Origin of the sequence: Agromyces agglutinans (assembly GCF_009647605.1) — a bacterium.
In the GTDB taxonomy this organism is placed as follows: Bacteria; Actinomycetota; Actinomycetes; order Actinomycetales; family Microbacteriaceae; genus Agromyces; species Agromyces agglutinans.
Window position 1 is genome coordinate 170,292 of the sequence record NZ_WJIF01000002.1, and the last position, 55,270, is coordinate 225,561.

Annotated in this window: 56 protein-coding genes and 1 tRNA gene (2 of these 57 only partly in view); 29 read left to right on the forward strand and 28 right to left on the reverse strand. The window is 71.4% G+C overall.

Annotated features, from left to right (window positions below):
* Both GE115_RS03975 and GE115_RS03980 read left to right on the forward strand, forming a co-directional pair.
* Positions 1–464, forward strand: partial view of an alpha-ketoacid dehydrogenase subunit beta gene (locus tag GE115_RS03975; RefSeq protein ID WP_246190572.1) — the 3' portion only. 496 nt of this gene lie to the left of the window's left edge; only the last 464 of its 960 coding nucleotides appear in the window; its start codon lies beyond the left edge, outside the window; the stop codon is at positions 462–464.
* 58 nt (positions 465–522) lie between these two features.
* Entirely contained in the window at positions 523–1,980 is a 1,458-nt protein-coding gene (locus GE115_RS03980; RefSeq protein WP_153683511.1) for a dihydrolipoamide acetyltransferase family protein, read from the forward strand.
* A 38-nt stretch (positions 1,981–2,018) separates the two neighbouring features.
* On the opposite strand, the gene GE115_RS03985 is transcribed toward GE115_RS03980, so the two are convergent.
* Positions 2,019–2,516, reverse strand: coding sequence for a GNAT family N-acetyltransferase (locus tag GE115_RS03985; RefSeq protein ID WP_153683512.1), 498 nt, complete (start codon positions 2,514–2,516; stop codon positions 2,019–2,021).
* 222 nt (positions 2,517–2,738) lie between these two features.
* On the opposite strand from GE115_RS03985, the gene GE115_RS03990 reads away from it, so the two are divergent.
* From GE115_RS03990 to GE115_RS04045, 12 genes are all read left to right on the forward strand, one after another.
* Positions 2,739–3,827 (forward strand): metal ABC transporter substrate-binding protein, encoded by a 1,089-nt coding sequence (locus GE115_RS03990; RefSeq protein ID WP_153683513.1) that lies wholly within the window; start codon positions 2,739–2,741, stop codon positions 3,825–3,827.
* Positions 3,828–3,831: 4 nt separating this feature from the next.
* Positions 3,832–4,596 (forward strand): metal ABC transporter ATP-binding protein, encoded by a 765-nt coding sequence (locus GE115_RS03995; RefSeq protein ID WP_153683514.1) that lies wholly within the window; start codon positions 3,832–3,834, stop codon positions 4,594–4,596.
* 13 nt (positions 4,597–4,609) lie between these two features.
* Positions 4,610–5,548 (forward strand): metal ABC transporter permease, encoded by a 939-nt coding sequence (locus GE115_RS04000; protein ID WP_153683515.1) that lies wholly within the window; start codon positions 4,610–4,612, stop codon positions 5,546–5,548.
* A complete protein-coding gene (locus tag GE115_RS04005; protein ID WP_153683516.1) occupies positions 5,548–6,390 on the forward strand; it encodes a metal ABC transporter permease in 843 nt (280 codons plus the stop codon). Before GE115_RS04000 ends, GE115_RS04005 begins: the two co-directional genes overlap by 1 nt.
* Complete coding sequence (locus GE115_RS04010) at positions 6,387–6,785, forward strand: Fur family transcriptional regulator (RefSeq protein ID WP_153683517.1); 399 nt, start codon at positions 6,387–6,389, stop codon at positions 6,783–6,785. The genes GE115_RS04005 and GE115_RS04010 overlap by 4 nt, the downstream gene beginning before the upstream one ends.
* Before the next feature lie 140 nt (positions 6,786–6,925).
* Complete coding sequence (gad, locus tag GE115_RS04015; protein WP_246190536.1) at positions 6,926–8,293, forward strand: glutamate decarboxylase; 1,368 nt, start codon at positions 6,926–6,928, stop codon at positions 8,291–8,293.
* Positions 8,294–8,307: 14 nt separating this feature from the next.
* On the forward strand, positions 8,308–8,988 hold the full coding sequence (locus tag GE115_RS04020) for a hypothetical protein (RefSeq protein ID WP_153683519.1): 681 nt from the start codon (positions 8,308–8,310) through the stop codon (positions 8,986–8,988).
* 230 nt (positions 8,989–9,218) lie between these two features.
* Entirely contained in the window at positions 9,219–9,455 is a 237-nt protein-coding gene (gene rpmB, locus GE115_RS04025; RefSeq protein WP_127794959.1) for a 50S ribosomal protein L28, read from the forward strand.
* Positions 9,455–9,622, forward strand: a complete 168-nt coding sequence (gene rpmG / locus GE115_RS04030) for a 50S ribosomal protein L33 (RefSeq protein ID WP_021760158.1) — start codon at positions 9,455–9,457, stop codon at positions 9,620–9,622. The genes rpmB and rpmG overlap by 1 nt, the downstream gene beginning before the upstream one ends.
* Before the next feature lie 3 nt (positions 9,623–9,625).
* Positions 9,626–9,931, forward strand: a complete 306-nt coding sequence (gene rpsN, locus GE115_RS04035; RefSeq protein WP_153683520.1) for a 30S ribosomal protein S14 — start codon at positions 9,626–9,628, stop codon at positions 9,929–9,931.
* A 356-nt stretch (positions 9,932–10,287) separates the two neighbouring features.
* A complete protein-coding gene (locus GE115_RS04040) occupies positions 10,288–10,575 on the forward strand; it encodes an HU family DNA-binding protein (protein WP_153683521.1) in 288 nt (95 codons plus the stop codon).
* A 116-nt stretch (positions 10,576–10,691) separates the two neighbouring features.
* On the forward strand, positions 10,692–12,680 hold the full coding sequence (locus tag GE115_RS04045) for a bifunctional copper resistance protein CopD/cytochrome c oxidase assembly protein (protein ID WP_312854881.1): 1,989 nt from the start codon (positions 10,692–10,694) through the stop codon (positions 12,678–12,680).
* A 12-nt stretch (positions 12,681–12,692) separates the two neighbouring features.
* On the opposite strand, the gene GE115_RS04050 is transcribed toward GE115_RS04045, so the two are convergent.
* A complete protein-coding gene (locus tag GE115_RS04050; protein ID WP_153683522.1) occupies positions 12,693–13,709 on the reverse strand; it encodes a hypothetical protein in 1,017 nt (338 codons plus the stop codon).
* A gap of 151 nt (positions 13,710–13,860) precedes the next feature.
* Here GE115_RS04050 and GE115_RS04055 point away from each other — a divergent pair, with 151 nt between their 5' ends.
* From GE115_RS04055 to GE115_RS04065, 3 genes are all read left to right on the forward strand, one after another.
* The gene (locus GE115_RS04055; protein ID WP_312854882.1) at positions 13,861–15,180 is read left to right on the forward strand and encodes an ATP-dependent DNA helicase; all 1,320 of its coding nucleotides are present in this window, start codon (positions 13,861–13,863) and stop codon (positions 15,178–15,180) included.
* A 115-nt stretch (positions 15,181–15,295) separates the two neighbouring features.
* Positions 15,296–16,573 (forward strand): serine hydrolase domain-containing protein, encoded by a 1,278-nt coding sequence (locus tag GE115_RS04060; protein WP_153683524.1) that lies wholly within the window; start codon positions 15,296–15,298, stop codon positions 16,571–16,573.
* A gap of 44 nt (positions 16,574–16,617) precedes the next feature.
* Positions 16,618–17,466, forward strand: a complete 849-nt coding sequence (locus GE115_RS04065; protein ID WP_153683525.1) for a class II glutamine amidotransferase — start codon at positions 16,618–16,620, stop codon at positions 17,464–17,466.
* Between the two features lie 10 nt (positions 17,467–17,476).
* Here GE115_RS04065 and GE115_RS04070 read toward each other — a convergent pair whose 3' ends face one another.
* From GE115_RS04070 to GE115_RS04080, 3 genes are all read right to left on the reverse strand, one after another.
* Positions 17,477–18,046 (reverse strand): GNAT family N-acetyltransferase, encoded by a 570-nt coding sequence (locus GE115_RS04070; protein WP_153683526.1) that lies wholly within the window; start codon positions 18,044–18,046, stop codon positions 17,477–17,479.
* Between the two features lie 158 nt (positions 18,047–18,204).
* Positions 18,205–19,626, reverse strand: coding sequence for an NtaA/DmoA family FMN-dependent monooxygenase (locus tag GE115_RS04075; protein WP_172979691.1), 1,422 nt, complete (start codon positions 19,624–19,626; stop codon positions 18,205–18,207).
* A gap of 134 nt (positions 19,627–19,760) precedes the next feature.
* Positions 19,761–19,831, reverse strand: a tRNA-Gly gene (locus tag GE115_RS04080).
* An 80-nt stretch (positions 19,832–19,911) separates the two neighbouring features.
* Between GE115_RS04080 and dcd the strand changes: the two genes are divergently transcribed.
* The 3 genes from dcd to GE115_RS04095 all read left to right on the forward strand — a co-directional run bounded on the left by dcd (position 19,912) and on the right by GE115_RS04095 (position 22,053).
* Positions 19,912–20,517, forward strand: a complete 606-nt coding sequence (gene dcd / locus GE115_RS04085) for a dCTP deaminase (RefSeq protein ID WP_312854883.1) — start codon at positions 19,912–19,914, stop codon at positions 20,515–20,517.
* A 3-nt stretch (positions 20,518–20,520) separates the two neighbouring features.
* The gene (locus GE115_RS04090; protein WP_153683528.1) at positions 20,521–21,009 is read left to right on the forward strand and encodes a CinA family protein; all 489 of its coding nucleotides are present in this window, start codon (positions 20,521–20,523) and stop codon (positions 21,007–21,009) included.
* Between the two features lie 72 nt (positions 21,010–21,081).
* Positions 21,082–22,053 carry a DUF389 domain-containing protein gene (locus GE115_RS04095; RefSeq protein ID WP_153683529.1) on the forward strand — a complete coding sequence of 324 codons (972 nt, stop codon included), beginning with the start codon at positions 21,082–21,084 and terminating at the stop codon, positions 22,051–22,053.
* Here GE115_RS04095 and GE115_RS04100 read toward each other — a convergent pair.
* Entirely contained in the window at positions 22,050–22,667 is a 618-nt protein-coding gene (locus GE115_RS04100; RefSeq protein WP_153683530.1) for a flavodoxin family protein, read from the reverse strand. The genes GE115_RS04095 and GE115_RS04100 overlap by 4 nt on opposite strands.
* A gap of 48 nt (positions 22,668–22,715) precedes the next feature.
* Complete coding sequence (locus GE115_RS04105; protein ID WP_153683531.1) at positions 22,716–23,687, reverse strand: TIGR03557 family F420-dependent LLM class oxidoreductase; 972 nt, start codon at positions 23,685–23,687, stop codon at positions 22,716–22,718.
* A 123-nt stretch (positions 23,688–23,810) separates the two neighbouring features.
* Here GE115_RS04105 and GE115_RS04110 point away from each other — a divergent pair, with 123 nt between their 5' ends.
* Complete coding sequence (locus GE115_RS04110; RefSeq protein WP_153683532.1) at positions 23,811–25,319, forward strand: FAD-dependent oxidoreductase; 1,509 nt, start codon at positions 23,811–23,813, stop codon at positions 25,317–25,319.
* A 39-nt stretch (positions 25,320–25,358) separates the two neighbouring features.
* On the opposite strand, the gene GE115_RS04115 is transcribed toward GE115_RS04110, so the two are convergent.
* Positions 25,359–25,871, reverse strand: coding sequence for a hypothetical protein (locus GE115_RS04115; protein WP_153683533.1), 513 nt, complete (start codon positions 25,869–25,871; stop codon positions 25,359–25,361).
* Positions 25,872–26,171: 300 nt separating this feature from the next.
* On the opposite strand from GE115_RS04115, the gene GE115_RS04120 reads away from it, so the two are divergent.
* Positions 26,172–26,663, forward strand: coding sequence for a hypothetical protein (locus tag GE115_RS04120; protein WP_153683534.1), 492 nt, complete (start codon positions 26,172–26,174; stop codon positions 26,661–26,663).
* A gap of 26 nt (positions 26,664–26,689) precedes the next feature.
* Here GE115_RS04120 and GE115_RS04125 read toward each other — a convergent pair whose 3' ends face one another.
* The 4 genes from GE115_RS04125 to GE115_RS04140 all read right to left on the reverse strand — a co-directional run bounded on the left by GE115_RS04125 (position 26,690) and on the right by GE115_RS04140 (position 29,595).
* The gene (locus GE115_RS04125) at positions 26,690–27,196 is read right to left on the reverse strand and encodes a hypothetical protein (protein ID WP_153683535.1); all 507 of its coding nucleotides are present in this window, start codon (positions 27,194–27,196) and stop codon (positions 26,690–26,692) included.
* 32 nt (positions 27,197–27,228) lie between these two features.
* On the reverse strand, positions 27,229–28,041 hold the full coding sequence (locus GE115_RS04130) for a MerR family transcriptional regulator (protein ID WP_153683536.1): 813 nt from the start codon (positions 28,039–28,041) through the stop codon (positions 27,229–27,231).
* The gene (locus GE115_RS04135) at positions 28,038–28,589 is read right to left on the reverse strand and encodes a VOC family protein (RefSeq protein WP_153683537.1); all 552 of its coding nucleotides are present in this window, start codon (positions 28,587–28,589) and stop codon (positions 28,038–28,040) included. Before GE115_RS04135 ends, GE115_RS04130 begins: the two co-directional genes overlap by 4 nt.
* Positions 28,590–28,683: 94 nt before the next feature.
* On the reverse strand, positions 28,684–29,595 hold the full coding sequence (locus GE115_RS04140; RefSeq protein ID WP_153683538.1) for an alpha/beta hydrolase: 912 nt from the start codon (positions 29,593–29,595) through the stop codon (positions 28,684–28,686).
* Between the two features lie 113 nt (positions 29,596–29,708).
* Between GE115_RS04140 and GE115_RS04145 the strand changes: the two genes are divergently transcribed.
* The 3 genes from GE115_RS04145 to GE115_RS04155 all read left to right on the forward strand — a co-directional run bounded on the left by GE115_RS04145 (position 29,709) and on the right by GE115_RS04155 (position 34,562).
* Entirely contained in the window at positions 29,709–30,398 is a 690-nt protein-coding gene (locus GE115_RS04145) for a TetR/AcrR family transcriptional regulator (protein WP_153683539.1), read from the forward strand.
* Between the two features lie 152 nt (positions 30,399–30,550).
* On the forward strand, positions 30,551–33,844 hold the full coding sequence (locus GE115_RS04150) for an ExeM/NucH family extracellular endonuclease (RefSeq protein ID WP_153683540.1): 3,294 nt from the start codon (positions 30,551–30,553) through the stop codon (positions 33,842–33,844).
* Positions 33,845–33,950: 106 nt separating this feature from the next.
* A complete protein-coding gene (locus GE115_RS04155) occupies positions 33,951–34,562 on the forward strand; it encodes a nucleoside deaminase (RefSeq protein WP_216648746.1) in 612 nt (203 codons plus the stop codon).
* Positions 34,563–34,578: 16 nt separating this feature from the next.
* On the opposite strand, the gene GE115_RS04160 is transcribed toward GE115_RS04155, so the two are convergent.
* Positions 34,579–34,938: a DoxX family protein gene (locus tag GE115_RS04160; RefSeq protein WP_153683541.1), complete on the reverse strand. Its 360-nt coding sequence runs from the start codon at positions 34,936–34,938 to the stop codon at positions 34,579–34,581.
* Positions 34,939–34,998: 60 nt separating this feature from the next.
* On the opposite strand from GE115_RS04160, the gene GE115_RS04165 reads away from it, so the two are divergent.
* The gene (locus tag GE115_RS04165) at positions 34,999–35,559 is read left to right on the forward strand and encodes a TetR/AcrR family transcriptional regulator (RefSeq protein WP_153683542.1); all 561 of its coding nucleotides are present in this window, start codon (positions 34,999–35,001) and stop codon (positions 35,557–35,559) included.
* A 110-nt stretch (positions 35,560–35,669) separates the two neighbouring features.
* Here the strand turns inward: GE115_RS04165 and GE115_RS04170 are convergent, their stop codons facing one another.
* Positions 35,670–35,981: a hypothetical protein gene (locus GE115_RS04170; protein ID WP_153683543.1), complete on the reverse strand. Its 312-nt coding sequence runs from the start codon at positions 35,979–35,981 to the stop codon at positions 35,670–35,672.
* A gap of 113 nt (positions 35,982–36,094) precedes the next feature.
* Here GE115_RS04170 and GE115_RS04175 point away from each other — a divergent pair, with 113 nt between their 5' ends.
* The gene (locus tag GE115_RS04175) at positions 36,095–36,685 is read left to right on the forward strand and encodes a thymidine kinase (protein WP_153683544.1); all 591 of its coding nucleotides are present in this window, start codon (positions 36,095–36,097) and stop codon (positions 36,683–36,685) included.
* 39 nt (positions 36,686–36,724) lie between these two features.
* On the opposite strand, the gene GE115_RS04180 is transcribed toward GE115_RS04175, so the two are convergent.
* Positions 36,725–38,038 carry a DUF1214 domain-containing protein gene (locus GE115_RS04180; protein ID WP_153683545.1) on the reverse strand — a complete coding sequence of 438 codons (1,314 nt, stop codon included), beginning with the start codon at positions 38,036–38,038 and terminating at the stop codon, positions 36,725–36,727.
* A gap of 140 nt (positions 38,039–38,178) precedes the next feature.
* Complete coding sequence (locus GE115_RS18485; protein WP_216648747.1) at positions 38,179–38,967, reverse strand: MarR family winged helix-turn-helix transcriptional regulator; 789 nt, start codon at positions 38,965–38,967, stop codon at positions 38,179–38,181.
* A 95-nt stretch (positions 38,968–39,062) separates the two neighbouring features.
* Here GE115_RS18485 and GE115_RS18720 point away from each other — a divergent pair, with 95 nt between their 5' ends.
* Positions 39,063–39,689, forward strand: a complete 627-nt coding sequence (locus tag GE115_RS18720) for a MarR family winged helix-turn-helix transcriptional regulator (protein ID WP_246190537.1) — start codon at positions 39,063–39,065, stop codon at positions 39,687–39,689.
* 77 nt (positions 39,690–39,766) lie between these two features.
* Here the strand turns inward: GE115_RS18720 and GE115_RS04195 are convergent, their stop codons facing one another.
* From GE115_RS04195 to GE115_RS04220, 6 genes are all read right to left on the reverse strand, one after another.
* The gene (locus GE115_RS04195) at positions 39,767–40,861 is read right to left on the reverse strand and encodes an ABC transporter ATP-binding protein (protein WP_153683546.1); all 1,095 of its coding nucleotides are present in this window, start codon (positions 40,859–40,861) and stop codon (positions 39,767–39,769) included.
* Positions 40,858–42,042, reverse strand: a complete 1,185-nt coding sequence (locus tag GE115_RS04200; RefSeq protein WP_153683547.1) for an ABC transporter permease — start codon at positions 42,040–42,042, stop codon at positions 40,858–40,860. The genes GE115_RS04195 and GE115_RS04200 overlap by 4 nt, the downstream gene beginning before the upstream one ends.
* A 2-nt stretch (positions 42,043–42,044) precedes the next feature.
* Positions 42,045–43,025, reverse strand: coding sequence for an ABC transporter permease (locus tag GE115_RS04205; protein ID WP_153683548.1), 981 nt, complete (start codon positions 43,023–43,025; stop codon positions 42,045–42,047).
* The gene (locus GE115_RS04210; protein ID WP_153683549.1) at positions 43,022–44,116 is read right to left on the reverse strand and encodes an ABC transporter ATP-binding protein; all 1,095 of its coding nucleotides are present in this window, start codon (positions 44,114–44,116) and stop codon (positions 43,022–43,024) included. Before GE115_RS04210 ends, GE115_RS04205 begins: the two co-directional genes overlap by 4 nt.
* A 127-nt stretch (positions 44,117–44,243) precedes the next feature.
* On the reverse strand, positions 44,244–45,902 hold the full coding sequence (locus GE115_RS04215; protein WP_153683550.1) for an ABC transporter substrate-binding protein: 1,659 nt from the start codon (positions 45,900–45,902) through the stop codon (positions 44,244–44,246).
* 52 nt (positions 45,903–45,954) lie between these two features.
* Positions 45,955–48,555 carry a beta-glucosidase family protein gene (locus tag GE115_RS04220; protein ID WP_312854884.1) on the reverse strand — a complete coding sequence of 867 codons (2,601 nt, stop codon included), beginning with the start codon at positions 48,553–48,555 and terminating at the stop codon, positions 45,955–45,957.
* Positions 48,556–48,734: 179 nt separating this feature from the next.
* Between GE115_RS04220 and GE115_RS04225 the strand changes: the two genes are divergently transcribed.
* Positions 48,735–49,379: a TetR/AcrR family transcriptional regulator gene (locus GE115_RS04225; RefSeq protein WP_172979693.1), complete on the forward strand. Its 645-nt coding sequence runs from the start codon at positions 48,735–48,737 to the stop codon at positions 49,377–49,379.
* Between the two features lie 83 nt (positions 49,380–49,462).
* On the opposite strand, the gene pdxY is transcribed toward GE115_RS04225, so the two are convergent.
* The 6 genes from pdxY to GE115_RS04255 all read right to left on the reverse strand — a co-directional run.
* Positions 49,463–50,314 (reverse strand): pyridoxal kinase PdxY, encoded by an 852-nt coding sequence (gene pdxY / locus GE115_RS04230; RefSeq protein WP_312854885.1) that lies wholly within the window; start codon positions 50,312–50,314, stop codon positions 49,463–49,465.
* A gap of 118 nt (positions 50,315–50,432) precedes the next feature.
* The gene (locus tag GE115_RS04235; RefSeq protein ID WP_312854886.1) at positions 50,433–51,827 is read right to left on the reverse strand and encodes an FAD-dependent oxidoreductase; all 1,395 of its coding nucleotides are present in this window, start codon (positions 51,825–51,827) and stop codon (positions 50,433–50,435) included.
* Positions 51,824–52,603 (reverse strand): uroporphyrinogen-III C-methyltransferase, encoded by a 780-nt coding sequence (gene cobA / locus GE115_RS04240; RefSeq protein ID WP_153683552.1) that lies wholly within the window; start codon positions 52,601–52,603, stop codon positions 51,824–51,826. Before cobA ends, GE115_RS04235 begins: the two co-directional genes overlap by 4 nt.
* The gene (locus GE115_RS04245; protein WP_153683553.1) at positions 52,600–53,502 is read right to left on the reverse strand and encodes an ABC transporter permease; all 903 of its coding nucleotides are present in this window, start codon (positions 53,500–53,502) and stop codon (positions 52,600–52,602) included. Before GE115_RS04245 ends, cobA begins: the two co-directional genes overlap by 4 nt.
* Entirely contained in the window at positions 53,492–54,226 is a 735-nt protein-coding gene (locus GE115_RS04250; protein ID WP_312854944.1) for an ABC transporter ATP-binding protein, read from the reverse strand. The genes GE115_RS04245 and GE115_RS04250 overlap by 11 nt, the downstream gene beginning before the upstream one ends.
* 35 nt (positions 54,227–54,261) lie before the next feature.
* On the reverse strand, positions 54,262–55,270 hold the 3' portion of the coding sequence (locus GE115_RS04255; protein WP_376765690.1) for an ABC transporter substrate-binding protein. The gene runs 71 nt beyond the window's last position; 1,009 of the gene's 1,080 nt are visible here — the last part of the coding sequence; the start codon falls outside the window, past its right edge; its stop codon occupies positions 54,262–54,264.

Here is a 55,270-nt window from a genome sequence, read left to right on the forward strand (position 1 = left end):
TCGAGCCGAAGAGCCGCTACTGGCCGAAGGGCCCGGTCGACCTCGACCACTCGGGGCTTCCGCTGCACGCGAGCCGCGTGGTGCGGCAGGGCACCGACGTCACGGTGGTGGGCCACGGCGCGATGGTCTCGACCCTGTTGCAGGCGGCGGACATCGCGGGAGAAGAGGGCACGAGCCTCGAGGTCGTCGACCTGCGCAGCCTCTCCCCCATCGACTACGGGCCGCTGCTGGACTCGGTGCAGCGCACGGGCCGCCTGGTCGTCGCGCAGGAGGCGTACGGCAACGTCTCGATCGGGTCGGAGATCGCGGCCACCGTCGCCGAGCGCGCGTTCTACTCGCTCGAGGCGCCGGTGCTCCGGGTGTCGGGTTTCGACACCCCGTTCCCGCCGGCCGCGCTCGAGACCGAGTTCCTGCCGAGCCCCGACCGGGTGCTCGAGGCCGTCGACCGCGCGCTGGCGTACTGATTCGGAGCTCCGACCGTGCATGCGGTTCGGGCGATACACGTGGTGAAAGGGTGAAGGCATGAGCGAGATCCGGTTCCCCCTGCCCGACGTCGGCGAGGGCCTCACGGAGGCCGAGATCGTGCAGTGGCGCGTCTCCCCCGGCGATCGCATCGCCCTCGACCAGGTATTCGTCGAGATCGAGACGGCGAAGTCGCTCGTCGAGCTGCCGAGCGCGTTCGAGGGCGTCGTCGCCGAGCTCCTCGTCGAGGAGGGCGCCACGGTCGACGTCGGCACGCCGATCCTCGTGATCCAGACGGATGCCTCGAACGTCGCGGATGCCTCGCCGGCTCCCGCCGCGGCACCCGCCGGTGCCGAGGTCGCGGCGCCTGCGGTTCCCGCACCGGCGACGTCCGTCGAGCCGGCCGCGTCCGCAACGTCCGCGCCGGCTTCGGCCGAGGCACCCGACGGCGGCGGCGCGGTGCTGGTCGGCCACGGCAGCCAGGCGCCGGCTCGCAGCCGCCGGCGCCGGCACCCGTCGCCCGGCGGTGCGCACGAGTCCCTCGCGGTTCCCGCCCCCGCCCCCGCCCCGGCCGCCGCCTCGGCCGCGACCTCGGCCGTGGCATCCGCCGTCGCCGCGGCGAATGCACCGACGGCACCCCAGCTCTCCGCGCCCGGCGTGCCGGTCATCGCGAAGCCGCCCATCCGCAAGCTCGCGAAGGATCTCGGCGTCGACCTGTCGAGGGTCACGCCCACCGGGCCGATCGGCGACGTGACGCGCGACGACGTGATCCGCGAGGCGACCCAGGCGAGCGTCTTCCGCAACATCCAGACGCCCGACCAGCCGACCGATCGCGAGACCCGCATCCCGGTGAAGGGCGTGCGGAAGGCCATCGCGAACGCCATGGTGCAGAGCGCATTCTCCGCGCCGCATGTATCGGTCTTCGTCGATGTCGACGCCTCGCGCACGATGGAGTACATCAAGCGGCTGAAGGCGTCGCCCGACTACGCGGGCGTCAAGGTGTCGCCGCTGCTCATCATGGCCAAGGCGATCATCTGGGCCGTGCGCCGCAACCCGACGGTGAACGCGCAGTGGACCGACGAGGAGATCGTGGTCAAGCACTTCGTGAACCTCGGCATCGCCGCGGCCACCCCGCGCGGACTCATCGTGCCGAACGTGAAGGAGGCGCAGGCGATGAGCCTCGTCGAGCTCGCGACCGCGCTCGAGCAGCTGACGCTCACCGCCCGCGAGGGCAAGACGCAGCCGGCCGAGATGCAGGGCGGCACCATCACGGTGACGAACATCGGCGTGTTCGGCATGGACACCGGCACGCCCATCCTGAACCCGGGCGAGGTGGGCATCGTCGCGCTCGGCACGATCAAGCAGAAGCCGTGGGTCGTCGACGGCGAGGTGCGTCCGCGCTTCGTGACGACGATCGGCGGGTCGTTCGACCACCGGGTGGTCGACGGCGACGTCGCGAGCCGGTTCCTCGCCGACGTCGCGTCGATCATCGAGGAGCCGGCACTCCTGCTCGAGTAGCGCGTCGGCGTTGCGCGCTCGATCGAGCGCCCGGCGCGTCAGAAGCGGAATTCGTAGGTGATCGCACCCTCGACCCGAGCCACCTCGACGAGGCCGGCGGCCTCGAGCGCGCGGCGCGCGGGAACGTTCGCGACCTCGGCCTCGGCGCGCGCGATGCCGCCCCCCGCCGAGCGGATCACGGCGAGCGCCTCGAGCACCGCGAAGACCGCGAGTCCCTGGCCGCGAACGGCGGGCACCAACCCGAACGCGAACTCGACCGCGCCGTCGTCGCCGACCGGCCCGAAGATGTTCACGCCCCCGATCGCGGCGCCGTCGTCGCCGCGCCGCACGAGGTACGGGCCGAAGGGCGCGGGGTCGCCGCCCTCGCGTACGGCGTCGACGTACTGATCGATGAGCTCGGGCTCGTCGATGAAGGAGTACCCACCCTCCCAGCCGTCGTGCAGCCCGATCTCGCCCGACTTGATGCGCTGGGCGTCGGAGAGGGTGAACGGGTGCAACGTGAGGGGGGACGTCGTCGTATCCACGTGCTTCACCATCTCATCTCCTACCGACCGGCGCCACGGCCGTCCACAACACCGTCGCCCGCCTGGCCCACACCACGGGCCTCATTCAGGAAGGAAATCGCGAACGTCGGCGCGTCGGCACCCGGAACGCTGCGTGTTGCTCGGGAATTCCTGAAACGCGGAGCCGGTTCGTGAGTGTGTCGCCGCTGACGCAACTGGTTTTGACAATCATTATCAATTAGCTAGGCTGGATACATGCCCAGCTCGATCCGACCCGTCCCGCGCGCCGTCCGCCTCGTCATCGCCGCCGGCGCCGTCTCCGCCGTCGCGCTCGCGGCCGCGGGCTGCTCCGGCGGCGGGGCATCCGCCGACGACGACGCGGTGCAGGTGGTCGCGACGACCACGCAGGTCGGCGACTTCACGCGCGAGCTGGTGGGGGAGCAGGCCGAGGTGACGCAGCTGCTGCAGCCGGGCGCGAGCGCGCACTCGTTCGACCCGTCGGCCGCGCAGCTTCGCGCGCTCGCCGATGCCGACGCGCTCGTCGTCAACGGCGCCGGCCTCGAGGAGTGGCTCGACGACGCGGTCGCGGCATCCGGATTCGACGGCGTGCTGGTCGACGCGAGCGAGGGCGTCGAACTCCACGGCACGCACGAGCACGATCACGACGACGCTGCGCACGACGATGCCGACGCCGACGCGGCGCACGATCACGAGACGGATGCCTCGGCCGAGGCATCCGGCGACGACCACGACGGCCACGACCACGCCACCGGCAACCCGCACATCTGGACCGGCCCCGCCCTCGCGGAGCAGATGGTCGGCACCATCGCGCACGGCCTGGCCGACGTGCCCGGCCTCGACCCCGCCGGCGTCGAGGCGAACGAGGAGGCGTACCTCGAGCGCGTGCGCGCCCTCGAGGCGTGGATCGACGAGAACGTCGACGCGGTGCCGGTCGCCGATCGCCTGCTCGTGACCAACCACGACGCGTTCACCTACTTCGTCGACGCGTACGACGTCACCTTCGTCGGCAGCGTCATCCCGAGCTTCGACGACAATGCCGAGCCGAGCGCCGCCGAGATCGACGACCTCGTCGAGAAGATCCGCGAGACGGGCGTGCAGGCCGTGTTCTCCGAGGCATCCATCTCGCCGAAGGCGGCCGAGACGATCGCGCGCGAGGCCGGCGTCACCGTGTACTCCGGCGACGACGCCCTCTACGGCGACTCGCTCGGCGTGGCCGGCAGCGAGGGCGCCACCTACCTCGGCAGCCAGGTGCACAACGTTCGGCTCATCCTCGAATCGTGGGGCGTCGAGCCTTCCCCGGTGCCCGCCGCACTGGAAGACTGACCGCATGACCGACCGGCCCGTGCTGCGACTGCGTTCCGCGGCGTTCACGCACCCCGGCGGAGCCGGGGTGTCCGGGCTCGACCTCGACATCCGCGCGGGCGAGGCCGTCGCGCTCATCGGCCCGAACGGCGCCGGCAAGTCGACGCTGCTGAACGGCTTGCTCGGCCTCGTGCCTCGCACGGCCGGCACGGTGGAATACGCAGGTCACCCGCATGCCGCCGTCGGCATGATCGGCGTCCTGCCGCAGTCGGCCGATCTCGACCCCGACTTCCCGATCAGCCTCGAGCAGGTCGTGATGCAGGGCCGGTACCGCCGGCTGGGCCTGTTCCGCTGGCCCGGCCGCGCCGACCGCGCGGCCGTCGCCGACGCCCTCGCCGCCGTCGGCCTGACCGAGCTCGCGAAGCGTCGCTTCGGCGACCTCTCAGGCGGGCAGCGCCAGCGCGGACTGCTCGCACGGGCGCTCGCCGGCGAACCGAGCCTGCTGCTGCTCGACGAGCCGTTCAACGGCCTCGACCAGCAGAACCGCGACGCGCTCATCCAGACGCTGCGCGACCTCAAGGCTCGCGGCGTCGCGGTGATCGTCTCGACGCACGACCTCGAGCTCGCCCGCCTCGTGTGCGACACGGTCGTGCTCGTGAACGGCGAGCAGCTCGCCCACGGCCCGGTCGACGACGTGCTGACGCTCGGCAACCTGCAGGAGTGCTTCGAGGGCACCGAGATCGAGATCGACGAGCACACGCTCGTCGTCCCCGGTCACGAGGGCCACTGAGGTCGCGCCCGGCATGGACCTCTGGGACTCGCTGTTCACCGCGTTCGAGCTGCCGTTCATGGCGCGCGCGCTCGGGGTGATGCTCGTGCTCGCCGTGGTCGCCGGCGTCGTCGGCGTGCTGGTGAACCTGCGCGGGCTCGAGTTCATCAGCGACGGCCTCACCCACGCCGTGTTCCCCGGCCTGGCCATCGGGTTGGCCGTCGGCGGCACCGCAGGTCTCCTGCCGGGCGCCGCGATCGCCGCGCTCGGCGCGGCCGTCATCCTCACCTGGCTCTCGCGCGCGGGCGTCGCCTCGGATGCCGCGATCGCCATCGTGCTCACCGCGACGTTCAGCGTCGGCGTGATCGTCGTCTCGCGCAGCGACGACTACGCCGGCCAGCTCGAGGCGCTCCTGTTCGGGCGCGTGCTCACCATCCCGCCCGCCGAGGTCGTGCCGCTCGTCGTGGTGAGCCTCGTCGCCCTCGGCGCGGTGCTGCTGACCCTCAAGCAGCAGCTGTTCCGCGCGTTCGACGCGCGCGCCAGCCGCGCCGCGGGCGACCGCGGGTTCGTGCTCGACCTCGTGCTCAACGGCGCCGTCGCGCTCGTGGTCGTCGCGGCCGCGTCCACGGTCGGCACCCTGCTCGTGCTCGCGCTGCTCATCGTGCCCGGTGCTGTCGCACGCCTGGCCACCGACCGACTCTGGCTGCTGTTCCCGGTCGCCGGCGGCTTCGCCGCGCTCGGCGCGTGGCTCGGCCTCGCGGCCGGGTACGGGGCATCCGTCGGCGGGGGAGTGGACCTGCCCGCAGGCGCGACCGTCGTCGCCGCGTTCGTCGTCGGATATGCCCTCGTGCTCGTCGTCGCGTGGGCGGCCGGACGCGTCACGACCGGGCGCTCGAGCGGCCGGGCCGCCGGACGCGCCGATCGCGCCGGCGCCGCCCCCGCGGCCGCCCGCACGGCGGGGAGTGCGCGCTGATGGGCTACTTCGAGCGGGCCATGCTCGCGGCCATCGTCATCGGCGCAGGGGCCGGCTTCGTGGGCGCGCTCGTCGTACTGCGCCGCCGCACGTTCTTCGCGCAGGCGCTCACGCACGCGACCTACCCCGGCGCGGTCGCGGCCGCGGCGCTCGGCGTCAGCGTGCCGCTCGGGGCCGCCGTGGCATCCGTCGTCATCGTCGCGATCATGGCCGGCATCGCGCGCATCCGGCGGCAAGGGGCCCAGGTCGCCGCGGGCATCGTGCTCACCGGCGGATTCGCCGCCGGAGCGCTGCTGCAGGCGGCTTTGCCCGGCCTGCCCGTGCAGCCCGAGTCGCTGCTCGTGGGGTCGATCCTGACCGTGACCGACGCCGACATCCTGCTCGCTGCGGTCGTCGCGGTCGCCGCCGTCGTGCTGGTCGCGGCCTTCGGCCGGCGCATCGCGTTCTCGACCTTCGACCCCGCGGGCTTCCGGGCGGCGGGCTTCCGCGAGTGGCCCATCGAGGTGCTCGTGCTCGGGCTCATCGCGGCATCCGTCGTCAGCTCGCTGCCCGCGGTCGGCGCGATCCTCGCGATCGCGCTCATCGCAGCCCCCGCCGCGGCCGCGCGGCTCGTCGTGCGTTCCTACCGCGGCGTGCTGTTCGCGGCACCGGTCATCGGCGCGGCATCCGGCATCGTCGGCGTGCTCGCGTCGCGAGCATTCGCGATCGCCGCCGGCCCCGCGATCGCACTGGCGGCGACCGGATGCTTCGCGATCGCGCTGGGGGCCTCCCAGCTGCGACGGCTACCGTGGAGGGGCCGGTCCATCCCGGTCGAGACCGCGGAGGAAGCACGAATCGCATGAAACGCAACACGTGGCAGCGCGAGGCCGTCCGCGAGGCGCTCGACGGCACCGAAGGATTCATCAGCGCGCAGGCGCTGCACTCCGCCCTGCACGCGAGCGGATCGCCCATCGGACTCGCGACCGTCTACCGGGCGCTCGGCGACCTCGCATCGACCGGAGAGGCCGACTCGCTGCAGTCGCCCGACGGCGAGGCGCTCTACCGCGCGTGCAGCACGACCGGCCACCACCACCACCTGATCTGCCGCAACTGCGGGCTCACGGTCGAGATCTCGGCCGAGCCCGTCGAGGAGTGGGCGAAGGGCGTCGCGGCCGAGCACGGGTTCACCCAGGCCGCGCACGTCGTCGACGTGTTCGGGCTCTGCGCCGCGTGCACGAAGCTGCAGGCGGGGGCCTGACCTCACCCGATCGGGGGTGATTCCCTCCCCGGCCCGATCACGCTAGTGTCGGCACCGGATGCCTCGGGGGAGACCTTCGCCACGCGTTCCCATCGCGTACGCGGGAGCGGGCCGCTCCGGGCATGGTGAGGGGGGTCACCATGGTTCAAGACAGCGAGCTCGAGCCGACGTTCACCCGGGTGGGGGAGTCCACGACGGCGAGGTACACGCGCATACCCGACGGCGAGATGCTGCCGGCCACGGCGTATCGGGTCATCCACGACGAGTCGATGCTCGACGGCAACGCGCGGCTGAACCTCGCGACCTTCGTCGGCACCTGGATGGACGAGTACGCCGACAAGCTCTACCGCGACGCGTTCGACAAGAACATGATCGACAAGGACGAGTACCCGGCGACGGCCGCGATCGAGGAGTACTGCTGGCGCATCCTCGGCGACCTCTGGAACGCACCCGACCGCGACGACGTCATCGGCACGTCGACGATCGGCTCCTCCGAGGCGTGCATGCTCGGCGGCCTCGCGCTCAAGCGCCGCTGGCAGCACGCGCGCCGCGAGGCGGGCGCCTCGACCGAGAAGCCGAACCTCATCATGAGCTCGGCCGTGCAGGTCTGCTGGGAGAAGTTCTGCAACTACTTCGACGTCGAGATGCGGTTCATCCCGACGTCCGACGAGCACCCGCTGATGGATGGCACGGGGCTCGAGGACGTCGTCGACGAGAACACGATCGGGGTCGTCGTGCTCATGGGCGTGACCTACACGGGCGCCTACGAGCCGGTCGCGAAGGTCGCGGCGAAGCTCGACGAGATCCAGGCCAAGACCGGCCTCGACATCCCGATCCACGTCGACGGGGCATCCGGGGCGATGGTCGCGCCGTTCCTGCAGCCAGACCTCGAGTGGGACTTCCGCGTGCAGCGCGTGCAGTCGATCAACACGTCGGGCCACAAGTACGGGCTCGTCTACCCGGGCGTCGGCTGGGTGGTGTGGCGCTCGGTCGCGGCGCTGCCCGACGACCTCGTCTTCCGCGTCAGTTACCTCGGCGGCTCGATGCCGACGTTCGCGCTCAACTTCTCGCGCCCCGGCGCGCAGGTGCTGCTGCAGTACTACCGGTTCATCCGGCTGGGCCGGGCCGGGTATACCGCGATCCAACAGGCGACGCAGGACGTGGCGCGGTTCCTCGCGCACGAGATCGGCGCGCTCGAACCGTACGAGCTGCTCACCGACGGCAGCGACATCCCCGTCTTCGCCTGGCGACTGAAGGCCGGCCACACCGACAAGTGGACGCTCTACCACCTGTCGGAGCGGCTGCGGATCAAGGGCTGGCTGGTGCCGGCGTACCCGCTCTCGGGCGACCAGTCCGACCAGACCGTCATGCGCATCGTCTGCCGCAACGGACTCAGTCGTGACCTCGCCGAGGACCTGCTGCGCGATGTCCGCGAGGAGACCGACTTCCTCGACGCGCTCGACAGCCCGATGCCACATCCGGGACTCGGTCCGACGTTCCACCACTGAGGTCGACGAGACCGATGAGCCAGGCCGCGCCCGCGCGCGTCCGCCGGCTGCGTCGCGAGGCCTGGGGCTTCGCGATCGGCTCGCTCTGCTTCCTCGTCGGCGCGCTGCCCTGGTACGCCGGGTGGGCGGGCGCGGTGTGGACCAATGCGACCTTCTTCGTCGGATCGCTCTGCTTCACGGCTGCCGCCTTCGTGCAGTTGAGCCTCAGCGGCCGCCGCCCGCCACGCGGCGGCACGAACAGCGCCGACCGCGCCGACTGGTGGGCCGCAGCGGTCCAGTTCGCGGGGACGCTGCTGTTCAACGTGTCGACCGCAGCCGCGCTCGCCGCGGCGATCGCCCGCCCCGACGCGGTCGGCGTCGGATGGCGGCCGGATGCCTGGGGCTCGGTGGCGTTCCTCGTCTCCAGCACGCTCGCCGTCGTCGCGACGAGGGACCGCGGCCGATTGTGGGACCGCGACGCGCGCACGTGGCACGGCACGGTGCTGAACCTCGTCGGCTCGCTCGCGTTCGGCGTCTCCGCGATCGGCGCCTACGTGCTTCCGGCGACGGATGACCCGCTCAGCGAGCCGTGGGCGAACGGCGGCACCGCGATCGGTGCGCTCTGCTTCCTCGTCGCGGCCCTGCTGTCGCGTCGTTCGATCGATCGGGATGCCGCGACGGATTCCCTGCACGGCACCGGGACTGGCACCATCTGATGGATGGATGCGCTGGTCTGGGTCTCGGAGTGGGAGTTCGCCTGCTGCGGCGAACCCGGTCGAGCGTGGGGCGGATACGCTCCGGTCTGATATGATCGACGTTTGGCTGGGCACTTCCACTGCCCAGACCGTAGACGTTCCCCGTATCTAACCGAGCAATCGGTGGGGGTCGCCTGCAGACAAGAGACCTTGGGAGGGGCATCCGCCCCTCGGTACTGGAGGAAAGAACAATGGCAGCAGTGTGCCAGGTGACCGGAGCCGTTCCCGGCTTCGGTCACAACATCTCGCACTCGCACCGCCGGACGAAGCGTCGCTTCGACCCGAACGTGCAGAAGAAGACGTACTACGTGCCGTCGCTTCGTCGTAACGTCACCCTGAACGTGTCCGCCAAGGGCATCAAGGTGATCGACGCCCGCGGCATCGAGTCCGTCGTCAAGGACATCCTGGCTCGGGGGGTCAAGCTCTAATGGCCAAGCAGCAGGACATCCGTCCCATCATCAAGCTCCGTTCGACGGCCGGCACCGGGTACACCTACGTGACCCGCAAGAACCGTCGCAACAACCCCGACCGCCTCGTGCTCAAGAAGTACGACCCCGTGGTGCGCAAGCACGTCGACTTCCGAGAGGAGCGCTAAGACATGGCGAAGAAGAGCAAGATCGCGCGCAACGAGCAGCGCAAGGTGATCGTCGACCGCTATGCGGCGAAGCGCCTCGAGCTGAAGAAGGCGCTCGTCGACCCCAACGGCACCGACGAGACCCGCGAGGCCGCTCGCGTGGGCCTGCAGAAGCTGCCCCGCAACGCGTCGCCGGTCCGCCTGCGCTCGCGTGACGCCATCGACGGCCGCCCCCGTGGCGTGCTCACCAAGTTCGGTGTCTCGCGTGTCCGCTTCCGCGACATGGCGCACCGTGGCGAGCTGCCCGGCATCACCAAGTCGAGCTGGTAAGCACCGACTCCTGCAGAGGGGCGTCCCGGGTTCTCCCGGGGCGCCCCTCTTGCGTCGGGCGGACGTGCGCAGAACGAGACGAGCCGTCGCGGTGCGTCCTGCTCGCCACGGTGCGGCGACTTCCTCGCACCGTCGCGAGCAGGTCGCACGGCGGCGAGTGCGGATGCCGCAGCGGATGCCCCGAACGCGACACGCCGGGGCCAGAGTGCCCGAACGGGCCGGAAATCCGCGTGATTCCGCGGAACTCTGTTACATTCGAGGCGGCCTGATCGGCCGCGGGGGCGGTTGGACGATCGTTCCCGAGTTCTTCAAACAAAGTGCTGTGTGATGCAGCGAACGTCCGAGGAGGACATTCAATGGCTGACAAGTCGCTGAACAAGACCGAGCTCGTCGCGAAGATCGCCGCGTCGACCGGGCAGAGCCAGGCCACGGTCGACTCCGTGCTGGGCGGTCTCTTCGAGGCGCTCGCGGAGGCCGTCGGCTCGGACACCAAGGTTTCGATCCCCGGCTGGCTCGCCGTCGAGCGCACCTCGCGCGCCGCGCGTACGGGCCGCAACCCGCAGACGGGCGCCACCATCGAGATCCCGGCCGGCCACTCGGTCAAGGTCTCGGCCGGTTCGAAGCTGAAGGCTGCCGCGAAGTAGTCGAAGACGCTCTTCGAGACCGAGGGGGCGAGCGGCATCGGCCGCCCGCCCCTTCGGCGTCCCCGGGCCGGGCGTCCGGGCGCCGAGTTCCCAGCACGCTCGCCTAGGCTTGTGCGGTGCCCCGCTCCGCCCGCGTGCTCGGCCCCGCCGCGCTCCTCGCCGTCGCCGTCCTGACGACGGTCGCCGGCCTCGCCTTCTCCGGTGGTGCGGCCCCCCTCCAGCTCCAGGATCCCGGCCCCGCGGTTCGGTGGGGGCTCCCGATCGCCAAGCTGTTCGTCGACCTCGGCGCGGCGGGCATGATCGGCGCGCTCGTGCTCGCGATCTGGGCGCTGAGCCCCAAGAAGCCCGAGTTCGACGCCGCCCTCGACGTGGCCGCGGCATCCGCTGCCGTGCTGACGGTCGCGAGCGCCGCGACCGCGCTGTTCACGTTCCTCGATGTGACGGGCGAACCGCTCGACCTCGGCGACGCGTTCGGGCAGAAGCTCGGACAGTTCCTCACGAGCATCCCGCTCGGGCAGGCGTGGCTCACGACGACCCTCATCGCCGCCGCGGTCACCGTGCTGTGCTTCGCCGTGCGCAATCACACCGCGCTCGTCTTCGTCGCCGTGCTCGCGGTGGTGAGCCTCGTGCCGCTCGCCCAGCAGGGCCACGCGGCCGGCGCCGCCGGCCACAACGCCGCGGTGACCGCGCTCGGCCTGCACCTCGTGTTCGCCGCCGCCTGGCTCGGCGGCCTGCTGACGCTGGTGCTGCTGCAGGGTCGGCTCGGCGCACGGCTGCCGGTCGTGCTCGCGCGCTACTCGTCGGTCGCGCTGATCTCGTTCATCGTCGTGGCCGTCTCGGGGTACGCGAGCGCGGCGCTGCGCATCGGCGACTGGCCGCAGCTGACCACGCCGTACGGCGTGCTGGTGATCGGCAAGGTGGCCGCGCTGATCGCCCTCGGCCTGTTCGGCGCGCTCCAGCGGCGCTGGCTCATCGCGCGCATCACGCGCGGCGTCGCATCCGAGGGGGCGGATGCCGCGAGCCGCGGCCGCGGCACGTTCTGGCTGCTCGTGGTCATCGAACTCGGGTTCATGGGCATCGCGTCGGGGCTCGCAGCCGCCCTCGCGCGCACCGCGACGCCGGTGTCGGAGGATGCCGCGGGCACGCTCGCGCGGACTCCCGCCGAGATCCTCACCGGCGAGCCGCTGCCGCCCGCCCCCGATTGGTGGCGCTACTTCACCGAGTGGAACCCCGACCTCATCTGGCTGCTCGCGGCGGGCTTCGGCATCTTCTTCTACCTCGCCGGGGTCCGCCGGCTACGCCGCCGGGGCGATTCGTGGCCGGTCTACCGGACGATCCTGTGGGTCGCGGGCCTGCTGCTGCTCGCCTGGGTGACCTCGGGCGGCATCAGCGCGTACGAGCAGTACCTGTTCTCGTCGCACATGCTCGGGCACATGCTGCTCACCATGGGCATCCCCGTGCTGCTCGTGCCCGGCGCGCCAGTGACGCTCGCAGCCCGGGCCATCCACCGTCGCGACGACGGCAGCCGCGGCGGCCGCGAGTGGATCCTGCTCGCGGTGCACTCGAGGTTCGCATCGATCATCGCGAATCCGATCGTCGCGGCCGTGCTGTTCGCCGGCTCGCTCTGGGTGTTCTACTACTCGCCGCTGTTCCGCTGGACGATGCTCGACCACATCGGGCACGAGTGGATGATCGCCCACTTCCTCATCACCGGGTACCTCTTCGTGCAGTCGCTCATCGGCATCGATCCGGTGCCGTACCGGTTGCCGTACGCGTTCCGGCTCGTGCTGCTGCTCGGCACCATGGCGTTCCACGCGTTCTTCGGGCTGTCGATCATGCTGAGCTCGGGCATCCTGCTCGCCGACTGGTACGGCGCGATGGGGTGGGGCACCGACGCCCTCCTCGACCAGCAGCTCGGCGGCGGCATCGCGTGGTCGATCGGCGAGATCCCGACCGTCGCGCTCGCGATCACCGTCGCGATGCAGTGGTCGCGTTCCGACGAGAAGGAGTCGAAGCGCCGCGATCGCCACGCCGACCGCACGGGCGACAGCGAGCTCGAGGAGTACAACGCGCGGCTGCAGGCGCTCGCGGAGCGCGACGGGTAAGGGCGGGAACCCCTACTTCAGCTGCACCGAGATCGAGCCGTCGGCGCGGATGCGGGCGTCGAGCGAGATCGTGAAGGTGCGATCCTCTTCCAGCGTGTACTCGTCGCCGTCGAACAGCGACTGCAGCTCGACCGAGAGGTGCGCGACTCCGGCCGTCGGCGGCATCTCGAACGCGTCCTCGCCGGGGATCAGGGTGACGATGGGGTAGGCCGAGATCGACCAGGACGGATCGCTCAGGACGCGGTCGTCGATCTCGACGCCGAACGGGCAGTCGGTGGGGAACAGCGTGGGCTGGGTCGCGCAGTCGTCGAGGAACTGGTTCAGCTGCGACTGCACGCGTTCGACGAACGCGGGTGTCGCCTGCGAGTCGACCGTCACCGCTCCGCGGGTCGACGGCTCGACCGCGAGGTCGACCGGCTGCGCGGTCAGCAGCACGTCGTCGTAGGCGAACGAGTAGACGGCGGGCGCGACGACGAGGTAGGGCGCGGTCTGGTCGAACGCGGCGAGCTCTTCGCCGGTCTTGCGCGCCCGGGTGTCGAGGGTGAGCGTGCCCACCGTGAAGAACGGGTTGTGCGCCGCGGTGACGTCGACGACCGCGATCGGGCTGACGGCGAACTCCCACCGGTTCAGCACGCCGTAGAGCGGGTCGATCGGCCGGACCTGGAACGTCGTCGTGAGGATCGCCGCCTCGAGCCGGTAGGAGGCGGTGACACTGCGCGTGCCGTCGTCGTTCGCGACGTCTTCGACGATCTCGATGTCTTCGGGGGCGGCCGTCGCGACGCCCGAACGCTGCATCGCGGTCGACACGTCGGCCGGCAGGCCGAGCGCCGCGAGTTCCTCGGCGTCGAGGGCGACGCCCGGAGTCGCCGCCGCGCGGGCGAGATCGTCGTCGGCGATGGCCTCGAGGTAGCGCTCGATGAAGTTGGAGGCGCCGTACAGGGTCTGGTTGAGCGAGCCGAGCGCCGCGAGGAAGGTCGTGACGACCAGTGCCGCGAGCCCGGTCCAGCCGAGCACGGCGAGCCAGGACACGCGTCCTGTACGATCCGTCCGGCTCCCCACCCGCCCAAGTCTATGTCGGGCCCTGCCGGTGAACCGGAGCTGTGACCCCAGGTTCCGACCGCCGTCCCCAGGTTCCGCAGCCCGCCCGGAGCGTCACCGGGCAGCAGGGTTACAGTGGACCGTGCCCGACGTGATCCTCAGCCCCGAGCAGGCGGCGGTCTACCACGCGATCGAGCACACGCGCGAGCACGTCTTCGTGACGGGCCGGGCCGGAACCGGCAAGTCGACCCTGCTCACCCACCTCAACTGGCACACGCAGAAGCAGATCGTGATCTGCGCGCCGACCGGCGTCGCGGCCCTGAACGTCGGCGGGCAGACGATCCATTCGCTGTTCCGCCTGCCGATCGGCGTCATCGCCGACCACGACATCGACCAGAACGACACGGTCCGCAAGATCCTCAACGCCATGGACACGCTCGTCATCGACGAGGTGTCGATGGTCAACGCCGACCTGATGGACGCGATGGACCGCTCGCTCCGCAAGGCGAGGCAGCGGGCCGCCGAGCCGTTCGGCGGGGCCCAGGTGGTGCTGTTCGGCGACCCCTACCAGCTCGCACCGGTGCCGGGCGACGGCGACGAGCGACGCTACTTCCAGGACACGTACCGCTCGATGTGGTTCTTCGACGCGAACGTCTGGCGTGAGGCATCCCTTCGCATCTACGAACTCGGCGAGGTGCACCGCCAGCACGACGACGCGTTCAAGCACATGCTGAACGCGGTGCGGCACGGCATGGTCACGGCCGAGATCGCCGGCGTGCTGAACACGACGGGTGCGCGCCGGCCGCTGCCCGAGCACGGCGCGATCACGCTCGCGACGCGCAACGACGCGGTCACGCGAATCAACCGCACGCAGCTGCATCGCCTGCCCGGCCAGTCGCAGGCGAACGAGGCCGAGGTCAACGGCGACTTCGGGGGCCGCGCGTTCCCGGCCGACGAACGCCTCGAGCTGAAGGTGGGTGCGCAGGTGATGTTCCTGCGCAACGACACGATGGTGCGGGGCGACGGTCCACGCTGGGTGAACGGCACGATCGGCACGGTGACCTCGCTGGCGCGCGAGGTGCGTGTCGAGGTCGACGGCGAGGAGCACGAGGTCGAGCCGGTCACCTGGGAGAAGTACCGGTACTCGTGGGACTCGGGTCGCAAGAAGCTCGAGAAGGAGATCGTGGCCGAGTTCACCCAGTTCCCGCTCCGGCTGGCGTGGGCGGTCACGATCCACAAGTCGCAGGGCGCGAGCTATGACACGGCGATCGTCGACCTCGGAGGCCGCGTGTTCAGCCCGGGTCAGACCTACGTCGCGCTCAGCCGCCTGACCAGCCTCGACGGGCTCTACCTCGCGCGCCCGCTGCGACCGAACGACATCATCGTCGACGCCGACGTCGAGCGGTTCATGTCGGGCGCGATCCGCGAGCTGGGCCCGGTTCCCGAGACGACGGCACCGTAACCGGCGCCGTCCCTGCCGGCGCGGCCGCCCGCGGCGCGGTGACGGCCCCTGACGGCTCCTCGGCGCTCGCCGGGTTAGAATCGCACCGGACACGCTAGGGGGCTACGTGGGCCGTATGGGGGATCGGCACCGTCGCGCAGGGATCGCGACGGCCGCCGGCGTGCTCGCCGCCGTCCTCGCGATGAGCGGATGCGTCGGTGGCACGGTCGATCCGGAGGCGCGGTACGGCGGGGTCGACACGGCCATCGCGGGCGATTCGGCGGCTGCGTTCCAGCAGGTGCTCGCCGACGCCGTCGCGCTGAGCGGGTCGAGCGGCGGCCTCGCCACGATCCATGCGCCGTGGGCGGGGGAGTGGGAGGGCGTCGCCGGCGTCGTCGCCTTCGACGAGGGAGCCGCACCCGTGGAGCCCGATGACGACTTCCACCTCGCGGGCGTCACGACGGAGCTCACGTGCCTCGTGCTGCTCCGCCTCGCCGACATCGGCACGGTCGCGCTCGACGACGAGGTCGAGGAGTACCTCGACGACCTCCCCGGCATCGAGGGCATCACCCTCGAGCAGCTCTGCCGGCACACCTCGGGCATCGCCGATTACCAGCCGACGCTGCAGCGCCACTTCGTGCAGAATCCCGAGCGCGCGTGGGCGCGCATGGAGCTCGTCTCCGCGGGCCTCGCGCTGCCGCGCGTCGGGGCGCCGGGCGAAGCGCACTCGCCCTCGAACACGGGCATCCTGCTGCTCGCGCTCGCCCTGGAGCGGGCCGCGCACAAGCCCTGGCCCGACCTCCTGCGCGACCAGGTCACGGGCCCGCTCGGACTCGACGAGACCGTGGTCCCGGCCACCGACGACGTGGTGCACGCCGATGCGCTCGGCGCGTACGCGACCCTGCCGGGCCCCGACGGCGCGCCCGACTGCGCCACGCGCACGGATGACTCGCGCCAGTCGAGCTCGATGGGCGGAGCGGCATCCGGTGCGCTCTCGTCGCTCGACGATGCGGCCACGCTGAGCCTCGCGTTCGCGTCGGGTTCGCTGCTGAGCGAACACTCGTTCCGCGAGCAGTGGACGACCGACCCCCTTCCGAACACCGAGACGTGGGTCTCGCAGGGGGTGGGCGGCCGCCAGTACGGGCCGCTGCGCGGCACGGCCAGTGCCGGTGTCGGGGCCCTCACCGCGGCCTTCACCGATCCCGAGAGCGGGCTGACCGTGGTCGTCGCGCTCAACAACTCGAGCTCGGGTGCCGACTTCGTCCGCGAGACGGCGTTCGCCCTGGCATCCCTCGCATCGAAGCTGCCGCCCGCCGACGGCGAGACGCAGCCCCTCATCGAACTGCCCTGGTCGATCGACCAGGCGAAGGAGAAGATGTCGCAGCTCGCGCGCTGCTCGACACCCGTGCAATAGCCCGCCGCGGCCGCGGCGGACGGCTCTATCGAAGGAGGCCGGACATGTGCCGGTGGCTGGCATATTCGGGCGAGGCGATCCACCCCGCCCTGCTCATCCTCGAACCGCGGCACTCGCTCGTCGCGCAGTCGCTGAACTCGCCGCTCGGCGCCGAGACGGTGAACGGCGACGGGTTCGGCGTGGGCTGGTATCCGAGCACCGATGCCCTGATGCCCGAGCCGGCGCTGTTCCACAGCATCGAGCCGGCGTGGCACGACGAGAACCTCCGCGAGCTCACGCAGGCGATCGACTCACCGCTGTTCTTCTCGCACGTGCGTGCGGCGGCGGGGCCGCCGATCCAGCAGACGAACTGCCATCCGTTTCGCCACGGGCGGTGGATGTTCATGCACAACGGCGTCATCGCGCATGCGCCGCGCCTGCGGCGCGACCTGATGATGGCGCTCGATCCCGAGCTGTTCCCGCTGGTGCACGGCACGACCGACTCGGAGGTCGTGTTCTACCTCGCGATCACGTACGGGCTGCAGGAGGATCCCGTCGCCGGGCTCGGCCGGGCGCTCCGGCACGTCGAGGAGATCGCCGAGGCGCACGGCGTCCGCGACGTCGTGCAGGGCACCTTCGCCGTGTCCGACGGCGAGACCATCTGGGCGTTCCGGTACTCGAGCATGCACAAGTCGCGCACGCTCTACTACTCGGTCGACATGCCGACGCTGCAGGAGATGTATCCGGAGGTCGATCGCCTGCGCCTCTTCGGCGCCCGGGCGAGGGTCGTGGTCTCCGAGCCGCTGACCGATCTTCCCGGTGCATTCGTCGAGGTGCCCGAGTCGACCGTCGTGACGATCGACGCCGGCGGCGGCTACCGGGAGGCGCCCTTCCTGCGCGACGACGCGGCGTAGGGCGCGGGCGTCACGCCGGCGGGCGGATGCCTCGCGGCTCCGCCGCCTCGGCCGTCGCGGCAGCTCGCGCGCTGGTGCGCCGCGCTCGGTCGTGTTGGGTCAACTCGTAATACACGAGCCCATCGCGTTCGCCGATGCGGCGCATGCCCGCCTTCTCGAGGACCCGCTGCGACCCGAGGTTCTCCTGGCTCGTGTCCGCGGTCGCCCGGAGCACCCGGCCGGTTCCGAACGCGTGGGCGAGCACCGCGCGCAGCGCCTCGGTGGCGTAGCCGCGACCCTCGACGTCGGGCACGACCCCGTAGCCCAGCGCCACGACGCCGTCGGCGTCCGGAGGCCCGAAGCAGCCGATGCCGCCGACGACCAGGCCGGTGGCGCGCTCGACGATCTGCAATGGCCCGAACAGCGGCTCGACGGGCGGGTCGCCGAGCGCCGTCCGCGCCACGTCCCGGTCGTCCTCCCGCGGGTAACCGGCTGCCCACGGCTGGCCCACGCGCTCGTGCGACGCGACCCGTTCGGCCTGCTCCCGCGACAGCGGTCGCAGCAGCAGCCGGGGCGTCTCGATCGTCGCAGACTCCGTCATCGACCCACCCGCGTGAGCATCATCCCGACCTCCTCGTGAGAGCCGCGGTCTGCGACGCCTCCGGCGTCGACAGGTCCGGGCCGCCCGACCAAAGGGCCGACCGGCTCAGAGGCTACCGCGGTCGGGCGTCAGACGGCAGCCCGCCGCGGATCCGGCCTTCACGCGCGAACGCCGGGCACCGAGCGCTCCCGGTAGACCGGCGGGAACCTGGGGTCCGCCGGTGACACGTGCGTGTTCTCGGGCCGGCCCAGGCCCAGGTGATCGCGCAGGGTGCCTCCGTCGTACTCGCGCGGGAACACGCCGAGGTGCTGCAGTTCCGGCACGACGCCCCGCGCGAACCGGTCGAACTGCGTCGGATGCGTCGCGGCGTGCACGTTGAAGCCGTCGGCCGCGCCGACGTCGGCCCAGGTCGCGAGCCGCGTGGCGATCTCCGCAGCGCTACCCACGAAGATCGGGAGGTTGGACGATGCGGTCACCGCGAGATGCCGCAGGGTCGCGGGCGGATCGCCGCCGGGCCGCAGGCCGGTGCGCTCGGCCACGAGTTCGACGAGCTCCTGGCCGGCCGCGGTGAATTGCGCGGCGAGCCGCGGGTCGACCGGCGCATCGGGCGCGAACCCCGTCAGGTCCGTGCCGACCACCCGCGACAGCGCTGCGATCGATCGCGCGGCGGGATAGCCGTGCGGCGGTCCGTCGGCCCAGTCCTCGGCGACGCTCACGAGCCGGATCAGGTCGTCGGCGAGGCGTTGCGCGTGGGGCGTGGACTCGCCGACGATGGGCAGGACCTGGGCGATCACCTTCAGGGTGCGGTCGTCGCGGCCGGAGACGAAGGCGAGCGAGCGGAGTTCCTCCCGCAGTCCGGCGGCCTGGGCGACGCCCCGCGCGGCGATGATCGCGACATCCGCGTTCTGCGCCGCGAACAGGCGATCGTACGACGTCGAGCCGGAATGGAAGATCGGCAGGTGACCCTGGACGGGACGGGTCACGTCGAGCGCGGGCCCCACCTGGAGGTGCGTGCCGCGGAAGCCGGCCGGATGCACCTTCGCGCGGTCGACGAACTCGCCGGTCTCGGCGTTCGCGATGACGGCATCGTCCTCGAACGAGTCCCAGAGGCGGCGGAGAACGGTCTCGAACTCCACGGCGCGCTCGAACCGAGCGGCGCCGGAGGCATCCGGTTCGCCGACCGCCACGGCCGGTGCCGCCGTGGGCGACGTCGTGAGGTGGATGCCCGCCCGGCCGCTGCTCAGGAGATCCGCGGAAGCCGTCCGGCGGGCGAGGGCGTACGGGTCCTCGGCCTCGATCGCCGCGCTGCCGACGAGCCCGATCCGCTCCGTCAGTGCGGCGAGGAAGCCGGCGGCGCTGAGCGACTCGACCCGGGCGACCTGGTGGGCATCGCGAGGCTCGGCGCCCGGCCGACGATCGCCGAAGAACAGGTAGTCGAGGCGCGCCGCCTCCGCCGTGCGCGCGGTGCGGCGCAGCACCGCCGCGTCGTCGCGAGTGTCGCGGTGCGCATCCGGCATCCGCCATCCCGACGGATAGGCGCCGATCGTGTGGACTGCCGCCCCGATGATCAGCCGACTCATGCGATCACCTCCCGAGAATGACGCTAGGGGCGGGGACGATGGCGTCGCGAGAGTCGGCGTCATCCGGCGAAGGAGGCCGGAACACGGCGCAACGCGACGTCACGACGGGTCACGGTGGAGACGTGAGGGAGGAGAGCCGATGACGGGAATCGAACCCGCGCTGTCTGCTTGGGAAGCAGAAGTTCTACCATTGAACTACATCGGCGAGCGGCATCCGATGGATGCAGCGGTGACCATCGTAGCAATGGACTCGGTGACCTCGGGACCCGTCGCTAGGCTGATTCCGTGCTGCTCTCCGATCGCGACATCCGGGCCGAACTCGAACGCGGGCGCATCCGGCTGGAGCCGTCCGACCCGGCGATGCTGCAGCCGAGCAGCGTCGACGTGCGGCTCGACCGGTACTTCCGGCTGTTCGACAACCACAAGTACCCGTTCATCGATCCGGCCGAAGACCAGCCCGAGCTCACCCACCTCATCGAGGTGAAGCCCGAGGAGCCGTTCATCCTGCACCCGGGCGAGTTCGTGCTCGCCTCGACGTTCGAGGCCGTGACCCTGCCCGACGACGTTGCGGCGCGGCTCGAGGGCAAGAGTTCGCTCGGCCGGCTCGGCCTGCTCACGCACTCGACGGCCGGTTTCATCGACCCGGGCTTCACCGGGCACGTGACGCTCGAGCTCTCGAACGTCGCGACCCTGCCGATCAAGCTCTGGCCGGGCATGAAGATCGGCCAGATGTGCTTCTTCCGGCTGTCGTCGCCGAGCGAGCGGCCGTACGGCTCGGCCGAGTACTCGAGCCGGTACCAGGGCCAGCGCGGTCCGACCGCGTCGCGCTCGTTCCACCATTTCCATCGCACCGACGTCGGCGTGACCGACGCGGGTTCCGCAGGGCGGTGACGGATGCCCCGAGCCGGTGACGAGGCCGTGATCGAGGCCCTCGCGGGGGAATGCGCCGACGCGGCGCTCGCCGGGGGCATCCATGTCGGCGCCGCCGAGTCGCTGACGAGCGGCGCGATCGCGAGCGCCCTCGGCAAGGCGCACGACGCGAGCGAATGGTTCGCCGGCTCGATCGTCGCGTACGAGTCGGCCACGAAGTTCCGCGTGCTCGACGTCGACCCGGGCCCAGTGGTGACGGCGCGGGCGGCCGAGCAGATGGCGACCGGTGCGCTCGCCGCGCTCGGCTGCGACGTCGTGGTCGCCGTGACGGGCGCGGGGGGTCCTGAGCCGGAGGACGGCCGGCCCGTCGGCACGGTCTTCGTCGCGAGCGGGCGCGGCGGTGGCATCCGCGTCGACGAGCACCGATTCGACGGCGAGCCCGCCGATGTCGTTCAGCAGACCGTCGAGGCGGCGCTGCGCGCACTGCTCGACGTGCTGCGGCCCCGTTCCTGAGCGGCTCCGCTCCGCACCTATCGTGGTGGTGGCGATCGCGAGCCGCGAGCCGCCGCAGGGAGGACGTCCGTCATGCTCAACGTGCGAGTGATCGCGCCGCATCCCATCGCCGAGGCCGTTCGGGCCCGGCTCGCGACCGAGGTGACGGTCAGCAATCTCGCGATCGTGCCCGGTGCGGCGCTCGACGGCTCGGGCGACCTCCTCTTCTTCGAGATGGCCCGCGAGAACGCCAACAACATCATGCGGATTCTCCGGCACGCCGGCATTCCGGCGGCCGGGTCGATCGTGGTGAGCGATCCGCTCGCGGTCGTCTCCGATGCCGCCGACGCGGCCGAGCGCTCGGCGCCGGGGCATCCGGCCGACGGGGTGCTGTGGGCCCAGCTCGCCGACAGTTCGCGCGAGGACTCCCGGCCGTCGTGGAGCTTCTTCGCGTTCCTGCTGCTCGCCACGTTGATCGCCGGCATCGGGCGCCTGCTGGACCAGCCGATCCTGATCATCGGCGCGATGGTGGTCGGACCCGAGTTCGCCCCGATCGCGGCCATCTGCTACGCCATCGTGCGACGTCGGCGGGGCATCGCGGGTATGGCTTCGATGACCCTGTTCGGCGGGTTCGCGCTGTGCGCGCTGATCGCGTGGGCGCTCTGGGCCGTGGTCTACGCGCTCGGCCTGATCACCTTCGAGCAGGCGACCACCGGCCCCCTGACCGAATTCATCATCAAGCCCGATGCCTGGTCGTTCGTCATCGCGCTCCTGGCGGGCATCGCCGGGGTGCTCTCGCTCACGACGGCGAAGTCCTCGGCCCTCGTGGGCGTCTTCATCTCGATCACGACGGTGCCCGCGGTCGGCACCATCGGCCTCACGCTCGCGGTCGGCGCATGGGACGAGGCGTGGGCGGCGCTCGTGCAGTTGCTGCTCAACCTCGCGGGGCTCGTGGTCGCCGGGACCGCGACCCTGTTCGTGCAGCTGCAGTTCGGCCGGTTCGTGGGCCGGCGGCTCGCCGCTCGTCGCACCGCCCCGCCGCGCGGCGGGGCATCCGCTCGCTAGGACCTCGCGGGCGGCGGATACGCCGAGATCTTCAGCACTCGCGCGAGGTGGGCGCTGTGCCGTGCGACGGTCGCGTTCGTCGTCGCGACGGTCTCGGGCGTCTCGCTCAGGTTCTTGTAGTCGGTCTTCTGCATGGCCTCGCCGTTCCAGTAGGTCGACGCCTGCGACGCGATCGAGAATCCGACGTCGACGAGCGCCTGCTGCACGTCGGCGATGATCGCGTGCGCGCCGTCCTCGTTGCCGGTGACGGCGACGGCGGCGACCTTGCCCGCGAGGATCGGCCGGCCCGCGTCATCCGTCGCCGAGAGTTCGGCGTCGAGGCGCTCGATGACGCGCTGCGCGACGCTCGAGAGATGCCCGACCCAGGTCGGCGTCGCGAACAGCAGGATGTCGGCGTCGAGGAGCTTCGCGCGGATCGACGGCCACGCGTCGCCGTCGCCCATGTCGGCCTCGACGCCGGGCTTCACGTCGTGGTCGACGATGCGGATCATCTCCGTCGACGCGCCGTCGGCCTCGAACAGGTCGAGCACCTGGCGCGCGAGCTTCTCAGTGCTCGATTCGGCGGGTGACGGCTTCAGCGTGCAGTTGAACGCGAGCACTCGCAGCGGTTCCATGGCGGATGCCTCCTTCGGCGGTCGTGACGATCGGTCAGGCGCTCGGGGTCAGGCGCTCGGAGTCAGGTCGCGAAGTCGCGGCCCCAGGTCGCTTTCGAACGCGTCGAGGAACGCGTCGGGGTCGGGGCCGACGTTCATGAGCGCGACGTGGTCGAATCCGGCGTCGACGTACGGCCGCACGGCCTCGACGTGCGCGTCGACGTCCGCACCGGCGCTGAGCTTCTCGGCGACGTCCTCGCGGCGGACGTACGCGCTCGCGGCCTCGAAGTTGACCGGATTCGGCAACTCGCTCATGACCTTCCAGCCGGTGAGGCTCCAGCGCGCGGTGGTCCACGCGGCTTCGATCGCCTCCTCGGCCGTGGAGGCCCAGGCAAGGGACGCCTCGCCGTACTTCGGGCCCCCGCCGCCGAGGCGTTCGTACTCGTCCACCAGGTCGGCGTCGGGTTCGACCGCGAAGAGCCCGTCGCCGAGTTCGGCGGCGACTTCGGCGGACGCCGGGCCGCTGGCGGCGACCGCGATCTTCGGGGGCGCCTCCGGCAGGTCGAAGATCCGCGCATCTTCGAGGTCGAGGTACCGGCCGTCGTACGACTGGTAGCCGCCGCGCCAGAGCAGCCGGATGATCTCGAGCGCCTCGCGCAGCATCTCGTGCCGCTCCGACACCGAGGGATATCCGCGGCCGACGACATGCTCGTTCAGCCGCTCGCCCGCCCCGACGCCGAGCGTGAACCGGCCGTCGCTGAGCAGGGCGAGCGTGGCTGCGGCCTGCGCGATGATCGCCGGGTGGTACCGCACGAACGGGCAGGTGACCCCGGTCGCGAGGCCGATCCGCTCGGTGCCCTGCGCGATCGCGCCGAGCACCGACCAGGCGAACGGCGAGTGGCCCTGGGCGTCGAGCCAGGGATGGAAGTGGTCGCTGATCTCGACGAAGTCGAATCCGGCGGCCTCGGCGCGCTGCGCCTGGCGAACGAGTTCCGCGGGGCCGAAGCCCTCGGCGGCGAGCTTGTATCCGAACTGCACCATGCGCGGCACGGTAGGCGCGATGCCGACGGGCCGCACGGGGGTTGACGAGCGTTCCCCTACGCGTCGGCCAGCCCGGGCGCAACCCGCTTGTCGACCGGCTCGTCGGAGACGTAGCTTCCCCGCATGACCTCCCTCTGGCTCGACCCCGCGCCGATCATCGAGACCGACGGCGCCGACTCGCCGCGTGCGTTCGACGAGGTCGTGGTCGGCGCCGGCCTCACCGGCCTGGTCACGGCCGTCCTGCTCGCCCGCGCCGGCCGCCGCGTCGGCGTGCTCGAGGCCCGCACCGTCGGCGCGGTCACGACGGGCAACACGACCGCGAAGCTCAGCGTGCTGCAGGGCGCGCACCTGCAGCACGTGCGCAGGCGCACGTCGGAACGTGTGCTGCGCGCGTACGTCGAGGCGAACCTCGCCGGGCAGGCGTGGCTGCGCGCGTACCTCGCCGAGCGGGGACTGCCGGTGCAGGTGCGCGACGCCGTCAGCTTCGCCGCGTCGCCCGACGGTCGCTCGACCGTCGAGCGCGAAGTCGAGGCCGCGCGCTCGGCCGGCCTCCCGGTGACGACGCAGCTCGCCGAACAGTTGCCGTTCGAGGTGCACGCCGCGGTGCGGTTGCGCGACCAGGCGCAGTTCGATCCGATGGACGCGCTCGCCGCGCTCGCGGCCGAGTTCCGCGCCCTCGGCGGCGTCATCCGCACCGGCGTTCGCATGACCGGCGCGCGCGTCGGCCGGCCGGTGCGCGTGCGCACCACGGCCGGTGAGTTCACCGCCGAGCGACTCGTGATCGCGACCGGCATCCCGATCCTCGACCGTGGGCTGTACTTCGCGAAGCTGCGCGGGCACCGCTCGTACGCGGCCGCCTATCGAACGGATGCCCCGCTGCCGCAGGGCATGTACCTCAGCGTCGACAGCCCGACGCGGAGCATCCGCACCGCTCCCGAACCAGACGTCGCCGCCGGTGCGCCCGAGCTGCTGCTGGTCGGCGGCTACGGGCACGAGGTCGGCCGCGAGCCGTCGCCGCGATCTCGCGTCGACGGCCTCGAGGCATGGACGCAGCAGGTCTGGCCGGGCGCCAGGCAGACCCACCGCTGGAGCGCGCAGGACTACGAGACGCCGCACGGCGTGCCGTTCGTCGGCTGGCTCCCGCGCGGCCGCGGGCGGGTGTTCGTCGCGACCGGCTACGACAAGTGGGGCATGACGAACGCCGTGCAGTGCGCGCTCACGCTCGCGGGCGACCTGCTCGGCGAACTGCCCGAGTGGGCTCGCACGCTCCGCCACCGCGTGAGCCGCCCGGCGGCGATCGGCGCCGGCATCGGCATGAACGCCGCGGTCGCGAAGCACTACGCGGTCGGCTGGGCGCGCGCGATGACGAGACCGGCGCCGGATGCCACGCCCGAGGGTGGGGGTGCAGTGGGGCGCGCGACGCGGCCGGGAGGCCGGGTGCCCCTGCCGACCGCGGTCTCGACGGTCGACGGCGTCACCTGCCGGGTCTCGGGCATGTGCCCGCACCTCGGCGCCGTGCTCGCGTGGAACGACGCGGAGCGCACCTGGGACTGCCCGGCGCACGCCTCGCGGTTCACGGCCGACGGCCGACTGCTCGAGGGACCGGCGAAGCGGGGCCTGCGCACTCGGTGAGTCGGCGCGGGAAGGTCCGTCGTCGTCAGCCGCGATCGGTCACCGCTCCGGCGCGCACGGAGCGTCTTCGGCAGCGGCCCGTTGCGCGACGATCTCCTCGACGGCGTCGGCCACCGCGGCACCCCACTCCACATCGGCGGTCGCGACGCACTCGTAGCCTCCTCCCGGTGTCGTCGACTCGCCCCAGCCGATCGCGAGCCGCAGCTGGGAGATGTCGGCGTTCACCCCGAAACCGGGTGTGAACGCCATGGCGTGCTCCGCGGCGTCGACGAGCGTGTCGGTCGACGCCGTCTCGTCGAGCCAGACCGCAACCGTGCCGGTCCCGCCGAAGGGAAGCGTGTTGGAGACGTTGCCGTCGGCTGCGACCACCCCGTCGACCCCCGACATGTACGCCTCGAACCGCGCGTTCGCCTCGGTACCGGCGTCCAATGCGCACCCGCTCGTCAACGCCGCCGCGGCCGCGACGGCGATGATGGCGAACGGGCGGAGCGGTCGGCGGGCACGGCGTCGCAGCGACGCCGCTCGGTCGGTCGGGTTCGCGCTGGCGGTCACTCGCGGAGTCTATCCACGCGGATGCCGCGGTTCGGACCGACTGGGGATGGTCGCCGCGCTACCGGCCCGTCGCCCCGGTACGCTGGGCGCTCGATGCGCGCACGACGAGATTCCATGACGGCGGAGCCGCAGCCCGTGCGCGCTCCAGGCTCGGCCGCGGGCCGTGCGCGAGTGCGATGGCGCGTCAGCCGTGTCGGGTCCGCGATCGCGACAGCCGTGCTGGTCGGGGCGCTCAGTGCCTGCACGATCACCTTCGGAGACCCCGCCCCCACGATGCCCGCCTTCAACGAGGCGGGGGCCGTGACGATCGCCGGCATCGAGCAGGGCGAGCCGCTGCGCTGGGATCTGAGCGCGCCGATCGACGCGGAATCGATCGGACTCGGCGAGTCGATGGACATGGTGCGAGTGCCGGATGAGCGCACGAACGTCGCACTGACCCTTCCCGACGGTGACTGGACGTCGGTGGCGGAGCAACTCACGATCACCCCACGGCACGGATACGTCGGAACGATCAACGTCTTCCGGACGCTCTCGGGTGGGCCGGCGGTGCACGAGCAGCTCATGGGCGATGCGGAGGTGCTCGGCTTCCCGCGGGAGCGGATCGACCGTTGGCTGGCCGAGCTCCCGTCGACGCTCGACGAGTCGCGGGTGGGCGACCCGCGGGCCCGCACTGGCCTGCACGGATCGAACGGCGCCGTGGTCACCTCGGTCGAGATCAGCCACGACCCGGGACCGGGCGGCGACGAGCGGATCCGGCTCTGGTACGCGATCGGCCCGATCGTCCCCGACTGAGGCGCCGCGCGGCGTCGGTCAGTCGGTCACTCGCATTCGGACGCGTCGAGCGGCGCCGAGAGTGTGATGCCGAACGGCGCCTTCGGCGGCTTCGCGCTCAGGCGCAGCTCGGCCGCGTGCGGATCGCGACTCACCCGCACCTGCCACCCGCCCTTCGGGTCGTCGAGCTCGGAGAGCTCGTCGAACCCGTGCTCCTCGAGGACGGGGTTCACCACGGCCTCGATCTCCGCCCATCCCACGGCGTCGTCGATCAGTGACGGCGTGGCCTCCTGGCTGGAGGCGTACAGCCGGCACTCGCCGGTCGGTGCCGTAGCGTGCGGCGCGCGCCCATCGGAGCTCCACGCCGCCTCGGGATAGGCCGTGGCGAGCGCTTCGACGACGCCGCTCATCGTCGCCTCGAGATGCTCCGAGCCTTCGTCGGCGGGCAGTGGCGTCGGCGTGGCGCAACCGGCCAGGGCGGACGCCGTGATCGCGACGCCGCCGAGCAGGGCGAGGAGGTGGCCGCCGGTGAGGGCGGTGCGCGCGGTGGGCATGCCGACGAGCCTATTGGCGATGCCGGCGCGGGCTACTCCCAGGTCGCGGTATCCGGATCGATCCCGTGGTGGCGCGCCGACTCGTCGATGCTTCGACGGAACCACGTGGCGAGGCCCTCACCGATCCCGTTGTAGTACGACGAGAACCCGGGGTCGGCTTCGAACATGCGGCCCAGGCACACCTGCATCCGTTGCGTCAGCGGGAAGAAGTTCGAGAACAGCTCGCGGTGGCGTTCGACGAGGTCGTCCGCCTCCGCGCTCCCCGGCTCGACGCCGCGGCGCACCGCGTCGGCGAGGTCGCGCTGGAGCGCGGACATGTCCTCCGAGAGCGCGCGCCACTGGGCCTTCGAGCGCGACGCGGAGCGCTCGGCGAACTGCGCCCACTGTCGCGACCCTCCCCAGACGAAGCGGGCCGCGCGCGCTTGCTGCGGGTTCCAGTCCTCCCCGAAGATCTCGCGTTGCTCGTCGTCGTTCATCAGGATGCCGCGCTCGTGCGCGTCCGTCATGCGCTCGAGCCGTTCGTCGAGCTGCTGGAGGTCGTGGATCTGCTCGGCGAGTCGGGCCCGCTGCTGGCGCAGCGTGATTCCGATCTCCGTGGCCGCATCGTCGAGCACCCCACGAATCGCGTCGAGCGTGAGTCCTGCGTCGCGATACGCAACGACACGGCTGAGGCGCTCGAGGTCGTCCCACGTGTAGAGGCGGTAGCCGGCGGAGGTTCGGCGCGACGGCGATGCGAGTCCGATCTCGTCCCAGTGGTGCAGGGTGCGCACCGTCAGCCCGAGGAGATCGGCGGCCACCCCGACCGTCGCATCCTCATCGATCTCGTCGTCCACCATCCAGGTCATTGTGCTCCTCCCCGCGGGTCATCCGGGGCGAAGATCCCGACGGAGGCGAAATCGCGCCCGACGTCGCTGTCGGGAGTGAACGGGGTGGCCGCCGTGAACGTGACGTGCGCCCCCTCGGGAGTGATGACGGCGATGTCGCGCGTCCTCCACGCCGTGTCGTACGGCCCCGTGACCGAATCCGGCGACAGCGCCCGGCACGCGTCGGCCACGGATTCGAGCTGGCCGAGGACGCAGGAGACGAACACCTGGGCCGTGCCTGCCGCCGGAGGGGCCGCAGCGTCGCCCGCGGGAGCCGGATCGTCGTCCGCGGGCACGAGCAGGACGTCCTGGAATGCCCACCGCCGCAGGTGCACGATCTGCCCGGGCACGTTGAACAGGTCGACGAATCCGAGTCCGCGGACCCAGAAATCGGTCGATGCGTGAAGGTCCCTCGTCGGGATCTTCACGAACATCGGCATCGCGTAGATGCCGAGGAACGGTTCCGGCGCGACCGCGTCGGGGCCGTCGGGAACGGGGCTGATCTCGAAGGCATTGAAGTACTCGGTCATATGGCCCACCTTGGGACCTCACGTCGCGTGAGGGTCAACTCGGGTCGTCCGCAGCGCTGTCCCCAGCCCTCGAAACCCGCGATATCCACTCGCGTCAGGTGCGGGTGTCGGATGCCTCCGCGGCGGCCGCCGCGATCGCGTCGACGCCAGCGAGCCCGCCCGTGGCGAACGCCGTGACGGCGTCGAGCGCGGCATCCGCGCCGAGCACTCGGGTGTGACCCGAACCGGTGGTGAGGACCAGCCGCGATCGCTCGCCGTGCGCGGCGTGCAGTCGCTCGCCCTCGGAGGCGGCCACCTCGCGATCGCCGCGGTCGTGCACGACGAGCAGGGGCACGTCGTCGGGAAGGGGATTCGCGGCTGCGTCGAAACGGCGCCAGACTTCAGCCTCGGCCTCGCCCGGGAAGACGCGCCCGGCGAACCGGCTCGCGAGCTCGTTGGCGGCGGCCGTGCCGAGCCCGGTGCCTGCGGCGAATGCGTCGGGGAGATAGCGGGCGCGCGACATCGAGGCGATCGCGACGACGGCTCCGGTGGCGGTGCCGCCGCGCACGGCGGTGACGGCGGCGAGCCCGCCGAACGAGTGGCCGACGATGGCGTGGAAGCGGCCGTGCCGCGACTGCATCGCGTCGATCGCCGCCAGCCAGTCGCGGATGTCGGTGCGCCGCCCGGGGGAGTCGCCGTTCGCCGGCGCATCGAACGCGACGAGCCGGAATCCCTCGGCGCGGAGCTCGCGAACGATCGGCGCGAACTGCGACGCCCGCCCGCGCCAGCCGTGCGCGAGCAGGATCGTGTCGGCGCCGGTGCCCCATTCGTAGGCGGCGAGGTCGCGACCGCCGACGCGCAGGGTCGAGCGCCTCGCCTGGTCGTGCACGCCCCGGTCGTGCTCACGCACGCGCTGGGTCGGCAGCGAACGCGTGAACAGCGGCATCGCGATGCAGGCGGCGGTCGCGGGCGAGGTGCGCTCGACGGCTCGCGCGGCGGCGATCGTGGCGGTGACGGTGGCGTGCATGGGTCCTCCGATCGGTGGGGTGAGGCATCCGATGCGCGTTCGAAAATCAATACGAACGATCGTACGGACACTTCGGAGGCCACTATACGCACGATCGTGCGTAAAATCGAGGAATGGATGACGCCGAGGTCGCGATCGACGGACGCCGCGCCAGGGGCGACGCCTCGCGGCGCATGGTGCTCGAGCGCGCGGCCGACCTCGCCTCGGTCGAGGGGCTCGACGGGCTCTCGATCGGCCGGCTCGCGACCGCGGCCGAGGTGAGCAAGAGCGGCATAGCCACATTGTTCGGCTCGAAGCAGCAGCTGCAGCTCGCGACGATCGCCGCGGCGACCGAGCGGTTCACGGCCACCGTGATCGTGCCCGCGCGGGTGCATCCGCGCGGCCTCCGGCGGCTGACCGCGCTGCTCGACAGCGTCGTCGCCTACTCGCAGAACCGCGTCTTCCCCGGCGGATGCTTCTTCTCGGCCGCGGCCGCCGACTTCCACGCGAAGAGCGGGCCCGTGCGCGACGCGCTCGCCGACCAACTGGAGGACTGGATGGACTACCTCGCGATCAGCGCCCGGTTCGCCGCCGAGCGAGGCGAGTTGCCGGGCCTCGACGACGCCGACCAGTTCGCGTTCGAGGCGCAGGGCATCTTCGAGTGGATGAACCTCATGGCCGTGATCCGCGAGCACCGCAGCGAGCCGATCTACGGCCGCGCGCGCACGGCGTACCACGCGCGGCTGCTCGCGCTCGGCGCGGATCCCGCGATCGCCGCACTCGTGCTCGAGCCGGGCGCGGCACTGCGGCCGGTGATGGCGTGAATGTGCGCAGATGCGCGGAAGCGGCATCCTGTCGCGCACATCTGCGCTCGTTCACCGATTCTTCCCACGCGCGGTCTTCCCAGCGCCGGATGCCTCGCCTAGCCTGACCCGAGTATGGGGCCGGTGGGGCCTCGCATCCTCGGGGAGCTCGCATGCATCGTCCGGTCCGTACATCCGCCCGTCGCGGGGGCATCGTCGCCGCCGCGGCCGCCTCGCTCGTCGCGGCCGGCCTCGTCGCCGCCCCGGCGGCGGTCGCCGCTCCCGACGGCGGCCTCATCATCAGCGAGGTGGTCGAGGGCAGCTCCAACAACAAGGCGGTCGAGCTCTTCAATGCCTCCGACGCCGCCATCGACCTCGCCGCGACGACGACGTCGCTCGCGTTCTCGTTCAACGGGTCGGCGACCGCGGGGCTCACGATCCCGCTGACCGGCAGCATCCCGGCCGGCGCGACCTACGTCGTCGCGCACGCCTCGGCGTCGGCGCCGATCCTCGCGGTCGCCGCGCAGACGAACTCGTCGGGGTGGTTCAACGGCGACGACGCGATCTCGCTGCTCCAGGCGGGCGCGGTGGTCGACTCGTTCGGCCAGGCCGGCGTCGACCCGGGCACCGAGTGGGGCACGGGCCTCGTCTCCACGGCCGACAACACGCTGCGCCGCACCGCGACGGTGTGCGTCGGCGACAGCGTGCCGGACGACGCGTTCGATCCGGCCGCGCAGTGGACCGGGCTCGCGACCGACACGTTCGACGGCCTCGGCGCGCACACGACCGACTGCGACGGCGTCGTGCCCGAGCCCGTCTCCCCCGTGATCAACGAGTTCTCGGCCAGCACGACGGGCGACGACGAGGAGTACCTCGAGGTCTTCGGCGACCCGAACGCCGACCTCTCGGGCTATGCCGTGCTCGAGGTCGAGGGCGACACCGCTCCGACCTCGCCGGTGGGCCTCGTCGACGGCGTCTTCCCGCTCGGCACGACCGATGAAGACGGCCGGTACCTCGTCGACCTCGCCAACGGCGATCTCGAGAACGGCACGGTCTCGCTGCTGCTGGTCTCGGGCTTCACGGGCGCCGCGGGCGACGACCTCGATGTCGAGAACGACGGCGTGCTCGACGCGGGTCTCGCGTTCGAGGTCGTCGACGCCGTCGCCGTGACCGATGGGGGAGCCGGCGACGCCGCATACGGCGGCGTCGTGCTCGGCGTCTCCTACGACGGCCTGCCCTTCGCGCCCGGCGGCGCGTCGCGCATCCCCGACGGCACCGACACAGATGCCCCGGCCGACTGGGTGCGCAACGACTTCGACCTCGCGGGCATCCCCGGCCGACCCGGCACCCTCGTCGACGGCGAGGCCGTGAACACCCCCGGTGCCGAGAACACGACCGAACTCGTCGTCGAGCCCGAGCCGGGCCCCGATGCCTCGTGCGAGGCGGACTTCGTGACGATCGGCTCCGTGCAGGGCAGCGGCGACGTCTCACCCGTCGTCGGCGACCTGGTCGAGATCGAGGGCGTGGTCACCGGCGACTTCCAGGACGGCGGCTTCGAGGGCTACTACGTGCAGGACCCGGGCGACTGGGATGCTGCCACGTCGGACGGCATCTTCGTGCACGTGCCCGAGGGCCCGGAGGTCGCCGCGGGCGGCATCCCGGTCGCGCCCGGTGACACCGTGCACGTCGTCGGCACGGTCAGCGAGTTCTTCGGGCTCACCGAGGTCACCGCGACGGGCCCGCTCGCGGTCGAGGTGTGCGGCACGGGCGCCGAGCTGCCCGCACCGATCGCGCTCGAGCTGCCGATCGCGCCCGCCGACCGCGAGGCGTACGAGGGCATGCGCGTCACCCTGCCACAGACCCTCACGATCCTCGAGACGTTCGAGTACGGCCAGTTCGGCCTGATCACGATGGGCACCGAGCGGCACAACCAGCCGACCGCGATGTTCCTGCCGGGGTCGCCCGAGGCGGTCGCGCTCGCCGAGTTCAACGTGAACGACTCGATCGGCCTCGACGACGGCCGTGGCGTGCAGAACCCCGACCCGGCGATCCACCCGAACGGACAGGAGTTCACGCTCGACAACGCGTTCCGGGCCGGCGATCACGTGACCAACGCCACGGGCGTGCTCGACTACCGGTTCGACCAGTGGTCGGTGCAGCCGACGCAGCCGGCGGACTTCGAGTCGGTGCTGCCTCGCGAGAGCCTGCCCGACGTCGGCGGCGACCTGAAGGTCGCGAGCTTCAACGTGCTGAACTACTTCACGACCCTCGACTCGCGTGGAGCGAACACCCCCGAGGAGTTCGAGCGCCAGCAGGCGAAGATCGTCGCCGCGATCTCCGAGATCGACGCCGACGTCGTGGGCCTCATCGAGATCGAGAACAACGGCGGCGTCGCGGCCAACGCGCTCGCCGAGGCGCTCAACGCCGTGATGGGAGCCGGCACGTACGACGTGATCGAGACCGGCCCGCTCGGCACCGATGTCATCACGACGGCCCTCATCTACAAGCCGGCGCTCGTCGAGCCGCGCGGCGCGCACGCGGTGCTCGACACGAGCGTCGACCCCCGCTTCCTCGACGACTTCAACCGCCCGGCGCTCGCGCAGACCTTCGCGTCGATCGAGACCGGCGAGCAGGTCACGGTCGTCGTGAACCACCTGAAGTCGAAGGGCTCCGACTGCAACGACGTCGGCGACCCGACCGACCCGAACGGGCAGGGCAACTGCAACGGCGTGCGCACGGCCGCCGCCGAGGCCATGGTCGACTGGCTGGCGGGCGACCCCACGGGCCAGGGCGCGGTGGGCCGCGAGCTCATCATCGGCGACCTCAACTCCTACGACCACGAAGACCCGATCCGCGTGCTCACGGGGGCGGGCTACACCGACCTCGAGAAGCAGTTCAACGGCGAGGAGGCGTACTCGTACGTCTTCGACGGGCAGCTCGGCTACCTCGACTACGCGCTGGCCGGCACCGGCCTCGTCGCCGAGGTGACGGGCGCGACCGCGTGGCACATCAACTCCGACGAGCCGAGCATCATCGACTACGACATGACCTTCAAGAAGCCCGCGCAGGACGCGCTCTTCGCGCCCGACGCCTTCCGGTCGAGCGACCACGACCCGGTCATCGTCGGCATCGAGCTGACGCCGCCCGACACGACGGCGCCGACGCTCGAGCTCGACGCCGACCCGGGGCGCATCTGGCTGCCCCTCGGCCAGTGGCGAACGATCGACATCGACGTGGAGGCATCCGATGACTCGGGCGACGTCACCGTCGAACTCGTCGCGGCGACCGCGCAGGGCTCGAAGCGCGCCGAGGTGCAGCAGATCACCGACACCCGATTCCGGGTGCGGGCCATGCCGCACGCGTCGTACACCTTCGAGTACCGCGCGACGGATGCCTCGGGCAACAGCGTGACCGACCGCGTCACGGTGTACACGGGGCTGCAGGGAATCTGGCCGTTCGGTCTCTAGCCCCCAGGCGGCGCACGCCCCTTCACCCGAGGGAGGGGCGCGCGTCGGCCTGGCGTCGGAGACCCGCGCGCCCGTCGAGCGGCATGGGTGAGCCTCGAGGAGCACAATGACCCTCATGGACGCTCCGCTCGCCACCACCTTCACCGCTGGGCTGCCCGAGTGGCTCGTCGCCGATCTCGATGCCGTCTCTTCGAGAAGACTCGTCACGCCCGAGCAGCGCGTCGCGCTCGTGAACGAACTCGCCGACCGCAACTGGCGGGCGGGCAACGGCGGGCCGTTCGCGGCGCTCGTGGTCGACATGTCGACGAATCGACTCGTCTCGGTCGGCGTCAACGTGGTGCTCGCGACCGGGCTCAGCTCGACCCACGCCGAGGTCACTGCGCTGAGCCTCGCCCAGCAGCGCCTCGGCCGCTGGGATCTCGGCGCCGACGGCGCCGACCTCGAGCTCGTGGTCAACTGGCGGACCTGCGTCATGTGCTACGGCGCGGCGATGTGGTCGGGGGTGCGCCGGCTCACGCTCGCGGGCGACGGGCCGGAGTGCGAGCAGCTCACCGGGTTCGACGAGGGCCCGTTGGCGGCCGACTGGCGCGAGGAGTTCGAGCGCCGTGGCATCCGCGTGACGACCGATGTCGCCCGCGACGAGGCGGTCGAGGTGTTCCGTGCCTTCGGTGCGTCGGACGCGGTCGTCTACAACGCTCGCGGGGCAGCGTCGGGCTGAGCCGACGCCGATGGCTTCAAACCAGGAAGCACCACACGAGCACCGCGACGCAGAGCACGAGCATCCCGGTGGCATTGACGAACAGGTTGCGGCCGAAGTCACGCGCGCGCACGTGCATGCCGATCGCGACGAGGAAGTAGGCCACGAGGGCCGCCGACGTGAGGAGGCCGAGGAACGGGACCCAGATGCCGAGCACGAGGCCCGCAGCCGCCGCGAACTTCAGCGGCGCCATCACCCACCACAGGCTGCGCGGCCAGCCGACGTCGACGAAGCACTGCGCGATGAAGGCGACCGGCTTCATGCACAGGATGCCGTCGACCAGCTGGACGGCCGCAAGGATGAGCACCGGCCAGATCGGTTCGGGGAGCAGGGTCATCGTCACCTCCTTTGCATTCCATACCATACCGTATGGTACGGATCGCTGGTAGGATGAACCATGCCCACCCGTGACGATTGGCTCGACGAAGGCCTCCGCGTGCTCGCCGAACAGGGCGCGCCCGCCGTGCGAACCGACCGCATCGCGGCGCGTCTCGGCCTCACGAAGGGATCGTTCCACCATCACTTCGCGGGGGCGCCCGATTATCGACGGTCCCTGCTCGACCGCTACGAGTCGCAGATGCTCGCGGCGCTCGACGCGGTCGTGGCCGAGGCATCCGCCGCCTCTCCCGGAGACACGTTCGCGATTCTCCGCGATCGGGCGGCGTCGGCGCTCGAACAACCGCTCGAGGCGGCCATGCGCGCGTGGGCGTTCCAAGACGACGATGCACGGGCAGCGCAGGGGCGCGTCGACACGGCCAGGCTCGAGGCGCTGACCGCGCTCTGGAGCCGCGTGGTCGACGACCCGGCCGACGCGCGCACGGCCGCCCTGCTGCCGCACCTCGTCGTCATCGGTGCGGGCATGGCGCTGCCGCCGGTCGATCGCGACGATCTCGCACGGTTGTTCGACCTGCTCGTGCGGCTCGTGCCGCACGCCGGCGGCGCGGGCGGCGGTGACTGAGTCGGCGCCTGCGGTTGCTCGGATTGGCCGTGAGTCGCGGGTTCAAGCACCGTTACTCAGTCAGCGCCGCAATGGATCCGCCTGCTGGCTCGGGCGGAAGAGATCACCCGTCAGAGATCGGAACCCGGAGGAGGCCATTCATTCGATGGGAGATCAATCGGCTCGGAGGTGGTCCAACTGACGATCCGCCCCATGACCCCCACGCGGAGGAGAGCGAACTCGCCATGCTTCTGAGCGCCTCGCTTCGAGAGACCGAACCACGGAGACCCGGAAGTAGCGAAGGACATCAAGTCCCGGTTCCTGTGCACCTGGTCGGTGATCTTCAGGACAGCCTCTTTATCGGTGCGGTCAACCAATTCCCAACCGTCGGCCACCATGCGCTTGATCGTTTGCGTGAGGAGGGAATCCCAAACCAGCGCCATGTCGTCAGGCTATTGCAGGCCACCGCGCCACCGACCTTGGTCGACAACTCTCGACAGTCCCGGGTCTTTCGGATCAGTTCCACGTGCCGGACCCCTCACCTAGGCTCTGACCCATGCCCAGGAACCCGAACGGCCGGCTCCAGGTGGTCTGCGGGCCGATGTTCGCCGGCAAGTCCGAGGAGCTCCTGCGGCGAGTCCGCCGTGCGCAACTCGCCGGACTCGCCGTCGAGGTCGTCAACCACGCGCTGGACGATCGCCACACTGCGGGCCGAGTTGCCTCGCACTCGGGGCTCAGCATCGCGTCCCGATCCGTGCCCCACGTGGAGTCGCTCGTGGAACTGGTCGGCGAACGCGAGTTGGACCTGCTGGCGATCGACGAGGCCCAGTTCTTCGGGCCGGAGCTCGTCCCGGCCGTCGACACGTTGGTGCGCACCGGGATTTCGGTGGTCGTCGCCGGTCTCTGCGTGACGTTCGACGGCCGTCCCTTCGAACCGCTCCCGTCGCTCATGGCGCTCGCCGAGGACGTCACGAAGCTCACCGCCGTGTGCGCGGTGTGCGGACAGGACGCCGCATTCCATCAGCGCGTCTTCGCCTCCGACGTCGCGGACGCTCGCGTCGCGACCGCCGAGCACGTGGGCGGCATCGAGTCGTACCAGGCCCGCTGCAGGCGGCACTTCGGCGAACGGGGCCCTCGCTCCGCGTGATGCGTCGCCCAACCGACGGTCCCGCCATCTCGGAGTCGGCTATCGGGCGGCCGCGTCCGGCAGGGGTCTGCTGATCGGCACGAGTGGCGGTGGCGTCCACGCTCCGGTTCGGACATCGTCGCGCGGAAGGTAGAGCCGCAAGTCAGCGGTGAACGGCTTGCCCGCCGGTGTGGGGAGCCAGTTCGTCTCGGGGGTGCCGGTCGGGAGCTCGGGTGCGAACGTCAGCGTGATCGCCCCGTCGGCGTCGGCTTCCAGGGGACGGCCGGATCCGACGGTGAATCGGCCCGCGCGGTTCGGGACAAGCAGGTAGTCGGGCTTGCCGTACACCGTCAACGACCAGAATGCGTCGACGACCGCGTCGGGCAGGGTGTCGGGGGCGAATCTCATCCGGTACACGTGTTCGCCGGTCGTCGGAGCACCGTTCGCGTCGACGTGGAGGAGTTCGTACACCGCCTCCCTGGAGGAGTTCCACCAGATGCCGCCGAAGTTCGCGGTGGCGCGGAACCAGTAGTCGTCGCCGAACTTCGGGTAGGCGGCTGTGGAGGACCATCCGTTGGTGACGTTGCCGAAGTGCGCGACGAAGTCCATGAACGCCGGCACCGCGGCCGAGCGGATCTGCTGGTCGAGGGCCGCCACGCGGTCGGAATCGTCACGCAGGAACGCGCTGATTCGGCGCGCGAGGGGTTGCAGCTCATCGGCTCTGCCGCAGGCATCCGCCGGAGTGAGCGCGGCAGACAGGTATGGCTCGGTGAACATCCACGCCCCCGGCAGGTGGGCGTTGTCGAACGCGGGGATCTCGATCGGAGCCGACACCGCCGGCGACCCCGTCGAGGAGAGCGTGAATCCGTGCTGGAGCCGCACGGCCGCATCAACGTCGTCACCGATCTGCACGCGAGTGAGCAGCTTGGCCTTCGACGACGGGATATCGACCCGGTAGCAGCCCTCGGGGATCGCGGGAGAGCTGCCCGCCAGGCAGATCGCAAAGCGACCGTTCGGATGATCCGGGAAGTTGCGGTCGTTGATGTTGTGCGTGATCTCGGCCCACTCGTCCACGATCTGGGCCGTGTAATACCGCCCGGCCGGCACGGCCGGGATCTCGAGGATCGCCGGGGTGTGCTCGTCGACGGCGATCCACGCCTCGGAGTAGACGACATCGAGGTTGGGGTTCACGAATGTGGGCGCGGATGCCGCGGAAGAGCCCACGACCACTGCCGGGTTGTGCTTGAGGACGTTGTACCCGATGCCCTCCTCGGCAACGTCGACGCCCTCCTGCCGCATCACCAGGTAGCGGCCCAGCAGGTACACCCACGCTTCCGTGACCTGCTCGTTCGTCGGCGAAGTCGCATCAACCATCTACATCCCCCAATGTGCGCGATCAGGCGATCGCGCGCACCCCACCATATCGACGAGGCATTCATCGACCGAGGCGACGTCGAGCGCTGATGATGGGCCGTCGGTTCCCCGACGGCCCATCATCAGGACGACATGAGGGGTCAGTCGCGAGGACCGCGCCCATGACGGCGACCGCCGTCGTGCACGTGCACGTGGACGTGCACATCCTGGCGGCCGTGGCCGTGGCCGTGGCCGTGGCCGTGGCCGTGCCCGTGGCCGGCGCCGTCGGGCGCGCAATCGGGCCGCCGGCGACCGAAGCCGTGACGCTCGAAGCCGGGGCGCTCGTGCTCGTCGCGCTCCGGGCCGAAGCCCTGTTGCTCATGCGGGCCGAAGCCTTCGTGGCCATACCGGCTTCGCGGGCCGAAGCGGCGGCCGCCGCGGCGACCGCGCGGCATGGGTGCGGATTCGTCCCAGCCGAGCTCGCGCGCGATGGTCTCGAGGGTTGCGAGGGTGGTCTCGTATGCCTCGGGGCTCACGGCGCCGGCGACGCGTTCGCGGAGCGAGCGCACCTGTGCGAAGAGGCGATCCCGGGCCTCGCGGCCCGCGTCCGTGAGCTCGGGCGGGATGCCCTCGACCCAGCCGCGCTCGGCCAGGCGGCCGAGCTTGTCGGGGCGGGCGCGCAGGCGCGCGGCGAGCTGCTCATCACGGGCGTCGCCCGCGAGCAGGTTCAGGGCGCGCCAGTCGCGGCGGGTCAGGCCATCGGCGGCGAAGAGCGCCTCCATCTCCTCGGAGAGGCGGCGGTCGACGACCTTGAGCCAGAAACCGAGGGGGCGGTTCGGCGTCGCCCCGGTTTCCGGTCCGTCGTGGTCGTGCCCAGGTGCGTGCTGGTGGTCGCGCTCGTTCATCGAGTCGTTGCCCGGCTCGTCGGGGATCTGTCGATCGGTGTTCATGGGGTTCCTTTCCTCGGTGCACCTCGTGGGTGCCCGGCGCGCGATGCGCGAGATGTGTTGCATGTCTCATGACATGTATATGTAGGATGACATGCATGTCCGACTCGAGTCAAGCGACGCCCGGCGAACCCACAGGTTCCGATCCCGTCGACGAGATCGACCGGGCGCTGGGGTCGCTCCGCGGCGGGCGAGCGGGCGGCCCCGGCGGCCCCTTCGGGCCGGGCCCGATCGGAGCCGGCCCCTTCGGAGCCGGCCCCTTCGGACCGGGCCCGTTCGGCCGAGGCCCGAGCAGGGCGCACCATGGCCACCATGACGACGGTGAACACTCGCAGCGCCGCGGACACCACGGCCGACCCGACCGCCGCGGGGGCCCCGGCGCGCGCGGCGGCCATGCCGCCCTGCGGCTGCTCGCCGCGCTCCACACGCACGGCCCGAGTTCGGTGAGCGCCCTGGCCGAGCACATCGGCGTCGATCAGCCACGAGCGAGCCGACTGGCCCAGGCCGCGGTCGAGGCCGGACAGGTGCGGCGCGACGTCGACCCGGCCGACGCCAGGCGGAGCATCCTCGTCTTGACCGACGCCGGTCGAGCGGCGCTGACGTCGACCCTCGACCGTCGGCGCGGCGCCATCGAGGCCGCGCTGTCGGGGTTCAGCGACGCCGAGCGCGTCGAGTTCGCGAGGCTCTTCACCCGCTTCGTCGAGGCCTGGCCGCGCGAGCGCTGATCGCGTCAGCCGCGAGCACTGATCGCCGCCACCCACGAGCAGCACGGCCCCCGCCGGCCGACCCGCGAAGCGGCCCGCTACCCCGCCAACTCCGCCGGCACGGGCTTCGCCTCGAACCCCGCAGCCGCCACTCGCTCGGGCTCGTGCCGCAGGCACGCGGTCGTGCGACGGGGGTCGTCGTCCGCGACATCCGGTGCCGTGAGCCGCGGCGCGAGCGCCGCGCAGGCATCCCACGCGAAGGCGCAGCGATCGCGGAAGTGGCAGCCGCCGCCGAGCTTCGCGAGGTCGGGCGGCGATCCGGGGATGCCGGTCAGCTCGCGGCGCGGGCCGCGCAGCGGCGGGAAGGAGTGCAGCAGCGCCGACGAGTACGGATGCCGCGGCCGCTGGTACACGTCGAGCGACGCGGCGTCCTCGACGATCTCGCCCGCGTACATGATCGCGATCCGGTCGGCGATCTCGATGAGCAGCGAGACGTCGTGCGTGATGAAGATCACCGAGAAGCCGAGGCGGTCGCGCAGCTCCGCGATCTGCTCCACGATCTGGCGCTGCATCACGACGTCGAGCGCGGTGGTCGGCTCGTCCATGATCAGCACCTGCGGCTCGAGCGCGAGCGCCATCGCGATCATCACGCGCTGGCGCATGCCGCCCGAGAGCTGGTGCGGGTACGAGCGCAGCCGGTCGGGCGAGATGCCGACGAGTTCGAGCATCTCGGCGGCGCGCGCCATGGCGTCGGCCTTCGACATGCCGGGGCGGTGCGCGAGGATGCCGTCGGCGATCTGCCGGCCGATGCGGTACACCGGGCTCAGCGAGTTCATCGCGCCCTGGAACACGATCGCGAGGTCCTGCCAGCGCGACTCGCGCAGCGACTGGTCGTCGAGCCGGAGGATGTCGGTCTTGCGCCCGTCGCGGCCGGTGAAGAGCACCTCGCCGCCCGTGATGAGTCCGGGCGGGGGAAGCAGCCGGGTCGCCGCATACGCGAGCGTCGACTTGCCGCACCCCGACTCGCCCGCGAGTCCGAGCACCTCGCCGCGACCCAGCGTGAGCGACACGTCGCGCAGCACGTGCACCGGGTCGTCGTCGTAGCCGTAATCGACCGACAGGTTGCGGATCTCGAGCACCGGGTCGTCGGCCGGCGCGCGTCGCGCTCCGGTTTCGGGGGTCGTGAGCGTCATGCGCGGGCTCCCTTCGAGGTCGGCGAGGATGCCTCGGCCTCGGCCGAGGCCGCGGCATCCGCCGGCCGTGCGGCATCCGCCGGGCGTGCGGCATCCGTCGGTTCCGTATGCTCCGCCAGGTGCGGCGCGATCGCCGTGCGAGGGGCATCCGTCTCGCGAACCACCGGCGTGAAGCCGATGCGGGGTCGGATGCCTCGCTTGCGCAGCGACTTCGCGTTCACGCCGGTCGAGCGCAGGCGCGGGTTCACGAACTCGTCGATGCCGAAGTTGATGAGGGTGAGCGCCATGCCGAGCAGGGCGATGCACAGGCCCGCGGGCACGAACCACCACCAGGCGCCGCGCTGCAGGGCGAGCTGCGCCTGGGCCTGGTAGAGCACGGTGCCCCAGTTCCATTCGCCCGTGTTGCCGATGCCGATGAACGACAGCGTGATGAGCGACAGCACGGCGAACGCGACCGTGCCGACGAATCCCGATGCGATGATCGCGGTGAGGTTCGGCAGGATCTCGACCGTGATGATGCGCCAGGTGCTCTCGCCGTTGGCGCGCGCCGCCTCGACGAAGTCCCGCTTGCGCAACGACAGCGTCTGGGCCCGCAGGACGCGCGCGCCCCAGGCCCAGCCGGTGATCGCGATCACGACCGCGACCGTCACGCCGCCGACCGAGGGCAGCTGCCCGGCGATGATGATGATGAGCGGGAGCTGGGGGATCACGAGGAACACGTTCGCGAGCACCGAGAGGGTCTCGTCGCCGAGGCCGCCGATGTAGCCCGCCGTCACGCCGATGATCACGCCGATCGCGGTCGCCAGGATGCCGGCGACGAAGCCGACGATGATGACGCCGCGCGTGCCGACGACGATCTGCGAGAACACGTCCTGGCCGAGGTGGGTGGTGCCGAAGAGGTGTTGCCACGACGGCGGCTGCAGCACGTCCGAGGAGCGGGCGCTCGGGTCGTACGGCGCGATCCACGGGCCGATGATCGCGATGAGGAGGAAGAAGGCGAGGATCACGAGGCCGGCGACGGCCTTCGAGTTGCGCATGAAGAGGAACTTCGGGGGCTTGCCGCCGGCGCGCCGGCGCCCGAACCCGCCGCGCCCGCGTGCCGCGACCACTCCCGTCATCGGCGCCTGCGACGGCTTCGCGAGCTCTTCGCTCTCCTCGACGATGCTGGTGTCGATCGTCATGGTCAGCCCTCCTGCCGGGTGCGGGGATCGAGGATGCCGTACGCGATGTCGGCGACGATGTTCGCAATCAGCACCGCGACCGTGATGACGAGGAAGATGCCCTGCATCAGCGGGTAGTCCTTCGCGGCGACGGCGGTGAACAACAGGTACCCGATGCCCTGGTACGAGAACACGATCTCCATGACGAGCGTTCCGCCGACGATGAAGCCGAGCGAGAGGGCGAAGCTCGACACCTGCGGCAGGATCGCGTTGCGTGCGGCGTAGCCGAACATCACCGCGCGCTCCGAGAGACCCTTGGCCTGCGCGACCGTCACGTAGTCCTCGCTCGAGACCGTGACCATCATGTTGCGCATGCCGAGGATCCAGCCCGAGATCGATGAGATGACGATCGTCAGGGCGGGCAGCGTGCCGTAGTAGATCACGGAGCCCACGAACTCCCATGACCACATCGGGATGAGCGAGCGGTCGTAGCTTCCGCTGGCCGGGAACCATCCGAGGGTGACCGAGAAGATCGTGATCGCGATGAGCGCGAGCCAGAAGTAGGGCACGGCCGAGAAGAACGTCGAGATCGGCAGCAGCGAGTCGGCCCACGTGCCGCGGCGCCAGCCGATGCCGGTGCCGAGCAGCGTGCCGATCGTGAAGCTCAGGATGGTGGCGATGCCGACGAGACCGATGGTCCACGGCAGTGCCTGGGCGATGACGTCGGAGACCGGCGTCGGGAAGTACGTGAACGAGATGCCGAGGTCGCCGCGGAACAGCAGGGCCCAGTAGTCGAGGTACTGCTGCCAGAGCGTCGTGTCCTGATCGAGGCCGAAGAGGATGCGCAGCGACGCCTCGGCCTCGCTCGGGATCCGGCCCTGGTTCCGCGCGATGAGGGCGCGCACCGGGTCGCCCGGCATGATGCGCGGGATGAAGAAGTTGATGGTGACCGCGGCCCAGAAGGTGATCACGTAGAACAGGCCGCGGCGGAGGAAGAACCTCATGCCGCACCTCCCTCGGTCTCGATACGCTCCGCTCCTCGACCGGCGGGGGCGAGCACGGGCCGGTCGGGCCGGTCGGAGTATCCCCAGCACGCCGCCTCGCGCTCGTCCCCGACGCTGATCAGCGGCGGTACCTCGGTGCGGCAGAGGTCGGTGGCGAACGGGCAGCGCGGGTTGAAGCGGCATCCGCTCGGGGGCTTCACGAGGCTCGGCGCCTCCCCCCGCGCGCCGCGTGCGCGCGCCTCGAGATCGTCGGGGTCGGGCGCCGAGCGCACGAGCAGCTGGGTGTACGGATGCTTCGGATCCTGGGTGACCGATTCGGAATCACCCGACTCGACGATGCGTCCGGCGTACATGACCATGGTGCGATCGGCGAAGTACCGTGCCGAAGCGATGTCGTGCGTGATGTAGAGGATCGCGATGTGCAGGCGATCGCGGAGGTCCTGCAGCAGATTGAGGATGCCGAGGCGGATGGACACGTCGAGCATCGAGATCGGCTCGTCGGCCAACAGCACCTCGGGGTCGGCGGCCAGCGCACGGGCGATGGCGACGCGCTGGCGCTGCCCGCCCGAGAGCTCGTGCGGGTACTTCTCGATGTAGCGCTCGGCGGGCTTCAGCTGCACGCGGTCGAGCAGTTCGACGAGGGCTTCCTCGAGCTCGGCGCCGCGCAGGCGCCCGCGATGGATGCGGATGCTGCGCGTGAGGATGTGGCGCACGGGGTGCACGGGGTTCAGCGACCCGAACGGGTCCTGGAAGATCATCTGCACGCGGCCGACGTACCGCCGGAACGAGCGGCGGTTCCTGACCGCGGCATCCTCGCCGTGCAGCCGGATGCTGCCGCCCGTGAGCGGCATGAGCTGCGCGAGCAGCCGGGCGATGGTGGACTTGCCCGAGCCCGACTCGCCGACCAGGGCGAGCACGCGACCGCGGCGGAGTTCGAAGTTCACATCGTCGACCGCGTGTACGACATCGCGGGACCCGAGGCCCTTGAGCTTGAAATGCTTGCGCAGGTCCACGGCCTGGAGCACGACGTCGCCGGGGGCGCCGGTCGGCGCGTCGGGCCGGTCGGGCCCGGGGATGCGTAGGGAGGTCATCGTCCGCCTCGTCGCTCGGATGATCGGGTGGGGAACAGGTGGTGCGTCCCGGCAGTGCGCCGGGGTGATGCGGGGTGATGCGGCGGGCGCCAGGGGGGAGCGCCCGCCGCATCGGGGTGGGGAGAGGTTACTCGGTCGGAACGAGCTTGGAGAGGATGAGCGCCGCCTGCGGGCCGGTGGGCTGCGGGTTGGCGTACGGGTCCTCGGCCGTCGGGAAGCCCGTGTAGTTCACGGTCGAGTACTGGGCGACGGCGGGCCGCGACCAGATCACGATGCCCGGGACATCCTCGACGTAGCGCTGCTGCACGAGGTCGAGGGCGGCCTGGCGCTCCTCATCGGTGGTCGCGGCCTTGTAGGTCGCGAGCGCCTGGGTCACCTCGTCGTTCTGGTAGCGGCCGAAGTTCCAGTTCGCGGTCTCGCCGAGCGGCACGTACGACGCGCCGTCCATGATGTTCGAGTACATGTTCCACGGGGTGGACCCGCCGTCGGTCCAGTGCAGGCTCGCCTGGAAGTTGCCGAACGGGATGGTGTCGTTGAACCACGTGTCCTGCACGATCGCGTCGACCGTCGCCTCGGCGCCGAGCTCGGCGGCACCCTCGGAGATGATCGCGAGCGCGTCGAGGTAGTCGGTCCAGCCGCTCGGGTTGGTGAGCTTGAACGACACCTTCTCGCCGTCGGGGTCGACGAGCGCCTCGCCGTCCCAGGTGTAGCCGGCATCCGTCAGCACCTGCTTGGCACCGTCGATGTCGACCTCGCGCTCCTGGCCCTGGTAGGCGTCGGAGATGAAGGCGTCGCCCGAGGGCTGCGGCAGGCCGGTGACACTGGTGATCTCGGGCCACACGCCGTAGCCCGCGGTCTCGGTGATGTCGGCGTAGTCGATGGCCATGTTCAGGGCCTGGCGGAACGCCGGGTCGTCGAACGGCTTCGTCTCGTTGTTCAGGTACAGCACGTCGACGCCGAAGCCGCCGCCGGCGACCTGGTGGTAGTGCTCGGGGTTCTTGGCGATGAACGTCTCCTCGTAGTCGGGGATGAACGTCCAGCCCCACTGCGCCTCGCCGGTCGTGAGGGCCGTGGTGAGCCCCGCATTGTCGTTGAACGCGTCGTAGCGCAGCTGCGCGACCTTCGGCTTCTCGCCCCAGTAGTTCTCGTTCGGCACGAGCGTCACGGCCTGCGGCGTGAAGGTCTTGAGCGTGAACGGGCCGGTGCCGATCATGTCACCGCCGGCGAAGTCCACCGGGTTCTCGCTCGCCCAGATGTGCTCGGGCACGATGAGCAGCTTGTACAGTTTCACCTCGTTGACGAACTGGCCGGTCGTGAAGTTCACGACGACCTTGCCGTCTTCGACGGAGATGTCCCCGTACTGGTCGGGGAAGTCGATGTTCAGCTCGGGGTTGTCCTTGCGGAGCTGGATCGAGAACGCGATGTCGTCGGCCGTGAAGTCCTCGCCGTCCGACCACTTCACGCCCTCGCGCGGGGTGATGATCGCCTGGGTGTACTCGGGGTTCCACTCGACCGATTCGGCCAGCCACGGCGTCGGCGCCTCGGTCGGGTCGATCTCGTTGACCTGCATGAGCGACTCGTACACGGCGAACGCGTAGCCGAGCGAGAGCGAGGCCGAGCCGGTGGCGAGCGGGTTGTGGTTCTCCTGCTGCGGTCCGTTCGGCATGCCGACCGTCAGGACTTTGGTGCCGGTGTCGCCGCCGCCGCCGCTGTCGCCGCTGCAGCCCGTGAACACCAGGCCGGCCGCGACCAGGACGGCCCCGGTGGCCAGGATGCGCTTTCGCATGTCAATGCCTCCTTGCATTCGTTCCATTGTGAGGTGAGCAGGACGCTCGGTATTACAGGGGTGCTCCGTCGCCGATCCGCACCGGGGCTGCGAGACGCAGGTCCCGGCTGGAGCGGCTGATCCGCAGCAGGTACTCTCCCGGCGGCAGGTGCCACGAGGAGCGGTCGACGTCCCACACCTCGAACGCGCGGCGCGCGATCTCGATGCGGACGGAGGTCTCGTCGCCGGGGGCGACGTCGACGACGGCGAAGCCCGCGAGCCAGCGGAACGGCCGGTCGGGCGCGACGTCGGTGGATGCCTCGGCCGAGGCATCCGGCCCGCCGTCACCGGGCGCGACGGGCGCCGACGGCGCCTCGAGGTACGCCTGCACGACCTCGCGACCGGCGCGCTCGCCGACGTTCGCGATGGTGACGTCGGCGACGACGAGCGCGGATGCCCCGTCGCCCGGCTCGACGGTCACCGAGCGGTACTCCCACGCGGCGTAGCCGAGGCCGAAGCCGAACTCGCGCGCGGGCGTGCGGCCGAGGAGATCCCAGCCGCGGTGGCCGACGTGCACGCCCTCGTCGTAGTCGACGTAGCCGCCGACCGGGATGCCGTCGGGCACGGGCACATCGGCCTCGGCGGCGGGCAGGGTCCAGGGCAACCGGCCGCTCGGCTCGATCTCTCCGGTCAGCACGGCCGCGAGCGACGCGCCCGCCTCCTGGCCGGGCAGCCACCACCAGAGCACGGCGGGCACCTCGTCGAGCCAGGGCAGGAGCACGGGGGCGCCGGCGTTGACGACGACGACCGTGGCGGGGTTCGCGGCCGCGACGCGGCGCACGAGCTCGTCCTGCCGTCCGGGCAGCGCGAGGTTCGGGCGGTCCCAGCCCTCGGACTCGGTCTCGGGGTTGGTGCCGACGATCACGACCGCGAGGTCGGCGGCGGCCGCGGCCGCGACGGCGGCCTCGATCTCCTCGTCGACCGTGAGGCCCGGGGTGCGGTGACGGAAGTGCAGGCGCACGAACCGCCCGTACGACTCGCCGTCGACGACCTGCAGGTCGGCTTCGACGCGCACGAGGCGCGGCTCGGCGATCTCGACCTCGGTCTCGACGTGCGGCGGGTTGGCGTAGCTCGAGTCGAGGATGACCTCGGCGCCGACGACGCGCTCGGAACGGGATCGCTCGACGCCGTCGACCGAGATCCGATGCGCACCCACGGGACCCAGGTCGATCACGTGGCGGCCGGATGCCTCGAGCGCGAGGTCGGTCGTGAGTCGGACGCTCGCCGTGCCGGGGAGCGTGACCGGGAACCAGAGGCTCTCGGCGTCGGGAAGCGTGCGGGTCGCGACGACGGCACCCGACGCATCGAGCTCGTCGATGCGGATGCCGGCTTCGCCCGACGGGGTGCGCAGGAACTCGGTCGGGACGAGCGGCGCCTTCACGGTCGTCGCGCCGCCGCGGTGCCGGGCGACCTCGGCATCGGGGTAGGCGGCGCGGAGCGCCTCCAGCGGGTCGGACACGTGCGGCGGCGTGACGAACGCGCTGCCGCCGCCCTGCGTGAACGGCTGCTCGGCGTTGTGGCCGATCAGCGCGATGCGGCGCGGTCCGCGCCCGGCCGCCGGCTCGACCGGCAGCAGCCCGCCGGCGTTGCGCAGCACGACCGTGGAGCGAGCAGCGGCCTCGCGCAGGAGCGCCACGGTCTCGCCGCTGGCCGGGTCTTCGGCCGCGCCGTGCGCGTCGTACGGCCCGACGGTGCCGGGGATGCCGCTCAGGGCGCCGACCCGCTCGGCCAGGAGCAGGATCCGCTCGACCTTCTCGTCGATCACGGCCTCGGCGACCTCGCCCGACCGCACGGCGGCCAGCAGCGCGTCGCCCCACGGGCCGCCGGGGCCGGGCATGATCAGGTCGAGGCCGCCGTTCGCGGATTCGGCGGTGTGCTTGGTCGCGAGCCAGTCGCTCACCACGACGCCGTCGAAGCCCCACTCGCCCTTGAGGATGCCGTTCAGCAGCGGCCCGTGCGCGGTCGCCGTCTGCTCGACGCCGTCGCGGGCGAGCCCGTTGTAGGCGGCCATGACGGTCCAGACGCCGGCCTCGACGACCGCCTCGAACGGCGCGAGGTAGACCTCGCGCAGCGTGCGCTCGTCGATGCGGGCGAGGTATTCGGTGCGCGCCGTCTCGGTCTCGTTGCCGATGAAGTGCTTGACCGAGGTGCCGATGCCGGCGCCCTGGATGGCCGAGACGAACGCGACCGCGAGTCGGGCGGTCAGCAGGGGATCCTCGGAGAGGCACTCGAAGTGCCGGCCGCCGACGGGGCTGCGCTGCAGGTTCACGACGGGCGCGAGCACGACGTCGATGCCCTTGCGGCGCGCCTCGGCCGCCATGAGCGCGCCGAGCTCGGCCTGGAGCCGTTCGTCCCACGTGGCGGCGGTCGCACTCGGCGAGGGCAGCTGCGCGGAGGGCAGGCCGTCTTCGCCGGTGCCGCGGACCCCGATGGGCCCGTCGGAGACGGTGATGGTGCGAAGCCCGATGGTCGGGAGTTCGGTGAGGGTCCAGGTCGCGGCGCCGGTCAGCAGGCGGACCTTCTCCTCGAGCCCGAGCGTCGCTGCGAGGTCGGCGGGGCCCAGGGCCTCGCCGTTCGCGAACGTGTCGCTGGGGGCGGTCGTCGTCGAGCTCACGGCACTCCATCTCGTCTCGGCGTTGAGGTGACGCGATCATCGTGACACACTTACTGACATGTAAGTAAGTCACGTCGGTAACGGTTCGATAACGCGGAACAGTTCGCGAGATCGGCCTCGGGCGTGGAATGCTGCACTCGACGTGCGCGAGCGATCGCGGCATCCCGGAAGGAACCGAATTGTCAGAGACGACGCAGGCCGACAGCCGCGGCAAGCCGGCCGCCGAGCGCGTCCAGCGCCCGCAGGCGCGCACGCTCGAGCGCCGCGAGGCGGTGCTGAAGGCCGCGCTCAAGGTCTTCGGCGCGCACGGCTACCACAAGGGCGCGCTCGTCGAGGTGGCCGAGGAGGCGGGCATGACCCACGCCGGCGTCCTCCACCACTTCGGCAGCAAGGAAGGCCTGCTCATCGCGATGCTGAAGTACCGCGACGGCGAGGAGGCCGCCGGCGTGCCGGCCCGCGCGCAGACCGAGGGGCCGGCGTTCCTCCAGCACCTCGTCGACACCGTCCAGGAGAACACCACCCGCCGCGGCGTCGTGCAGGCGTACACCGTGCTCTCGGGCGAGTCCGTCGCCGACGGGCACCCCGCGCACGACTACTTCGGCGAACGCACGCACATCCTGCGCGCCAAGATCGCGGGCGTCTTCGGCGAGGTCACCGGCTCGACCGACGAGCAGGCGCTCGCCGACGCGGCCTCGACCCTCATCGCCGTGATGGACGGCCTGCAGCTCCAATGGCTGCTCGAACCCGAGGCCGTCGAGATGCCGCGGCTCGTGGCATCCGTCATCGACGAACTCATCGACCGACTGAGCCCGCCGGTCGAGTAGCGCGGCCTCGTCGGTCGAATGGCGCGGCCCCGGCGGTCGAGTAGCGCGCGACGAAGGAGCACGCGTATCGAGACCCCGCGACGTCAGCGCACGCGCGTGACGGAGAACTGCAGCTGCGGGTGCGCGAACGACTCCTGCGCCGCGATGAGCGCGAGCTCGCGCTCGCCCGAGTCGAGCGTCGCCTGCAGCAGGTCGAACACGCTCGACGCGGTCGCGGCGAGCGCGTCGGCGCTCGACCCCGAGCGGAACCGGTGCGCCGTGAACAGCGCCGCGGTCACGTCGCCCGATCCGTTGGCCTTCAGCGGCAGGCGCGGGGTCTGCACGATCCAGGCGCCGTCGTCGTCGATCGCCATCATCTCGATCGTGCCCTCGGGCGCATCGGGTCGCTCGACGCTCGTCACGAGCACGACGCTCGGGCCCATCGCCCGCGCGAGGTCGGCCGACTCCAGCGTCTCGTCGATCGTGCGCGGCTCGGTGCCGGTCAGGTAGCCGAGCTCGAACTGGTTCGGGGTGATGAGGTCGGCGGCCGGAACCACGCGCTCGCGCAGCAGCGGCGGGATCGCCGGGTTGACGAAGCATCCGCTCTTCGCATTGCCCATGACCGGGTCGCACGTGTAGGTGGCCGCCGGGTTCGCGGCCTTCACGCGCGCGACCGCGTCGAGGATCACGTCGCCGATGTCCTCGCCGCCCTGGTAGCCCGAGAGCACGGCGTCGACCTGGCCGAGCACGCCGCGCTCCTCGATGCCGGTGATCACGTCGCGCACGTCGGACGCGGCGAGCAGCGGTCCGCGCCAGGCGCCGTAGCCCGTGTGGTTCGAGAAGTGCACGGTGAACACCGGCCACACCTCCACGCCGAGCCGCTGCAGCGGGAACACCGCGGCCGAGTTGCCGACATGGCCGTACGCGACCGAGGACTGGATGCTGAGGACCTTCACCCTCGGATCCTCCCACGCGCACCCCGGTGCGGCGAACGGCCCCGCGAACGGACGCCGGATGTCTCGGCGGAGGCACCGAACGCGCGTCTGGCGTCCGTTCGCGGCAGGGCCCGAAGGGTCAGCGCGAGCTGAGGGAGCCCGACCGCGAGCGCTCGACCTGCTCCTCGCGCGGCACGACCTTGACCCGCTCGCGCGGGAACTCGTCGGCCTCGCCGAGCGCGCGCTCGTGCGCGTCGAGGGCGAGCCACCCGTCCCACGTCGTGTACTCGACCTCGCGCGAGCCGAGCAGTTCGAGCACCGCGTCGCGGTCGGCGACGACCGGTGCGCTCAGGCGCCCGGCCGAGGCATCCGCGACGAGGTGCTCGATCGTCTCCATCGCGTCGGACTTGGTGTGGCCGATGAGGCCGACCGGTCCGCGCTTGATCCACCCCGTCGCGTACAGGCCCGGCACCTGCGTGCCGTCGGCGTCGACCACGCGGCCGCCGTCGTTCGGCACGACGCCGCGGAGCTCGTCGAACGGCGCACCGATCACGGGCGAGCCGAAGTACCCGACGGCCCGGTACACGGCCTGCACGTCGTAGTCGCGGAACTCGCCGGTCGCGCGGATCGCCCCGGGCGCCCCGCCCTCGGCGGCGGGCACCGGCTCGGTGCGCTCGAAGCGGATGCCCTCGACGCGCGCGTCGCCGAGCACCTCGACGGGCGAGTGGAAGAAGTGCAGGTGCAGGCGCCGAGGGGCGCCCGTGAGCTCACGCGAGCGCCAGGACTCCATGGTGCGCAGCATGATCTTCACCTGGTTGTTCGGCGCCTGCGAAGCGTCGACCGCGGCGAAGTCCTCGTCGGAGACGACGAGGTCGACGTTCGGCACCTCGCCGAGCTCGCGAAGCTCGATCGGGGTGAACTTCACCTCGGCGGGGCCGCGACGGCCGAACACGTGCACGTCGGTGACGGGCGACGCCTCGAGACCCGCCAGCACGTTGGCCGGGGCATCCGTCGAGCGCAGGTCGACCGGGTGCTTCGCGAGCACGCGCGCGACGTCGAGCGCCACGTTGCCGTTGCCGATGACCGCGATCTGCTCGGCCTCGAGCGGCCAGGTGCGCGGCACGTCGGGGTGGCCGTCGTACCAGGAGACGAAGTCGGCCGCGCCGTAGCTGCCGGGCAGGTCGATGCCCGGGATGTCGAGTGCCGCGTCGCGCACGGCGCCGGTCGCGAGGATCACCGCGTCGTAGTGGTCGTGCAGCTCGTCGATCGAGACGTCGCGGCCGATCTCGACGTTCGCGATGAGGCGGATGACGCCCGCGTCGAGCATCTCGTGCAGCGAGTTGACGATGCCCTTGATGCGCGGATGATCGGGTGCGACGCCGTAGCGGATGAGCCCGTAGGGTGCCGGCAGCGACTCGAACAGGTCGATCGACACCTCGCCGCCCTGCTGGCGGACCGTGTTGTTCAGGATGTTTCCGGCGTAGATGCCGGCGGGGCCGGCTCCGATGATCGCGACGCGGAGGTGCAGGGTCACAGCTGGGTTGCCTTTCGTGAGCGGAGCGCTTCGGGCGCGTAGGGGCTGAGGGTCACGACGTCGCCGACGACGACGACCGCGGGCGAACGGATGCCCCGCCGCGCGGCCTGCACCGCGATCGTGTCGAGCGTGCCGATCGTGACGCGCTGGCGCGGGCCGTATCCATCTTCGACGATCGCGGCTGGGCATTCGCCCCCACGTTCGCCGCGGGCGAGCGTGATGGCGGAGTTCGCGAGGGTCCCGATGCCCATGAGCAGCACGACCGTGTGGTCGCGGCCGCCGCCGAGGTCGGCGATCTGGTCGTGGCCGGTCGCGACGGTGAACGCGGTGGCGAGTCCGCGATGCGTCAGGGGGATGCCGGCGATCGCGGGCACCGACACGGCGCTCGTGATGCCCGGCACGACCCCGACCGCGACGCCCGCCGCCTGGCAGGCGGCGAGCTCCTCGCCGCCGCGGCCGAAGATGTACGGGTCGCCGCCCTTCAACCGTACGACCCGCTTGCCCTCGCGGGCGAGGGTGACGAGCAGCGCGTTGATCGCGTCCTGGGGCACGGCATGGTGCCCGGGCAGCTTGCCGACGTCGACGATCTCGGCGCGGAGTTCCACGCCCTCGGCCGCGAGCTGGTCAAGCACGGCGCGGGCGCCGAGCCGGTCGGCGACGATCACGTCGGCGGCCTCGAGGAGGCGGAGCCCGCGCACGGTGAGCAGGCCAGCGTCGCCGGGGCCCGCGCCGACGAGCGCGACGGTGCCGGGCGCGTCGGGTGCGCCGCCGGTCATCGGCCCGACTCCTGCAGCAGGCCGCGGCGACGGAGCATCCGGCGTTCGAGGGGCGCGAAGCAGACCAGCTCGATCAGGATGCCGATCGCGAGGATCACGAGGATCGTCGCGAGCACGCCCGGAAGGTCGGCGAGGAAGCGGCTGTTGTCGAGCATCGCGCCGAGACCGAAGCCGATCGTTCCGCCCGTCGTGATGATCTCGGCGGCCATCATCGACCGCCACGAGAACGCCCAGCCCTGCTTGAGCCCGGCGACGTAGCCCGGGAGCGCGGCCGGCAGCACCACGAGGGTCGCGAGCCGGAAGCGGCGTGCGCCGAGCACCGTGCCGACCCGGCGCAGCTGCGGCGGTACCTGGTCGACGCCCGCGATGAGCCCGTTCACGATCGACGGGATCGCGCCCATGAGGATCACGAAGTACACCGTCGCGTCGGTCAGCCCGAACCAGATGATGGCCGCGGGCACCCATGCGACCGAGGGCAGCACCTGCAGGCCCGAGATGATCGGTCCCACCGCGCGGCGGATCGGGCGGACCTCGGCGAGCAGCAGGCCCAGCGGCGTGCCGACGGCGACGGCGATGAGGAATCCGATGATGCCGCGCTCGAGGCTCGTGGCGACCGCGAGCTGGAGCCGACCCGACTCCCAGGCCTCGCCGAGGGAGGCCGCGACGGCGAGCGGGCTCGGCCCGAGGTCGGGGCGCGGCTGGGCGATGACGACGTAGAGCTGCCAGGCGACGAGTGCCAGCAGCACGAACACGATGGGCGGGAGCACGCTCGTCGCGAACCGGCTCCACGGGCCCTGGCGGCGCTCGGGATCGGTCTGCAGCCGGTCGAGCCCGGCTTCGAGCGAGCGCAGGTCGTCATGGGCGGGGGCGGTCTGCTCCAGCAGGTCCTCAGGCGGCATTGCGGCGGATCTCCTTCCGCAACTGGTCGGTGATCTCGATCGAGAGCGCGGCGACCTCTGGCGATTCGATGCGGCGCGGGCCCGAGGCATCCAGTCGCCATTCGCCGGCCACGCGACCCGGCCGGCTCGAGAGCAGCACCACGCGCTCGCCGAGGCGGGCGGCTTCGCGCACGTTGTGCGTGACGAACACGATCGTGCGGCCGGTGCGGCGCCAGACGCGCTCGAGCTCCTCGTGCAGCAGGTCGCGCGTGATGGCGTCGAGCGCCGCGAAGGGCTCGTCCATGAGGAGCACGGGCCGGTCCTGCGCGAGCGCGCGGGCGAGCGCGACGCGCTGGCGCATGCCGCCCGAGAGCTCGTGCGGCCGCTTGTCGGCGGCGTCGGCGAGGTTGACGGTGTCGAGCAGTTCGAGCGCCTGCGCCCGGCGCTCGCTCCGCGGCACCCCGCGCAGGCGCAGCGCCAGCTCGACGTTGCGGCTCGCGGTCAGCCATGGCATGAGCGCCGACTCCTGGAACATGACGGCCGAGCCCTCGGCCGGGGTCTCGATGCGCCCGCTGGTCGGCTGGTCGAGGCCGGCGATCAGGTTCAGCAGGGTCGACTTGCCGCATCCCGACGCCCCGAGCAGGCAGACGAACTCGCCGGGCTCGACCTCGAGGTTCACGTCGTCGAGCACGAGCGGGCCCGCGCCGAAGCGCTTGCCGACGTGGTCGATGCGGATCGCCGGCACGGGATTCGCCGGGGTGCGGCCGGTCATGGCGGCTCCTACTCCTCGCCGAGGCCCGCGGCCGAGACCGGGTCGGCCCCGTCGGCCTCGAGCAGGCCGTTCAGCAGCCGCAGGTCGAAGAGGCCCTCGATCGAGCCGTCCTTCTGGGTGCCCGCCTCGAGGCCGTTCTCGACGAGCGTCTGGAACGCCGCCGCGACCGGGTCGGCCGAGAACGTCACGTGCTCGAGTGCGCGGGTGATCACGGCGTCGGCGAGCGGCTTGCCCGTCTCGGCCTCGATGACCGCGTTGATGGCCGTCGGCGCCTCGTCGGGGTGCTCCTCGATCCACTGGACGCTCGCGAGGTGGCCCTCGAGCAGCGCCTCGACGGTCTCGGGGTGCTCGGCCAGGAACTCGGCGCGCACGAGCAGCACGGTCGTGGGGAACGCGCCGTCCTCCCACAGGTCGGCCTCGTCGACGAGCACGTGCGCCCCGGCGTCCTCGATCAGTCGCGACACCCACGGCTCGGGCAGCCACGCGCCGTCGATCTGCCCCTGCTGGAACAGGGTCAGCGTCTGCGCGTTCTCGGTCGGCGTGATGTGCACGTCGCCGCCGCCCTGCACGTCGGTCTCGTACCCCTCGTCGGCGAGCCAGCTGCGCAGCGCGACGTCCTGCGTGTTGCCCAGCTGGGGCGTCGCGAGCGTGGTGCCCTCGAGGTCTTCGGGCGAGTCGATGCCCTCGCGCACGACGAGCGCCGCACCCCCGGTCGCCGCGCCGGCGACGATGTGCGCCGACTGGCCGGCCGACTGGATGAACGTGTTGATCGATGGGTTCGGCCCGATGTAGGTCGCATCGATCGCGCCGGCCGAGAGCGCCTCGACGGCTGCAGGACCGGCGTTGAACACCTGGGTCGTGAGCTCGGTGTCGCCGAGCGCGTCCTCGAAGAGTCCCTCCTCGAGACCCACGAGCGCGGGCGCGTGCGTCACGTTCGCGAAGTAGCCGAGCCGCAGTTCCTCTGCGGGCGAGGTCGAGGCATCCCGCTCGGGTTCGGCTTGGGCCCCCGCGGAGCAT

Bases quoted from the DNA above. Each gene is read 5' to 3' on its own strand.
- GE115_RS03980 (WP_153683511.1), top strand. From the start codon at position 523: ATGAGCGAGATCCGGTTCCCCCTGCCCGACGTCGGCGAGGGCCTCACG.
- GE115_RS03985 (WP_153683512.1), bottom strand. From the start codon at position 2,516: ATGGTGAAGCACGTGGATACGACGACGTCCCCCCTCACGTTGCACCCG.
- GE115_RS03990 (WP_153683513.1), top strand. From the start codon at position 2,739: ATGCCCAGCTCGATCCGACCCGTCCCGCGCGCCGTCCGCCTCGTCATC.
- GE115_RS03995 (WP_153683514.1), top strand. From the start codon at position 3,832: ATGACCGACCGGCCCGTGCTGCGACTGCGTTCCGCGGCGTTCACGCAC.
- GE115_RS04000 (WP_153683515.1), top strand. From the start codon at position 4,610: ATGGACCTCTGGGACTCGCTGTTCACCGCGTTCGAGCTGCCGTTCATG.
- GE115_RS04005 (WP_153683516.1), top strand. From the start codon at position 5,548: ATGGGCTACTTCGAGCGGGCCATGCTCGCGGCCATCGTCATCGGCGCA.
- GE115_RS04010 (WP_153683517.1), top strand. From the start codon at position 6,387: ATGAAACGCAACACGTGGCAGCGCGAGGCCGTCCGCGAGGCGCTCGAC.
- gad (WP_246190536.1), top strand. From the start codon at position 6,926: ATGGTTCAAGACAGCGAGCTCGAGCCGACGTTCACCCGGGTGGGGGAG.
- GE115_RS04020 (WP_153683519.1), top strand. From the start codon at position 8,308: ATGAGCCAGGCCGCGCCCGCGCGCGTCCGCCGGCTGCGTCGCGAGGCC.
- rpmB (WP_127794959.1), top strand. From the start codon at position 9,219: ATGGCAGCAGTGTGCCAGGTGACCGGAGCCGTTCCCGGCTTCGGTCAC.
- rpmG (WP_021760158.1), top strand. From the start codon at position 9,455: ATGGCCAAGCAGCAGGACATCCGTCCCATCATCAAGCTCCGTTCGACG.
- rpsN (WP_153683520.1), top strand. From the start codon at position 9,626: ATGGCGAAGAAGAGCAAGATCGCGCGCAACGAGCAGCGCAAGGTGATC.
- GE115_RS04040 (WP_153683521.1), top strand. From the start codon at position 10,288: ATGGCTGACAAGTCGCTGAACAAGACCGAGCTCGTCGCGAAGATCGCC.
- GE115_RS04060 (WP_153683524.1), top strand. From the start codon at position 15,296: ATGGGGGATCGGCACCGTCGCGCAGGGATCGCGACGGCCGCCGGCGTG.
- GE115_RS04065 (WP_153683525.1), top strand. From the start codon at position 16,618: ATGTGCCGGTGGCTGGCATATTCGGGCGAGGCGATCCACCCCGCCCTG.
- GE115_RS04070 (WP_153683526.1), bottom strand. From the start codon at position 18,046: ATGACGGAGTCTGCGACGATCGAGACGCCCCGGCTGCTGCTGCGACCG.
- GE115_RS04075 (WP_172979691.1), bottom strand. From the start codon at position 19,626: ATGAGTCGGCTGATCATCGGGGCGGCAGTCCACACGATCGGCGCCTAT.
- GE115_RS04090 (WP_153683528.1), top strand. From the start codon at position 20,521: ATGCCCCGAGCCGGTGACGAGGCCGTGATCGAGGCCCTCGCGGGGGAA.
- GE115_RS04095 (WP_153683529.1), top strand. From the start codon at position 21,082: ATGCTCAACGTGCGAGTGATCGCGCCGCATCCCATCGCCGAGGCCGTT.
- GE115_RS04100 (WP_153683530.1), bottom strand. From the start codon at position 22,667: ATGGAACCGCTGCGAGTGCTCGCGTTCAACTGCACGCTGAAGCCGTCA.
- GE115_RS04105 (WP_153683531.1), bottom strand. From the start codon at position 23,687: ATGGTGCAGTTCGGATACAAGCTCGCCGCCGAGGGCTTCGGCCCCGCG.
- GE115_RS04110 (WP_153683532.1), top strand. From the start codon at position 23,811: ATGACCTCCCTCTGGCTCGACCCCGCGCCGATCATCGAGACCGACGGC.
- GE115_RS04125 (WP_153683535.1), bottom strand. From the start codon at position 27,196: ATGCCCACCGCGCGCACCGCCCTCACCGGCGGCCACCTCCTCGCCCTG.
- GE115_RS04130 (WP_153683536.1), bottom strand. From the start codon at position 28,041: ATGACCTGGATGGTGGACGACGAGATCGATGAGGATGCGACGGTCGGG.
- GE115_RS04135 (WP_153683537.1), bottom strand. From the start codon at position 28,589: ATGACCGAGTACTTCAATGCCTTCGAGATCAGCCCCGTTCCCGACGGC.
- GE115_RS04140 (WP_153683538.1), bottom strand. From the start codon at position 29,595: ATGCACGCCACCGTCACCGCCACGATCGCCGCCGCGCGAGCCGTCGAG.
- GE115_RS04145 (WP_153683539.1), top strand. From the start codon at position 29,709: ATGGATGACGCCGAGGTCGCGATCGACGGACGCCGCGCCAGGGGCGAC.
- GE115_RS04150 (WP_153683540.1), top strand. From the start codon at position 30,551: ATGCATCGTCCGGTCCGTACATCCGCCCGTCGCGGGGGCATCGTCGCC.
- GE115_RS04155 (WP_216648746.1), top strand. From the start codon at position 33,951: ATGACCCTCATGGACGCTCCGCTCGCCACCACCTTCACCGCTGGGCTG.
- GE115_RS04160 (WP_153683541.1), bottom strand. From the start codon at position 34,938: ATGACCCTGCTCCCCGAACCGATCTGGCCGGTGCTCATCCTTGCGGCC.
- GE115_RS04165 (WP_153683542.1), top strand. From the start codon at position 34,999: ATGCCCACCCGTGACGATTGGCTCGACGAAGGCCTCCGCGTGCTCGCC.
- GE115_RS04170 (WP_153683543.1), bottom strand. From the start codon at position 35,981: ATGGCGCTGGTTTGGGATTCCCTCCTCACGCAAACGATCAAGCGCATG.
- GE115_RS04175 (WP_153683544.1), top strand. From the start codon at position 36,095: ATGCCCAGGAACCCGAACGGCCGGCTCCAGGTGGTCTGCGGGCCGATG.
- GE115_RS04180 (WP_153683545.1), bottom strand. From the start codon at position 38,038: ATGGTTGATGCGACTTCGCCGACGAACGAGCAGGTCACGGAAGCGTGG.
- GE115_RS18485 (WP_216648747.1), bottom strand. From the start codon at position 38,967: ATGAACACCGATCGACAGATCCCCGACGAGCCGGGCAACGACTCGATG.
- GE115_RS18720 (WP_246190537.1), top strand. From the start codon at position 39,063: ATGTCCGACTCGAGTCAAGCGACGCCCGGCGAACCCACAGGTTCCGAT.
- GE115_RS04195 (WP_153683546.1), bottom strand. From the start codon at position 40,861: ATGACGCTCACGACCCCCGAAACCGGAGCGCGACGCGCGCCGGCCGAC.
- GE115_RS04200 (WP_153683547.1), bottom strand. From the start codon at position 42,042: ATGACGATCGACACCAGCATCGTCGAGGAGAGCGAAGAGCTCGCGAAG.
- GE115_RS04205 (WP_153683548.1), bottom strand. From the start codon at position 43,025: ATGAGGTTCTTCCTCCGCCGCGGCCTGTTCTACGTGATCACCTTCTGG.
- GE115_RS04210 (WP_153683549.1), bottom strand. From the start codon at position 44,116: ATGACCTCCCTACGCATCCCCGGGCCCGACCGGCCCGACGCGCCGACC.
- GE115_RS04215 (WP_153683550.1), bottom strand. From the start codon at position 45,902: ATGCGAAAGCGCATCCTGGCCACCGGGGCCGTCCTGGTCGCGGCCGGC.
- cobA (WP_153683552.1), bottom strand. From the start codon at position 52,603: ATGACCGGCGGCGCACCCGACGCGCCCGGCACCGTCGCGCTCGTCGGC.
- GE115_RS04245 (WP_153683553.1), bottom strand. From the start codon at position 53,502: ATGCCGCCTGAGGACCTGCTGGAGCAGACCGCCCCCGCCCATGACGAC.